Origin of the sequence: Salmonella sp. 32070601201500089SM (genome assembly GCF_017573605.1) — a bacterium.
Taxonomy (GTDB): Bacteria; Pseudomonadota; Gammaproteobacteria; order Enterobacterales; family Enterobacteriaceae; genus Salmonella; species Salmonella enterica.
In genome coordinates, this window is sequence record NZ_JAGETK010000013.1 from 1 (window position 1) to 57,671 (window position 57,671).

A 57,671-nucleotide genomic window follows, 5' to 3' on the forward strand; every position below is an offset into this window, starting at 1 on the left:
TCTCCTGAAGGAACGTTGAAGACGACGACGTTGATAGGCCGGGTGTGTAAGCGCAGCGATGCGTTGAGCTAACCGGTACTAATGAACCGTGAGGCTTAACCTTACAACGCCGAAGATGTTTTGGCGGATTGAGAAGACGATTTTCAGTTTGTATTCAGAGTTGAGTACGCAATAATTTGCGCAGCAGCAAGGCGACAAGCGAAGGAAAGGCAGGAGCATACTGAAGTATGTGACTGGCTTTGCGAGCGCTGGCAACGCAGCGGATGCGATAAAGAATTGCGTACAGAGCACAAAGAATTTGCCTGGCGGCACTAGCGCGGTGGTCCCACCTGACCCCATGCCGAACTCAGAAGTGAAACGCCGTAGCGCCGATGGTAGTGTGGGGTCTCCCCATGCGAGAGTAGGGAACTGCCAGGCATTAAATAAAACAAAAGGCCCTGTCGGAAGACAGGGCCTTTTGTTTTATCTGTGGTCTGTCGGTGAGCGCTCTCCTGAGGAGGACAAATCCGCCGGGAGCGGATTTGAACGTTGCGCAGCAACGGCCCGGAGGGGAGCGGGCAGGACGCCCGCCATAAACTGCCAGGCATCAATTTAGTGAAGAAGCCCGTCCGTCAGGATGGGCTTTTTTGCGTGTGCGGTAACTGTAAAACCGTAGGCCTGATAAGCGCAGCGCCATCAGGCAACCGGCACTGCCGGATGGCAGCTTCGCCTTATCCGGCCTACAAGGAACGTGCTTTCTCTAACCACCGCAAAATGAAGGCAGAAATCTGCGATACATCATTAAGATCCAAAACGGGTACCGCTACGGCAAGTGGAATATCACTGGCAACCGCAATAACATGCTCATCAAGAATTAATTCTTCCTCGCTGTGCCCACATCCCTGACGAAAAAGTAAGATCTTCGCAACTGCCTCGTGTTTAAACCCTTCTACCAGCACCATATCTAGCTTTGATGCATCCATCCGGCTCACCAGCCATGCCAGATCCAACTCTTCTTGCCCCGGCGTTTCAGTCATTAACGCCCAGCGCTGCTGACTGGCAACCATCGTTTGTGCCGCCCCGGCCTTACGTAATTCGTAGCTATCTTTACCCGGTTTATCAACATCCATATCATGATGGGTATGCTTAATCAGCCCTGGCCGAATACCGTGCGCACAAAGTGCTGGGATCAGTTTTTTCAGCAGTGTTGTTTTTCCCGTGCCGCTCCACGCGGCAATGGCGAGTAGCGGTATCATGGTCTCTTTTGCCATTGCGCGAGTTCCTCCGGCGTGTTGACGTTCACAAATGCCTCCTTACAATCGCTGAAATCAACGGCGTGTCCGCCTACCTGGCGCATAAAAATCATTACCCGCCGCTCGCCTGCTTGCAAATAAGCTGTCAACTGGGGCTCAACGGCACGATTAATCAACGCGATCGTTGGATGATCGCGCTCTCCATCATGAACCCAAACCACGGGTGCGCCATGACGCTGCGCTGCTAAACGATCGACCAGGTTGTGGGGGATACAGGGATTGTCACAGGGGCAAAACAGAAACCAGTCGCCTGCTAACTGCTGAAAAACGGAAAGCATACCCGCCAGCGGACCGGGAAAGTCAGCGATTGAATCCGGAATGACTTTCAGGGCGCTGGCCTGGTAGATATCCAGATGGCGATTAGCACTAATGACGACCGTAGCCAGTTGCGGCGCGAGCGCGTCGGCAACGTGTCGCCAGAGCGGTTTACCGTTCAGTTCAAGCAGACCTTTATCCACACCTCCCATCCGCCGGGCTTTACCGCCTGCCAGCACCACGCCGGTTATTACTTCATCCAGATTCACCGATATCGCCTCTTTTATTGTGGGATTGACCCTGCTACCGTGTCTGTATCAAGAATAAGGAGCACAGCTATGAAATGTAAACGCCTGAATGAAGTCATTGAACTCCTCCAGCCAGCCTGGCAGAAAGAGCCTGATCTTAATCTGACGCAATTTTTGCAGAAACTGGCGAAAGAGTCAGGTTTTGACGGCAAACTGGAAGATTTAACTGATGATATCCTGATCTACCATCTGAAAATGCGCGATTCCGCCAAAGACGCCGCCATTCCAGGGATTCAAAAAGACTATGAAGAGGACTTTAAAACGGCGCTTTTACGCGCCCGCGGCGTTATTAAAGAGTAAAACCTTGTAAGCGGCGCCACCGAAATCGCCACGAAATGATATCCTGAATCATTCGTAGTATTTTCCGGATGATGGGATGAACGACAACGCTTTTACTTTCCAGACGCTACACCCGGAAACCATCATGGATGCGCTGTTTGAACAGGGGATCAGGGTGGATTCCGGGCTGACTCCACTAAACAGTTATGAAAACCGCGTCTATCAGTTTCAGGATGAAGACCGTCGACGTTTTGTCGTTAAGTTTTATCGTCCTGAACGCTGGTCTGTTGATCAAATTCGGGAAGAACACCAATTCGCGCTTGAACTGGTGAAGGATGAGGTTCCGGTTGCTGCTCCGCTCGCGTTTAATGGCCAGACACTGTTAGCGCATCAGGGCTATCATTATGCCATTTTCCCCAGCGTAGGCGGTCGTCAGTTTGAAGCAGACAATATCGATCAGATGGAGGCGGTAGGGCGTTATCTTGGCCGATTGCATCAGACGGGGCGAAAACGTCCTTTCACTTTCCGGCCTGACATTGGGCTTGCAGAGTATCTTTTTGAACCTCGCCAGGTATTCGAAGATGCCGCACTGATTCCCTCCGGGCAAAAAGCGGCTTTCCTGAAAGCCACTGATACTCTACTGTCTGCAGTTACCGAATGCTGGCGCACCGATTTCGCCACGCTGCGATTGCACGGCGATTGTCATGCCGGCAACATTCTATGGCGTGATGGACCGCTGTTTGTCGATTTAGATGATGCCCGTAACGGTCCGGCGATACAGGATTTATGGATGCTGCTGAACGGCGACAAAGCCGAACAGCGAATGCAGCTTGAAACCATTATTGAAGCTTATGAAGAAGTTAGTGAGTTCGATACGGCTGAAATTGGTCTCATTGAACCTTTACGCGCCATGCGTTTAGTTTATTATCTTGCCTGGTTGATTCGTCGTTGGGGCGATCCTGCGTTTCCAAAAAACTTTCCCTGGTTAACAGGGGAAGATTACTGGCAGCGACAGACAACGACTTTTATTGAGCAGACTAAAATTTTGCACGACCCCCCTTTACAATTAACGCCAATGTATTAATCGGAGAGAGTTGATCATGAAAAAGATTTGGCTGGCGCTGGCTGGTATGGTTTTAGCTTTTAGCGCCTCGGCAGCACAGATCAGCGACGGTAAACAGTATATCACGCTGGATAAACCGGTCGCTGGCGAACCCCAGGTACTGGAGTTTTTCTCCTTCTACTGCCCACATTGTTATCAGTTTGAAGAAGTGCTTCATGTGTCTGACAATGTGAAGAAAAAGCTGCCGGAAGGCACCAAAATGACCAAGTACCACGTTGAGTTCCTGGGGCCGTTGGGCAAGGAGCTCACCCAGGCATGGGCGGTGGCGATGGCGTTGGGTGTAGAAGATAAAGTCACGGTCCCGCTGTTTGAAGCCGTACAGAAAACCCAGACAGTACAATCTGCCGCGGATATCCGTAAAGTGTTCGTTGATGCGGGCGTCAAGGGCGAAGATTACGATGCGGCCTGGAACAGCTTCGTGGTGAAATCACTGGTTGCGCAACAGGAGAAAGCCGCGGCTGACCTGCAACTGCAGGGCGTTCCGGCGATGTTCGTCAATGGCAAATACCAGATTAACCCACAAGGTATGGATACCAGCAGCATGGATGTTTTTGTTCAGCAGTATGCTGATACCGTGAAATATTTGGTTGATAAAAAATAAAAAGAACGCCGGTCACTGACCGGCGTTTTTATAAGATGTTTTAATCTCTTCTATCTGTATATCTTTCTTATCCCACAGCGTATTAAGCCAACGTTGAAAACGGCGTTTGAATGTTTTGTCGTTCACGTAATCGCCGTGCAGTTCTTCATTTATGGGTTCCAGGTGCACCCGAACAACAATACGCGTCAGCCTACCGCTTAGCATATCGTAGAAGGGGTGACGATCGTTGTTTGGGTAACACAACGTAATATTAAGCAGCTTATCGAACTGTGAGCCTAAAACATTAATCGCCATTGCAATACCGGCTGCTTTTGGCGGCAACAGATGTTGATAGGGTGAATGCGTTTGCTGACGTTTCTCATGCGTAAATCGTGAGCCTTCAACAAAGTTAACGATAGTGGTGGGATACCGACGAAACTTTTCGCAAGAGCGACGAGTTGTTTCAACATCTTTGCCGCGTCGATCGGGGTGGCGGAGCAGGTAGCTACGGGAGTAGCGCTTCATAAACGGCATATCTAATGCCCAGCACGCCAGGCCGATGAACGGTACCCAGGCCAATTGCTGTTTAAGAAAGTACTTATTCATTGGGATATGCTTGCGGAACAGAACGCAAAGCACAACGATATCGGCCCAGCTACGATGATTACAAATCAGTAAATACCAATTTTTCTTGCTCAGTCCTTCTAACCCTTCTACATCCCATTGCAAGTGCGGATTAAGGCGTAACAGCGCTGCAAGACCAGCACACCAGCAATACATCATGAAATTGCAGAAAATGGAGACCTTGCGCCAGATACCGGGAACAGGCAAAAGAAGCTTTACCATACCGGCAATGATGATCGGTACTGAGCAAACAATAGTGACCAGGATGGTCAATACGATACTCAATGGGAGCGTGATAGCCGCGAGTATTCTCGTCATAATAAATTATTCAAAAGTTAGCCATAAATGGTGCGCGAAAAGGGCGCAAGGGGCTGATTCTATCAGAAAACGATGCTAATGATGGCGCTGAGTGAAATAGAAACACTCGTAACAACTATCCACATTATGATAACGGCATGAATCAGATAATCAGAAAAACGTGATGTTAACAACTCATTGAAAATAATGGGTAATTATTAAGACGAGAAGGCTATCGCGCTGATTTTAAAGTAATGGTAAGAATTTACACACAAAGTTATCCACAGGTTGTTTTGCGAGCGATCCTGAAGATCGACAAAACTTTTCCGCAAATGCGGCGAAAAACTCAAGTTTTCCTCCTGTATGTGGCATCCTTTAACCATAATCTGTTAAACAGGCACGGACATTATGGTTCAGATCCCAGAAAACCCACTTATTCTCGTAGATGGCTCATCCTATCTCTATCGCGCCTATCATGCGTTTCCGCCGTTAACCAACAGCGCGGGAGAACCTACGGGCGCAATGTATGGTGTCCTCAACATGTTGCGCAGCCTGATCATGCAGTATCAGCCGACGCATGCTGCGGTGGTGTTTGACGCCAAAGGAAAAACCTTCCGTGATGAGCTCTTTGAACACTACAAATCGCATCGTCCTCCGATGCCGGATGATCTGCGAGCGCAAATAGAGCCGTTACATGCCATGGTTAAAGCCATGGGGTTACCTCTGCTGGCAGTCTCTGGCGTAGAAGCGGATGACGTTATCGGTACACTGGCGCGAGAAGCGGAGAAGGTGGGGCGTCCGGTATTAATCAGCACCGGCGATAAAGATATGGCACAGTTGGTGACGCCGAATATTACGCTGATCAACACCATGACTAACACCATCCTCGGCCCGGATGAAGTCGTTAATAAGTACGGTGTGCCGCCTGAGCTGATTATCGACTTTCTGGCGCTGATGGGGGACTCCTCGGATAATATTCCAGGCGTACCAGGCGTGGGTGAGAAGACGGCGCAAGCCTTGCTTCAGGGATTGGGCGGCCTGGATACGCTGTACGCCGAGCCGGAAAAAATTGCCGGTCTCACTTTCCGCGGCGCCAAAACGATGGCCGCTAAATTAGCGCAGAATAAAGACGTAGCGTACCTGTCTTATAAACTCGCCACCATTAAAACGGATGTTGAACTGGAGCTGACCTGCGAACAGCTTGAAGTGCAGCAGCCGATTGCGGATGAACTGCTGGGCCTGTTTAAAAAATATGAGTTTAAGCGCTGGACGGCGGACGTTGAGTCAGGCAAGTGGCTACAGGCAAAGGGCGCGAAACCAGCGGCCAAACCGCAGGAAACGGTCGTTATTGATGAATCGCCCAGCGAACCGGCAGCGGCGCTCTCTTATGAAAATTATGTCACGATTCTGGACGACGTTACGCTGGAAAGCTGGATTGAAAAGCTGAAAAAAGCGCCAGTTTTTGCTTTCGACACGGAGACCGACAGTCTGGATAATATCGCCGCCAACCTGGTGGGCCTCTCGTTTGCTATCGAACCTGGCGTTGCCGCGTATGTACCTGTCGCGCATGATTATCTGGACGCTCCGGATCAAATCTCCCACCAGCGTGCTCTGGAACTGCTGAAGCCGCTGCTGGAAGATGAAAAAGTGCGCAAAGTGGGGCAAAACCTCAAGTACGATCGCGGCGTCTTGCAAAATTACGGTATTGAGCTGCGCGGTATCGCCTTCGATACCATGCTTGAGTCTTACATTCTGAACAGCGTCGCCGGACGCCATGATATGGACAGTTTGTCCGATCGTTGGCTGAAGCACAAAACTATCACCTTTGAAGACATTGCCGGTAAAGGTAAAAACCAGCTCACCTTTAACCAGATCGCACTGGAGGAAGCGGGGCGCTATGCGGCAGAAGATGCGGATGTCACGTTACAGTTGCATCTCAAAATGTGGCCTGAGCTCCAGCAGCACAAAGGCCCGCTGAATGTTTTCGAAAACATCGAAATGCCGCTGGTGCCGGTACTGTCACGCGTTGAGCGCAATGGCGTAAAAATCGATCCTGCCGTCCTGCACAAACATTCGGAAGAAATCACACGACGTCTGGCGGAACTGGAAAAGAAAGCGCATGACATTGCGGGCGAGGCGTTCAACCTGTCCTCGACGAAGCAGTTGCAGACCATCCTGTTTGAAAAGCAGGGTATTAAGCCGCTGAAGAAAACGCCTGGCGGCGCGCCGTCAACGTCGGAAGAGGTGCTGGAAGAGCTGGCGCTGGACTATCCGCTGCCGAAAGTGATTCTGGAGTATCGTGGTCTGGCGAAGCTAAAATCCACCTATACCGATAAGCTGCCGCTGATGATTAACCCGAAAACCGGGCGCGTCCATACGTCCTATCATCAGGCGGTAACGGCGACGGGACGTTTATCGTCCACCGATCCGAACCTGCAAAATATTCCGGTGCGCAATGAAGAAGGCCGCCGCATTCGTCAGGCATTTATTGCGCCTGAGGATTATCTCATCGTGTCTGCGGACTATTCACAGATTGAGCTGCGTATTATGGCGCATCTTTCCCGTGATAAAGGACTGCTCACGGCGTTCGCCGAAGGGAAAGATATTCACCGTGCAACGGCGGCGGAAGTCTTTGGCTTGCCGCTGGATAGCGTGACCGGGGAACAGCGCCGAAGTGCGAAAGCCATTAACTTTGGCCTGATTTACGGGATGAGCGCCTTCGGTCTTTCTCGCCAGCTTAATATTCCGCGTAAAGAGGCGCAGAAGTATATGGATCTCTACTTCGAACGCTATCCTGGCGTGCTGGAATATATGGAGCGCACCCGCGCTCAGGCAAAAGAACAAGGCTATGTGGAAACTCTGGAGGGGCGCCGCCTTTACCTGCCGGATATTAAATCCAGCAACGCGGCGCGGCGCGCGGGGGCGGAACGCGCGGCGATCAATGCTCCCATGCAAGGAACGGCTGCCGATATCATCAAGCGCGCCATGATTGCCGTCGATGCCTGGCTACAGGCCGAGCAGCCACGCGTGCGGATGATTATGCAGGTACACGATGAATTAGTGTTCGAGGTGCATAAAGACGACTTAGATGCGGTAGCAAAACGTATCCATCAGTTGATGGAAAACTGCACGCGTATTGATGTGCCGTTGCTGGTGGAAGTCGGTAGCGGAGAAAATTGGGATCAAGCGCACTAAGCATTTAAGGAATAACGCGCTTTTTTCGTAATTAAGCAACATAAGCACGGGGGTTTTGTGATGGGTATTAGAATTCCCTATGTAAAGAATGAAAAAAAATTACGAAAAGGTCTTTCTGTGTTGCTCAAAAAAGAGTAAAGTTATTCACGTAGGGTACAGAGGTAAGATGTTCTATCTTTCAGACCTTTTACTTCACGTAATCGGATTTGGCTGAATATTTTAGCCGCCCCAGTCAGTTTATGACTGGGGCGTTTTTTATTGGGCATAAGAAAAGTTTCGCTCACACCGTAGGCCGGATAAGACGCGCAGCGGCGCCATCCGGCATAGCGGGTGATTATTCCCCGTCCTGAATCTCTTCGACCGGTGCCAGTTCGCTAAACCAGCTGTCCAGTTTCTGACGTAACTTATCCACGCCCTGCTTTTTCAGCGAGGAAAACGCTTCTACCTGCACATCGCCATTAAACGCCAGCACGGCTTCACGTACCATATTCAACTGCGCCTTGCGCGCGCCGCTGGCCAGTTTGTCCGCTTTGGTCAGCAGAACCAGAACCTGGATATTGCTCTCTACAGCCCACTGGATCATCTGTTGGTCGAGGTCTTTCAACGGATGGCGGATATCCATTAAAACGACTAAGCCCTGTAGGCTTTGACGTTTCTCCAGATATTCCCCCAGCGCGCGTTGCCACTTGCGTTTCATCTCTTCCGGGACTTCCGCGTAGCCATAGCCCGGCAGGTCGACCAACCGTTTGCCATCTACGACTTCAAACAGGTTAATCAATTGGGTACGGCCCGGCGTTTTAGAGGTGCGCGCCAGGCTTTTTTGGTTGGTCAACGTGTTCAGGGCGCTGGATTTGCCTGCATTGGAACGGCCAGCAAAAGCCACTTCAATTCCGCAATCGGAAGGTAAATGGCGAATATCAGGCGCACTCATCACAAAATGCGTCTGTTGATAATTCAGGTTAGTCAAAGCGGTCGTCTCCGTCAGTCAAAGCATTGTGGCGATTATACCTGAACGCCAGCAAAAGACGGATTTTTCGGCGCGTCGGTGCTGTAAGCAAAAGCCATACGCTTTGTGAGACATTGTCCATTGCACTTATGCGACATGACAGAGTCGTTGTCAGGCTCAAAGTCAGTTAATATAGTTAAATCATGAATTTATAGAAAGTTAATTGTCTGAAAAAAAGGAATTTGCCGTGTCGGTATCTTGTGAGTTTACCCCAAAAGAGTAAAGTAATGCACATAGCGAGGACGCTAACAGGATCAACGACTCAGGATGAGGGTCAGGAGCGCCAGGAGGCGAAGACACAGGATTGTCAGGAAGACAAACGTCCGGAGACGTTAGTAAAAGGAAATGGAAACAACATGGAATGTTCCAGGCTAAGGGAAAAACAGGGCGTGTTGATAGCCAACAGGGATGGTGGAACCCGTTAAGGGTCGTGAGTCAAGAAAAAAGGCGGCAGATTACTCTGTCGCCTTTTTTCTTTGCTTGCTTTCTGCTAGATTCCGCCTCAATTCTATACTGAATAAAACGGCTTAAAGATCTGACATCATGAAAAAACCAACCTCTGCACCGCGCAGTAAAGCCTTTGGCAAACAGCGTCGTAAAACGCGTGAAGAGTTAAACCAGGAGGCGCGCGACCGTAAACGCCTGAAAAAACATCGCGGTCATGCGCCGGGAAGTCGCGCGGCGGGCGGCAATTCCGCTTCGGGCGGCGGCAATCAGAATCAACAAAAAGATCCACGTATTGGCAGTAAAACACCTGTTCCATTGGGCGTGACTGAAAAAGTGACCCAACAGCATAAACCGAAAAGTGAGAAACCTATGCTTTCACCGCAGGCGGAGTTGGATTTACTGGAAACGGATGAGCGCCTGGATGCGCTGTTAGAACGTCTGGAAGCGGGCGAAACCCTGAGTGCGGAAGATCAAGCCTGGGTAGATGCCAAACTGGATCGTATTGATGAACTGATGCAGAAGCTTGGTCTGTCTTACGATGACGACGAAGAAGACGACGAAGAGGACGAGAAGCAGGAAGATATGATGCGCCTGCTAAGAGGCGGCAACTAACGGGTTTACACCGTGGGCTTGCCCGTCCTGCTTATAACCCTTCCGGTTATATGTTATCTGGTGTGGTTATTCGTTAAACTACAGCGATTGTCGCGGCGACAGAAATGGCTGCGCAGCCGGCTTGCCGCCCGTCATGGCGTGAAGCCGGTACGCCGTACCCGCCAGAGACGCCATCGGAAGGAGTGAGCATGTCTGAACAGCAAATAGACTGGGATCTGGCCCTGATCCAGAAATATAACTATTCCGGGCCACGATATACCTCGTACCCAACCGCGCTGGAGTTTTCTGAAGACTTCGAGGACGCCGCATTCTTGCAGGCTGTGGCGCGTTATCCTGAACGTCCGCTCTCGCTGTATGTGCATATCCCGTTTTGTCACAAGTTGTGTTATTTCTGCGGCTGCAACAAGATTGTCACCCGCCAACAGCATAAAGCTGACCAGTATCTTGACGCGCTTGAGCAGGAAATTCGTCATCGCGCGCCGCTGTTTGCAAACCGTCATGTCAGCCAGCTTCACTGGGGCGGCGGTACGCCTACTTACCTGAATAAAGCGCAAATCAGCCGCTTAATGACGCTGTTGCGTGAAAATTTCCACTTTAATACTGACGCGGAAATCTCGATCGAAGTCGATCCCCGTGAAATTGAGCTGGATGTGCTCGATCATTTACGTGCGGAAGGTTTTAACCGCCTGAGTATGGGCGTGCAGGACTTTAATAAAGAGGTGCAGCGCCTGGTTAACCGCGAGCAGGATGAAGAATTCATCTTTGCGCTGCTTAATCACGCCCGCGATATCGGCTTTACCTCGACCAATATCGATTTGATCTACGGTCTACCGAAACAGACGCCGGAAAGCTTCGCTTTCACGCTGAAGCGTGTGACGGAGCTGAACCCCGATCGTTTGAGCGTCTTTAACTATGCGCATCTGCCAACGCTTTTTGCCGCCCAGCGTAAAATTAAAGATGCCGATTTACCCAGCGCGCAGCAGAAACTGGATATTTTGCAGGAGACCATCGTATCGCTTACTCAGGCTGGTTATCAGTTTATCGGGATGGACCATTTTGCCCGTCCGGACGACGAACTGGCCGTCGCGCAGCGCGAAGGCGTGCTGCACCGTAATTTTCAGGGCTATACGACCCAGGGCGATACCGATCTGCTGGGGATGGGGGTTTCTGCTATCAGCATGATTGGCGATGGCTACATGCAGAACCAGAAAGAGCTGAAGCGTTATTACCAGCAAGTGGATGAGCGGGGCAATGCGCTATGGCGTGGTATTACGCTGACCCGTGATGATTGCATTCGTCGCGATGTTATCAAAGCGCTGATTTGTAACTTCCGCCTGGATTTTAACGCTGTCGAACAGCAGTGGGGTTTGCATTTCGCTGAATATTTTGCCGAAGATTTGCAGTTACTGTCGCCGCTGGCGAAAGATGGGCTGGTGGATATTAGCGAGAAGGGAATTCAGGTGACGGCGAAAGGTCGTTTGCTGATCCGCAATATCTGCATGTGCTTTGACGCGTATCTGCGCCAGAAAGCGCGGATGCAGCAGTTCTCACGCGTCATTTAGCCGGGTTGCCCGGTGGCGCTGCGCTTACCGGGCCTACACGTTGCGACAACCTGTAGGCCGGATAAGCATTAGCGCCATCCGGCACATTGTCAGCTGAACAGTCCTACCAGCGCGGCACACAACACGGCGGCTAGCGCAGTTTGTGGCGTGTGGCTGTCGACCGCTCCACTCGATACCAGATTAATAATAGATTCTAACATAATGAATCCCCCCGTTTGCCGGGCATGATCATACTGAACTCATCGGAACAGTAAAGCGCAAAATAGCAGCGTTTTGCGCTCAATTATTAATCTTTACACTCGCGGGTAATGTTTACTCCATTCCCAGCTCTTTCAACTTCCGCGTTAGGGTGTTTCGCCCCCAACCGAGCAGCCTGGCGGCTTCCTGTTTATGACCCTGCGTATGGCGTAATGCCGTGGTCAGTAGCGTTCTCTCCAGTTCTGGCTGCGCTTCAGAAAGCAGGTTTTGATGACCGGATCGCAAGGCGCGGTCCGCCCATTGTGCCAGTAATGTCGCCCAGCTATCCGGCGGCAGGTGGGACGGGCTATCCGGCGCCGAGGCTTCAAACAGTTCGCCCGGTAAATCCTGGATCAACACCTCCTGTCCGGCGGCCATGACGGTGAGCCAGCGGCAGGTATTTTCTAACTGACGCACGTTACCAGGCCATGCCAGGCGCGTTAACGCCGTTTCGGTTTCCGGATGTAATAATTTGGCTTCCACACCTAATTCACGGGCGGCGACCTGCAAAAAATGGCGCGCCAGGCGCGGAATATCCTCACGGCGCTCGCGCAACGGCGGAAGATGGATACGAATCACGTTCAGGCGGTGGAACAGGTCTTCGCGGAATTTCCCTTCCTGAACGCGTCGTTCGAGGTTCTGGTGGGTGGCGGCGATAATGCGCACATCGACTTTTACCGGCGCGTACCCGCCCACGCGGTAGAACTGTCCGTCAGCCAGCACGCGTAACAGACGAGTCTGGACATCCAGCGGCATATCGCCAATTTCGTCCAGAAACAGCGTGCCGCCGTCAGCCTGCTCGAAACGGCCCTGCCGGATGGTATTCGCCCCGGTAAAAGCGCCTTTCTCATGGCCAAACAGTTCGGATTCAATCAAATCTTTCGGGATGGCCGCCATATTGAGTGCGATAAACGGCGCTTTGGCGCGTGGGCTATGGCGGTGAAGCGCATGGGCGACCAGTTCTTTCCCGGTTCCTGATTCGCCGTTAATCAGCACGCTAATCGAAGAACGCGACAGCCGACCAATAATGCGAAACACATCCTGCATGGCGGGCGCTTCGCCTATCATGTCTGTTGTCGGGCCGTTAACCTCGATATTACGCGGCTGCTGCTGCTCCTGATAGTGGCTAATCGCGCGCTCGACCAGAGCGACGGCTTCATCAATATCAAACGGTTTAGGCAGATAATCAAACGCCCCCTGCTGATAGGCGCTCACGGCGGCATCTAAATCGGAATGCGCGGTCATAATGATGACCGGAAGCATCGGGTGACGCTGTTTAATCTGCTTTAATAGCGCCAGCCCGTCCATTCCCGGCATTCGGATATCCGACAGCAAGACGTCCGGCGTTTTACTGGCCAGCGCAGCCAGTACTTCATTACCATTCTCAAAGGTGGTACAGGTCAACCCTGCCCCGGCGAGAGCACGTTCAAGCACCCAACGGATGGAACTATCATCATCGACGACCCAGACTATTCCTCGTTGCATAAACACCTCTATTTCCGAATCGGCAGGTAAACCGAAAACTCGGTATGCCCCGGCCAACTGGTAAATTCAATTTTGCCGGCGTGTTGATCGATAAGATTGCGGGCGATAGATAACCCAAGCCCGGTGCCGCCTTCGCGACCGCTGACCATCGGGTAGAACAGCGTATCCTGTAAATGGGGAGGAATGCCCGGCCCATTGTCTTCAACGTCTATACGCGCCGCCAGGCGATAGCGTTCGCCATGCAGCGTTAACTGGAAGGCGGTACGGGTACGCAGCGTAATTTCGCCGCCTTCCGGCTCCAGCGCCTGCAAGGCATTGCGGACAATATTCAGCAGTACTTGCTCAATTTGTTCCGGGTCGTGCGGCAGTTCTGGCAGACTGGGGTCATAATCGCGGATAAGCCGGACATTATCCGGCAGTTCCATCGACACCAGCGCCACCACGCGCTCCGCGACTTTATGTATGCTCTCCGTAATGTGCATTCCCGGGTGCTGCGGCCCCAGCAAACGATCGACAAGGTTGCGTAGCCTGTCGGCCTGTTCAATGATGACTTTGGTATATTCCGTTAGCGCCGGGTCGGGCAGTGCCTTGCTGAGTAGCTGCGCCGCGCCGCGCAGGCCGCCGAGCGGATTTTTGATTTCGTGCGCCAGACCGCGCACCAGATCGCGGGCGGCGATTTGCTGCGCGTGCTGCAACTGCTCCTGACTCAGACGACGCTGGTTATCCATCGGCGCCATTTCGAGCAGTATAAAATCGTCGGGCAGACGTTGGGCGGTCAAAGAGAGAATATGCGAGCGACTATCAATCACCAGCGTCACTTCGTTATCGGTAAAGCCTTGCCCTGCCGCTAAACTTTCGCGCATCAGGTCAATGTTTAACGAAAAATAGCTCAACAGTTCAGGTAACGGCGTCCCGAACAGTTTGCGTGAGCTTTGCGCGAGCAACTGCTGCGCGGCAGGGTTGGCGTAATGGATTGCCAGCGCGTCGTCGACCACCAGCACGCTGTTGATTAACGAATTGAGGATCTGCCCAGCATCGGGCTGTATGCCGCTTGCCATTCAGCAGTCTCCTAGAAAAGGTTGCACCATTTTAGTGCATTATAGCTTTTTACCACTAAAAAGCGCGTGAGATCAGATTGTTGGTGGAGAAAAAAGCCCATCCTGGGATGGGCTGAAAGTTTCCACGGCAACTCAAAAACTCCTGACGCCTTTCACGCTGCTGTTGTGTTGGCTGCTTTCGCTTACCCCAGTCACATCGCTATCTATGCTCCTGGGCATGTGCTCAGTTGCCGCCTTGCCGCAACGCGAAATTCGTCGGATTTTTAATATACGATTAAACGCTGTAGTACAGCTCAAACTCTACCGGGTGCGGGGTCATACGCACGCGGTCATCTTCTTCGCGACGCAGCGCAATATACGCATCGATCGCTTCATCCGTGAACACGCCGCCTGCTTTCAGGAACTCGCGGTCCAGGTCCAGCGCGTTCAGCGCTTCTTCCAGAGAACCCGCTACCTGTGGGATCTCTTTCGCTTCTTCCGGCGGCAGGTCATACAGGTTTTTGTCCATGGCTTCGCCCGGGTGAATCTTATTCTTAATCCCGTCCAGACCGGCCATCAGCAGGGCGGCAAAGCACAGATACGGGTTAGCCGCCGGGTCCGGGAAGCGAACTTCGATACGGCGCGCTTTCGGAGACGCCACCACCGGAATACGGATGGAGGCGGAACGGTTACGGGCGGAGTAGGCCAGCATCACCGGCGCTTCGTAACCCGGGACCAGACGCTTGTAGGAGTTGGTGGTCGGGTTCGCCAGGGCGTTGATGGCTTTGGCGTGTTTGATGACGCCGCCGATGTAGTACAGCGCTTGCTCAGACAGACCGGCATATTTGTCGCCAGAGAACAGGTTGGTGCCGTTCTTCGCCAGCGACATGTGGCAGTGCATACCGGAACCGTTATCGCCGAACATCGGTTTTGGCATAAAGGTCGCGGTCTTACCAAAGCGGTGAGCCACGTTATGTACGACATATTTGTAAATCTGAATTTCGTCGGCTTTTTTGGTCATGGTGTTAAAGCGGGTCGCCACTTCGTTCTGACCTGCGGTCGCTACTTCGTGATGGTGCGCTTCAACGACCAGGCCCATCTGCTCCATGACCAGACACATTTCAGAACGGATATCCTGCGCGGAGTCGACTGGCGGAACCGGGAAATAACCGCCTTTCACGCCCGGACGATGGCCTTTGTTGCCGCCTTCGTACTTGGTAGAGGAGTTCCAGGCGCCTTCAATATCGTCAATCGCAACATGTGAGCCGGAGATAGATGCGCCGAAGCGGATGTCGTCGAACAGGAAGAATTCAGGTTCCGGCCCAAACAGGACGGTATCGGCGATACCGGTCGCGCGCAGGTAGTCTTCCGCACGTTTTGCGATGGAACGTGGGTCACGGTCATAACCTTGCAGAGTGCCAGGCTCCAGGATGTCGCAACGGATAATCAGGGTAGAGTCCGCGAAGAACGGGTCAATCACTGCGGTGGATGCGTCTGGCATCAGCACCATGTCGGATTCGTTAATGCCTTTCCAGCCGCCGATAGAGGAGCCGTCAAACATTTTGCCTTCTTCAAAGAATTCGGCATTTACCTGATGAGCAGGAATCGTGACGTGCTGTTCTTTGCCTTTGGTATCGGTGAAGCGCAGATCGACAAACTTCACTTCGTGCTCGTTCAGCATCGTCAAAACGTGTTCAGCGGACATACTTGTACTCTCCCGGATTGGTCATGGTCGGTCGTCGTGGTAACGAGATCTTCAATTCTGCTGGCCGTGTCGCCGTAAAAATATAAAGCGAAATCTGTGCCAACTTTCACATTGCCCCCAAAAGGCGTTATCATGCGCACCATCGTGCAAAAGGGCTGCACCACGGTGACTATGTTGCACCAAAATAGTGCTTCAATGTGAACATTAAGCACCACATTGGTGCAATAGAACGCAAGCCACCCTTTTAACGCTCCGTGAAAGCGATCACAAAGAGACTCTGCAATACTTGTTTGCGGAGGATGTTTGTGATCCTGTTTTGTAGTGCGATTAATCCGTGTACAATAACGCGCTATTTCTAATGCCTGAGGCAAAGTTGTGATCGAAAATTTGCGTAACATCGCCATCATCGCGCACGTTGACCATGGTAAAACTACCCTGGTTGATAAGCTGCTCCAGCAATCCGGTACGTTCGACGCGCGTGCCGAAACTCAAGAGCGAGTGATGGACTCCAACGATTTGGAGAAAGAGCGTGGTATTACTATCCTCGCTAAAAACACCGCTATTAAATGGAATGATTACCGTATCAACATCGTTGATACTCCCGGGCACGCTGACTTCGGTGGTGAAGTAGAGCGCGTCATGTCCATGGTTGACTCTGTGCTGCTGGTGGTTGACGCATTTGACGGCCCGATGCCGCAAACGCGCTTCGTGACCAAAAAAGCCTTTGCTCATGGCCTGAAACCCATTGTGGTTATCAACAAAGTTGACCGTCCTGGCGCGCGCCCTGACTGGGTTGTTGACCAGGTATTCGACCTGTTTGTTAACCTCGACGCGACCGACGAACAGTTGGACTTCCCGATCATCTACGCTTCGGCGCTGAACGGTATCGCGGGTCTGGACCACGAAGATATGGCGGAAGACATGACCCCGCTGTATCAGGCGATCGTTGATCATGTTCCGGCGCCGGACGTTGACCTCGATGGTCCGTTGCAGATGCAGATCTCCCAGCTGGACTACAACAACTACGTTGGCGTTATCGGCATTGGCCGTATCAAACGCGGCAAAGTGAAGCCGAACCAGCAGGTCACTATCATCGATAGTGAAGGGAAAACCCGTAACGCGAAAGTAGGTAAAGTGCTGACGCATCTGGGTCTGGAGCGTATCGACAGCGATATTGCCGAAGCGGGCGATATCATTGCGATCACCGGTCTGGGCGAGCTGAACATTTCCGACACCATCTGCGACCCGCAGAACGTTGAAGCGCTGCCGGCGCTGTCCGTTGATGAGCCGACCGTGTCTATGTTCTTCTGCGTTAACACCTCGCCGTTCTGCGGTAAAGAAGGTAAGTTTGTGACTTCTCGTCAGATTCTTGACCGTCTGAACAAAGAGCTGGTGCATAACGTGGCGCTGCGCGTTGAAGAAACCGAAGATGCGGATGCGTTCCGTGTATCCGGTCGTGGCGAACTGCACCTGTCCGTGCTGATTGAAAATATGCGTCGTGAAGGTTTCGAACTGGCGGTTTCCCGTCCGAAAGTTATCTTCCGTGAAATCGACGGTCGTAAACAAGAGCCGTACGAAAACGTGACGCTGGACGTCGAAGAGCAGCACCAGGGGTCTGTCATGCAGGCGTTGGGCGAGCGTAAAGGCGACCTGAAAAACATGAATCCGGACGGTAAAGGCCGCGTACGTCTCGACTACGTGATCCCAAGCCGTGGGCTGATTGGTTTCCGTTCAGAATTCATGACCATGACTTCCGGTACGGGTCTGCTGTACTCCACCTTCAGCCATTACGACGATATTCGTCCGGGTGAAGTGGGCCAGCGTCAGAACGGCGTACTGATCTCTAACGGTCAGGGTAAAGCGGTGGCGTTTGCGCTGTTCGGTTTGCAGGATCGCGGTAAGCTGTTCCTGGGCCACGGCGCGGAAGTTTATGAAGGCCAGATTATTGGTATTCACAGTCGCTCCAACGACCTGACGGTAAACTGCCTGACTGGTAAGAAACTGACCAACATGCGTGCGTCTGGTACGGATGAAGCGGTGATTCTGGTTCCGCCAATTAAAATGAGCCTTGAGCAAGCGCTGGAGTTCATTGATGACGACGAACTGGTAGAAGTCACCCCAACCTCTATCCGTATCCGTAAACGTCACCTGACGGAAAACGATCGCCGCCGTGCGAACCGTGGTCAGAAAGAAGAGTAATTAACGTTCTTACGGATAAAAACCCTGTCGAAATGAAAACTCGGCGGGGTTTTTTTATTCACATTGATAAAGGGATAAGGTTGCCAAAAAATCAGCAATCGCTGGCGTATTATGCCGACCAATGACGCTATCCGCATACATCTTTGCCCGAGCGCTGGCATTCCCCATCGCGACGCCCAATCCGGCTAAACGTAGCATTTCCGCATCGTTATCATTATCGCCAAACGCCATCACTTCGCGCATTGCGATATGCTGTTGCTGTGCATATCTGGCGAGGCTTTGTCCTTTGCTACACCCCTTCTGGAGAATATCCAGTTGATGATGCCAGGACCAGGTACAGCTTAGCTGTAATTCATGCTGTATAAACTCAGCAATATTTTGTAGTTGTTTTATGTGCCGATGAACGACGCTGATTTGCCAAATATTCTCCCTACTGCTTAGCTCATCAGCCTGAAAGATTATTTTATCATCAGCACGAATTGTCGGTTTAAGCGGATATACCCGCGCCAGTATTTTTTCCGTTTGTAAGTGCGTCAGCGGCAGCGGGTGAAGGACCTGCTGTTGAGCCGGTTGATAAATATAACTTCCGTTACAACAGATCATCGGTTCGGTGAGCGCCAGCGTTTGATAATACGCATAGGCTTCACGATGAGAGCGGCCGGTGACAAGCATTATTCGGCAGCCCATGTCCTGCATCTGACGGATGGCGGTTAGCGACTCTGGCAGAATTTGTTTATTACGGTTTAGCAGCGTTCCATCAAGATCAAAAGCGATTAAACGATATCGCATGAGCGCCCGATCCTAAAACAGCGTGAGGCATCCAGGTGATTCAGCAATGGAATATCGAGACGGTGCTGATAAGCGAGAAAACAGTGGCATTGTTTTGCCTGGCAGGCGGGAGAATTAAGTCGTTGCTGATATAAATTACCCATTTTAATTTTGCTGATATGACAAGCAAAAAGATCGCCTTCTGCATTCATAAAAATACTTTTTCTTCCTGCGGTACAGATATCCAGCTGCGCTGGCCACTGCTGCGTTTCAATCACATACAGCGGATCGAGTTCGCCGAAGGCGATGGCTTCCTCAACGGTATGCCGGGTATTGGCACATTCGTTGGCGTTAAACCAAAAATAATTCTGGTCAGGCAACTGCTGGCGTAGCCAACGAAACTGGTCGATATCTTTCATACTGGCGACAGCCCCCGCGCACCAGGTTATTCCGGCGGCAGAGAGTGCTACACATTGCTGGAGAAAGCGCTCAGCGGTAATTTGTGAGGGATGAAAAGAACACCATAACCGAAGCTTTGAGATATCTCCGCCGCCAGCACGAAATGCCTCCAGCAATGACATTAACGAAAAAGAGGCGTTAGTTTGTATGCCGACCGCCTGAACATGAGGATAGCGGCTAATTTCTGCCAGCGCCGCCATGTAATAACGCAAGCGTAGCGCCTCGCCATAAGGCGTAATCATCACATTCAACGGCGTACCTAAAAGAGGCAAATGGTCAACCATGCGCCATAGCGCGGCTTCGTCGCGTTTTTTATCGTTACGGGCGTGTTTATGGAACGGGCAATAGCCGCAATGATAATTACACGATTTAAGATAGCCGCGATAAAACAGCGTGTGAATATCGCGCAGGGCGGGGATGCTCATCTCTGCCGATTCTCCCGTAGCATCACCTCAGGCGAAACGAACACAGGAGCAAGGCAATCGGATAATGCCATACCGGTCTCCGTTAGCCGGAGGCGACTGCCATTCTGATAACAGTAGCCTTGCTGTATAAAGCGTTCAAGGTCGGGGAAATCCCTTAGCGCATCGCTGGCAAAATATTGCTGATAATCGCTAAGAGAAAGTCCCTGCCAGAAAAATAGATTTTTAATGATAAAGCGGCGTTTTATTTCATCAGGGGGAAGCAGATAACCGTGATTGATGACGGTTTTATCCGGGCTGTCGATAAACGCCTGAATGATTTTTCGTGATGTCTGCAGGTTCGACGACCACGGTGAACAGTAATGCAGATTGCCAAGATAACTTCTGCCGCCCGCGCCGAGCGCCAGTGAGTTTTCAAATCCGCAGCTTTCCGCCGCGGCGGATGGCGCTGGATTAAGGACGAAACGGCGCATGGACGTTTGGGTGTAGCCCGCGTTGCGTAAAAGATCGCGGGCTAAAACGTAGTAGCCATGCATATTTTCCTGGCGAGGCATATTATAAAGCGGATAAAGAAACAGCTCTTCCGGTTGATAAACGAGCGCCTGATGTAACGATTCCGTCAGGCTTGCGTGAGTCTGTCCGGGAATGCCGTAAATAATATCAATATTGAGTGATGGAAAATGACCCGCCTTTAGCCATTCCAGCGCTTGGTGCGCGCTGGCGGCATTGTGGCGGCGGTGCAGCGTATGTAACTCGCTGTCATGAAAACTTTGTACGCCAATACTGACGCGATTAACGGAAAAGGCGTTTAATAGCGCTACTTTTTCTGCTGTGGTATCCGTAGGGGAAGTTTCAATTGTTTTATAAATATTCCAGTCAACATTGAGCACATCAAAGACGGAAAAAAATAACTTCTCTAATTGCGCAATGTTTAATAGCAGAGGTGTGCCGCCGCCTACGGTAAAGCTTCCCCAGTGGACGGGCGCCAGCGCCATTTGTTGGCCCTGGGAAATAATCGCGTCGATATAGCTATCAATGAACGTATTATCTGCGCTTGTGCAGGTAAATAAATTACAGAACCCGCAGCGACTTTGACAAAACGGCATATGAACATACAGATGTGTGTCGTGCTCGTAAATCCGTGGTTTTACTTCGCTAAAGCTGACGTTCTCCAGCTCCCGATAAGCCGTCTTATGCGGATAACTGTACATATACTGACGATAAATATCATTGTTATTCATATTAATGATTACAGCTCAGCAAGAAATGCATATAGGGAACGGTATTAACGATCGGATGATTAAAACTATGGAAATATTTCCCGTCTTCGCCATAGCAGGTACCGTGATCGGAACAGACAATAACGAACGTTTCGCCGCCGGTTTGGCGGAAAATGTTTAGTAATCCGTCGATGCGGGCGTCGATATAGCGTAGCGCGGCGGCATGGGTCTCAACGGTATCGCCAGGGGCCGCGCCCTCAACGTAAAAATGGTTAGGGTAATGAATCGTGTCGATATTGATATACATCATGACCGGTTGGTTGCCAGCACGCTCGGCCATGATTTTCTGGATATAATGGATCTGGTTATCCATACTTTCTTTAACCGTACAGGCAAATCGTGGATGCCAGTAACTCTCTTTAAACATCGACGGGAACACTTTTCCCATGCCGGAGCGGTTATTAAAGAAAGAGACGCCGCCAATACAGATGGTCTGGTAGCCTTTATTTTCCAGACTTTTTATCCATGTTGCGTCATCAAAGGCAAATGCATTTTTCGGCCCTTTACGACCAAGTCCGATATCTTTTGGGAAAAACAGCATGGTCTGATTAACGGTATCATCAATAGGTTTTGGCATAAAACCTGAAAACATGGCGTGATGCGAAGGCCAGGTAAAATTACCGGCCGCTTCGCATTTCGTCCATTGTCCATAATGATTCAGGTTGGGCGTATTTCCGGCGGTTTGTTCCTGAAGCGCAATGTCGTAGCGTAACGAGTCCAGCACAATAAAAATAATATGAGCGTTATTACTAATTAGCGCATTCATATCGAATTCGCCATCGCCTGTGTCAATCGACGCGTGCAGCGAGACGGGGACTTCATCCATTGAATTATACATTTTGCTTCCTCATGGCCCGGATTTGCGCCTGATAAATTAGATTATTCTGCTGCGCATCCTGATAAATCAAATCACCCTGGCCATTAATTTCAATAATATACGGCGTCAGGCTGGTGGTAAGTAAAACATCAATACCCGCTAAGCGAATGCCAGGGAAAAGCCGCATGGCATTTTGACAGAGCGTATCGATCTCAGTCACTTTTGCGGCAGATAACTCCAGACTTTCGAAGCAGTAAGCTTGGTTTTGCAGATGTAAGTTAGTAATGGGCTGCGAGGAGGTTCTGACCACTCGCCAGATAATTTCGCCATCCAGGCAGACGATGCGTAAATCATAGGTTTTATGCTTTACGCTGGCTTTGGGCAGCCACTGTTCGACGAGGTTTTCCTGCTGAAGAACGCCATCAATAATGAGCTGGATATCTTCTTTCTGACGATACTGTTGGATTTTTTTGCTGTTAAATAGCTGTTGTCCTGATATGGCAATCGCGCTGTAAAGCACCTGCTTTATGCCATCAGGGTGGCGGCGCAAAGCGATAACGCCCGCCGCGCCAGAACCCAGCGAGGGCTTAATGAACACGCTGGCGACCTTTTTTTCCTCCATGATAGCGGTGAGCTGTGCAAAACTTTTTACGTCTTCCGCTACCAACGGCGGCGTGGGGATGCCGTGTTCCAGTAAGCGCCGCTTGCAGCGTTTTTTATCCAACAGGTGAATGAGGCCCGCCGGATGGTTAAGCCAGGTGACGCCGCCATGTTCTGCAAAAAATGGATATAGTCCAGACCGATCGCGTTTATTTTGCGGATGTCTGTTTCACTGTGTACTGGCGGGTCGATTTTAACGATGCCAGAGGTCAGCGAAGCGTCCAGCGCTTGCGGATAAGTCAGCGCCGTGACGGGTTTCCCAAGTACGGCGGCAGCCTGCATAAAATAATGCGTGCGCTTGCTCTGATGGGGGCCAATGAGCGTAATCACAATAAATCCCTTTATCGTTGAGTAGGGGAATGTGCACATTCCCCTACTCAATCACTCGGTGTACATCGCATTCATATAAATATCGCCATCGTAATCATCAGGCTCCAGAGCTTCTGAAAGATTCAGCGGTATTGGCAGCGCGGCTTTTAGCTTTTCCTGCATCTCCGGCGTCAAATAGTGGTGGTGGAGATCGAGTGTTTCCAGATGCGCAATTCGGTCTTTATGCTCCAGCAGCGCCTCTGCGCCGTTGTCCGTTAAGGTACCGCATGAGAGTTCCAGCACGTTAAGCTGCGGCAGGATATTACTTTCCAGCACCCGGCGGGCGATATCATCCTGCTCTTCGCTGTTCATCAACCCCAGATGGGTGAGCTGAGGGAAAAGATCTTTCGATGCCAGCGCCATCACGTCATCCAGCGAACCGTCAAAACCGTATCCCTCTACGCCCAGGAAGAGCTTCAGCGTTTTTAATGCAGGGAGCTGCGCATTTTGTAGTTCGGCAAGTACGTTAGAAGGGATGCCGCCGGAAATGATTTCCAGGTGCTCCAGTTTCTCATGATGTATAGCGCCCAGTCGCAGATCCGACGCGCCTTTAATAATCAGTTCTTTCAGATTGGGTAACGCCGCATAGAGCCTGGAATAGTCACCTTGTTTAATCCAGGAGATCTCGCAGTCTTCGCTCTCCATATCACCGATAAACAGTGATTCCAGGTGAGAAAAGCGGGGGGCGTTCTCCACAATCATATCAATAATAGGCTGGCAGGTTTCGTCTTCCCAACAATCACCCCAGTTACCAATGGTCAGTGAGCGAAGCTTTGGCAGATCTTCATCGGTTAAAATCAAATTAATGAGCTGTTCCTGGGTTAATTCATTGTCCCAATCAATATTAAATCGCTTATTCATTTGTTTCCCTTCTCTATAAGCATGAATACGGTAAAACGCTTTGTGAATATTATCATGGCGCTTAGGGGCGGGATATCGGGAGTCTGATTCAGGATGAATGAGCGGGCAGAACAACTACCCGCTGTGATGCTGATTCGTAAAATAGAGGCAATAATATCAGAAGAAATACTTCGCCCCGATACGAATCTGGTTTTGCTCTCTATGGTAGGGGCCCACGTTACGATCTAACCAGCGTAATTCAAAGTAGGGCAACCAGTGTTCATTGATACGATAACGGAAGGTATTAGTGATTTCCCAATGATGCTTCGTACCATTACTACTATTAAAATCATTAACGTTATAAAAATAGTGTGGTTCAAAGGTATAAGAAAATTTATCGGTAATGATAAAATTCCAATAGTTACCGATTTCATAGCTGTCATTATTATCCAGTTCGCCATTCAAGTCGGTTGAACTATAATTATTGTGATTATATCGGTTACGTACCGTAAGATTAAACCACGGGGTAAATTTATAGTTAACATCCAGATAGACGGCGCCGCCGGAACCAATGCTTTTGTCGTTTATTAACCCGCCAGGCTGGATGGTTAATTTATCTGTAGGTTTAAATAACGGATACCAGCCCTCAATCTCATTATAACCGTGCTTTAATTCATCATCACGCTGTAGCGTATAGGTATTGGTCAACATAATTCCGGCCCCCATATCGGAGTTATAGCCGACGCGCAGCATAAACTCCATTTGGTCAGACGCCAGGTTATAGGCCTCACGGTTTTCTACATAAGCGCCAGCAAAAACAGAGGTGGATATTACTGAAGTTAATATCACTAGAGTATTCAGAGATTTCATAATAAATCCATTTTTCAAATATAGGGAAGCCGCCATCCATCGGGATGGATAAAGCGGCAAGCGTCGTTTAATTATTTACAGTAGAAATACTTTGTTTATTATTAGTCGCGACAATTTGATTACCTGTTTTCTTTCGTTGGGCAATTTCCTCGATAATAAAAGCGAAACGTTGTTCATTGAGCTTATAAAAAAAGCCCATCGTTAGTGCTGCGATAATGGCAAGACCGCAAGGCCATAAAAAAATGAGCTGACGCAAACCAAGCAACGTGGTGTCACTTTGAGCTATGTTGGGGATATAACCGATTTGCGTCAGCATAATACCTGGCAAAAAGCCAGCAAGCGCAGCGGAAATTTTGCGGGAAAAGGTATAACCCGTATACACCGAGCCTTCAGCGCGAATACCCGTTTTCCATTCACCGTAGTCAACCGTATCCGGAACCAGTGCCCAGTTCAGGCTGTTGACGAAAGCGGTACCGAAGAAGGCGATACAAGAGAAAATAACAAACAGGAATGACGTTCCACCCCAGATAAAATTCAGGATATCGCCAACGGCCCACAATATCAGACCACCAAGATAAACCTGTTTTTTCCCGAAGCGTTTTACCGCAGCAGGTACTAATAAAACACCAATCAGGATACAGCCCATGCTGAAAAAACCCATCCATGACAACAAATGAATATCGTTCAGCACGTACTGAGTGTAATAAACCTGAATGGCCAGCTTAATATTAAAGGCGGCCAGCGTGCACAAATTGGCGACGCAGAGCACCAGCAGCGGCGGATTACGAAAAATCGCGCAGAAGGATTTCAATATGCTGGGTTTATGCGTGTCAGGTACGGTTTCGATATACCGTTCTTTCACCCCGCTAAAGCACCACCACATGCTGAACAGCCCGCAGACCGAAAAGATGACAGCTGCAACCAGATAACCCAGCGAAGGGGAACGGGTAAACAGTGCCTGAATGGGCATAAAACCTACGGTACAAAGAAGAAGGCCAATGGTAGCGCCGCCTTGTCGCCATGCGGCGAGCTGGGCCCGCTCATGCGGATTTTTGGTAATAGCGGGTACCATCGCGCCGTATGAGCAGTTCATCAGGCTGTAGAACAGACCGAACAACATAAACAGCACCGTCGCGAAGGCTGTTTTAACGGGTAAAGTAAAGTGAGTGGCAAAGAATTGCGCAGTAGCAACCAGAGCGACTGGAAATGACGCATACAGAATAAAAGGCCGAAACTTTCCTTTTGCGCCAATATTACGGCGTGAATCCAGCAATACGCCGGTGAGCATATCGGTAAAAGCGGTGAAGAATTTCGCCACCAGAAAGATAATTCCACCGTAATATGCAGGCATCCCGAGTTCATCGGTATAAAACTTCAGTAGATACAGCGTACCGATACACAGCATCAGATTTGAGCCGAAATCGCCCACGCCATAGGCGCATTTTTCCCGCAGGCTCAACTTTAGCGTTAGCGGATCATGATTAGACATAATCGCCTCTCAAAACGCCCCGCAGGGCGTTATATTTTATTGTTGTTAAACCGTATGTTTCCGGGCCTCAATCTCTTCCACAATTCGCACGTACATCTTCTCGTTGAGGTTGTAGAAACAGCCCATCGCAATAATGGTGATGACCGCCAGCACGCAAGGATAAATAAAGATCAACTGGCGTAGGCCTTCGACGGTGCCTGCCGATTGCACCACATTCGGGATATAACCGATTTGTGTCAGCATCCAGCCGGGGAAGAACCCTGCCAGCGCCTGGGAGACCTTACGGAAGAACGTGAAGCCGGTGTAAACCGTCCCTTCCGAGCGGACGCCGGTGCGCCATTCACCGTACTCCACCGTGTCGGAAACCAGCGCCCAGTTCAGGCTGTTGACGAAGGCGGAACCGAAGAACGCCAGGCAGGAGAAGGCGACAAAACTGACCGAGCCGCCGCCAAAGAAGTAGTTGAGCAGATCGCCCGCCACCCATATTAACAGCCCGCCGATATAGACTTTCTTCTTGCCAAAACGCCTGACTGCGCCGGGCATCAAAAAGACGCCGATAAAAATACAGCCCATGCTAAAGAAGCCCATCCAGGAGAGGAGGATCGGGTCGTTAAGAACGTACTGGGTGTAATAAACCTGAATCGCCAGTTTGACGTTGAAGGCGCCGAGAGTACAAAGGTTGGCGATACACAGAATAAACAGCGGACGGTTACCGGCGATGGCGCGGAACGACTGCAATAATCCGGGCTTTTGCGCGTTATCGACAGGTTTCACTTCGACGTAGCGCTCTTTAACGCCGGCGTAGCACAGCCACATAAATAGCAGGCCAAACAATGAAAATAGCGTGGCGGCGAAAATATAGCTGAGTTGGGCATTGCCTTCGATCAGGTTCATGACCGGCACAAAGCCAACGGTACACAGCAGCAGGCCGAGAGTGGCGCCGCCCTGACGCCAGGCGGCAAGCGAGGCGCGTTCATCCGGGTTCTTGGTAATCGCGGGCACCATCGCGCCATACGAGCAGTTCATCATGCTGAAAACCAGCCCGTACAGCATAAACAGCATCGTTGCGACGACGGTTTTTCCCGTCACCTCAAACGGTGTGCCGACAAAGTTAGCAATCGCCAGTAGCGTTACCGGAAATGCCGCGTAAAGCACGAACGGGCGGAATTTGCCCTTCGGACCAATTTTACGCCGCGAGTCGAGCATAATGCCGGTACCCATATCGGTAAATGCGGTAAAAAATTTGGCGATCAGGAAAATGATCCCGCCGTAAGTCCCTGGTAAACCCAGCACATCGGTATAAAATTTGAGTAAATAGAGGGTCCCGATATCTAACAGGATATTGGAACCTAAATCCCCCAGTCCATAGGCAAGTTTTTCTTTAAACGGCAAGCGTAGGGTTGCCGGATTCGATGATGTTTGACTCATTATTCTTCTCCATCTGCCCGCAGGTTTCCCTGCGGGCGAGCCGTATTAGATATTCCGTAAAGAAGCAAAAAGTGAAGCCCACTCGCTCTTCGCGCGATAGAAGACCGGCGGTTTGCCAATGGGCGCATCCACGGTAATTTCACCGCCGTGGTGAACTTCACCGGTCCAGATATTCACCCAGTGATCTTCCGGCAGGTACAGCGTCCAGTCGCAACGCCCCTGCTCGTGAACCGGCGCGACCAGCAGATCCTGACCGAGCAGATATTGATATTTCAGGGTGTAGGTTGCGGCATCGTTCTCGTAGTGCAGGAATAGCGGACGCATGACCGGCAGACCGGTAGCCGCGTTTTGCGCCACCGCCTGCTTGAGATACGGTTTCAGCGTGGTAAAGACGGTGGTCATGCGGGCAAAGTGGGCAATAGTTTCCGCGTCGCCGTCGAACTGCCAGTTATCGCCGGGGCGGTTGCCTTCATGGGTGCGCATCATCGGCGTAAAGGCGCTGAAATCGCACCAGCGCAGCAGCAACTCTTTGCTGCGTTTCATGTCAAACAGGGTGGTGTAGCCGCCGATATCGCTGTGATGCAGACCGTGGCCGGTCATCGCCAGCGACAATGCCGCAGGCACGACAGAGGCCAGACCATCATCAAGGCTCCAGTCAACGTTCTGGTCGCCTGCCCACATCATGGTGGAATATTTCTGACTGCCGGTGTAACCCGCACGCATAAAGAACAGGATCTCGCCGAGCTTGCCGGTCTCCTGTAGCGCTTCGTAGTTACACTTCGCCCAGAGCGCAGGCCAGGCGTTATGCATGATCTCTGCGCTGACGCCGTTGTGCAGATACGTGTCGGTCGGCAGATATTCGCCGAAATCCGCCATCCAGCCGCTGCAGCCGAGCGCGATCATGTTCTTTTTGATGACGTCTTTGAACCAGTCGTAAGCTTCAGGATTGGTCAGATCGACCACGCCGCCATAGAATTCGCCAAACTCGACCAGATAGTCGCCGCCCGTGGCGTCTTTCGCCAGGTAGCCGTGTTTCGCCGCCTCGGCGCAGAGGTCTTTATCACTGGCGACGTATGGGTTGATATAAGAGAGGAACTGGACGCCTTCTTCTTTCCACTGTTTGATACGGCTATCCAGCTGTGGATAGTTGTCGCTATTCCACTTCCAGTTCCACATCACGCGTTTGCCGAAAGAGGTCATACGAATGCCGGACCAGTCCTGCGCCCAAATACCGTTCACTTTTACGCCTGCGTTGCGCATGGTATCCAGTTTTTGCTGGCAAACTTCCGTACCGCCCTGAATGCCTAGCGTGACGCCGTCATAAACCCAGTCCGGCAGCTCCGGCTGGCGGCCTAACAGCGCAGTCAGTTTTTCCAGCAGGGCGATGTAGGTGTCGGCACACTCAAAACGCAGCGTAGTTTTATCTTCCCACAGCGCCAGTTCGTGATACTCCGGCGCGCTGAAGTCGAAATTCATATAGCAGCTATTATCGACGTGGCAGTAATACTTCTGCGTGCTGACAAAGGTTGGCTGGGGGAAGAAGGTCCAGTAATAGTCGCCGCCGGCGTTCTCTTTACAGTCTGCCTGCCAGGTGACATAGCTGGTTTTATTACGGCCAACGCCCTGTTCGCTGGTCCACAGCGGGAACGGCTTGCCGCGCAAATCGAAATAAGAGAACTGTTCGCCGCAGCCGTAGATATGGTCGTCTGGATTAGCTGCGAGGCGTAACCAGATACGGTTATGGTGCAGGTCGTCGTTTTGCAGATCCAGCTGCAGGCGTCCCGCCTCATCGGTGGAGATGCGAAGGGTGGCGCTAATTGTTGCGCCACGGCTGAATTGTACCAGCCAGCCGTCAGGTAGCTCGCTGACGGTGGCCTCCGTTAATGCAATCTTTTCGTTAAGTTTGTCTTTGATGCTAAAGTTGCCGCGAAACATGTCAATGTCGGCAACGCCCGCGCCAATCCACAGACAGGGATTTTCGGTGCTGTGACGTAAAATCAGGCGCTGTTGCCAGCTAAGCGCAAAACCATCCTGTGATGTTGTCAGTTCAAAATCGGTTGACCGTTGTGGTAGAGAATTCATTGTAATCTCCGTGAATGTAGGGTAATTCGGTAATCCATTTGGGCTAGTCGCAGCCGATGGAAAAATGCAGTTGATGGATCGCTTTTGGGGCAAGATGAATCAGTGCGATCCCGGAATTAAATGCATCGGGCGGGCAGCTCATAGGCTCTACCGCGAGACCTTTTCGGCTGAGTTTTTCGCCGGTATAGATCTGCAACCAGGGCTGGGTGCTGCGTAAAAATGTAGACATGTTCTGCGTTGGGCTGGTAAGTCTGACCTCCCACTCAGCCGGGGTCGTCGCGGTCTTAACCGCATGATCAAGGCGCGTTTCGCCGAGCAGGCATGATGCGGAAAAATCCCTGCCTGCGGGCAATTCTTCGCTTGCAGGCAGTGTTAATACACAGCTATCGATGCTTTGCAGATTACAAGTCAAATAAGGATGCGCGCCCGCGCCATAAGGGGCTGATTCATCGCCAATGTTTTGCGTACGAATCAATACGCGCAGCCCACTGGCGGCATCTAACCGATAAATCACTTCCGATATCAACGCAAAGGGATAGCCGTAAGAGGGCGGCAGAAAAATCGTTAGCGACGCTTCCGTCGCCGACTGATAATTAATCTGCCAGTCTCGCCAGGCTAACAGACCGTGAATGGCGGTCTGCGAAACCGGGTCGTTAACGGCAAGCTGGAAAACCTTGCCGTTATAGGAGTAGCAGCCATTTGTCACGCGATTGGGCCAGGGAATCAATACTTTCCCCAGATGCGCCATGGGTATTTCTTCCGGTTTATGCGGGATGACCACATGACGTCCATGATGAGTCAGTTCCGCCAGACCTGCGCCAACCGTGACGATTTTCGCCTGGTAATGGCCCGCATTAAGCTGAATAGTTTTTCCACCGCTATGCATGGCTGCCATCCTCATGACCTATTTCGCGTTGATATCCAGGAGACCCGCCGCGACCGCCGGAGCCAGGCCCGGCGCCAGTGGCAGACGAGGAATGACCAGGCAGTGCAGCAGATGGTAAATATCTTGCTTGCCGTCCCACACTTTGGTGGTCACTTTGTTATCGGCGTCCAGCTCTTGCCACCAGGAACCATTTTCATAGTCCATCAGGTACTTAATGCAGTAGTCCCACCATTTCTGATACCACTCTTCATACTGGCTATCGCCCGTCAGGGTGTAGAGGGCGTAGGCCGTACCCATCGCTTCCACAATCGGCCAGCGCACGCGTTCACGTACGATAGGTTTACCGTCCCAGTCGACTGAGTAGACAAAACCGTCTGCGCCATCTGGCGCCCAGGCGTCGCGGATAGTGGCATGGAACAGACCTTTCGCGTCTTCCAGCAGCCAGGCGGGTGGCGTTTCGAAGCGGGCCTCCAGCGCAGCATGGAGATGGAGCATCAGACGGCCCCACTCAATCCAGTGACCTGGCGTACCGCCGTAGGCGCGGAAACGGTGGGCAGGATTATCTTTGTTGTAGTCGCGGATAGGGTTCCACTGTGAATCGAAGTGTTCATTGACGCGGTAATCACCGTTGCGCGCCACATCATGAATAATTACCGACGCGATACGCAGCGCGCGATCCAACCATTTTTTGTCATGGGTAACGTCATAAACAATCAGGAATGCTTCGACGGCGTGCATATTGGCGTTACCGCCACGGTAATCTTCCGTCTGGCTAAAGGCTTCGTCCCAGGACTCCAGGCACATCTGCTCTTCTTCACTCCAGAAGTATTTCTCAATCACTTCTATGGTGTAATCCAGCAATTTCCTGGCTTCAGGATGCCCGGTCGTGACGGCGCTGGCCGCGCCCAGCAAGGCGAAGAAGTGTTGATAACCCTGTTTAGAGGCATCCACCACGCCCTGATCGTTAACGCAGGCATACCAGCCGCCGTATTTTTTATCGCGCAGCGCGCCGTTCATGGCTTTGATGCCGTGATCGACCAGATCATAAGCGCCCGGTCGGCCCATCGACGCCGCCACGGAATAAACGTGCAGCATACGCGCCGTGATCCAAAGATGGGTGCCCATCTCTTCTTTGATTTGCCCTTTATTTCCCAGCCAGCCGAAGCCTGTCGGCACCACGGCGTTTTTACCGAAATTAAAGATGCGGTCGGTTTCCTGCTCCAGCCAGCGGTTGTGGCTCAACGTGTTAAACCATTTCATTCTGTCATCCTCGTATTAACGACGTTTTGCCATCATTTCATCGACGATCTCGCCCAGACGTTGCAATTTAGGCGCGGAAACATCACGTAGCATCAGCTCGGTATCCGGTAAACCAATTACTGATGACCAGACCGCGCGTCCCGCCAGGAACCCGGATGCGCCAGCTTCCATGGCGACCCTGACTGCGCGAGGGAACAGTTTTTCGTCCACACCGGAAGAGAGGATGACCCACGGCATATTGATATGCCCATTCAGGCGTTGTGAGGCGGTAAGAAGATCGGAACGTGCGCCTTTGCCGTAGAGCGGCATTTCAACTTTGTAAAGATCGGCGCCGCTGTCGCCCAGCTCTTTGGCCGCATCGATAATCGCCTGCTCGCGATCGAACTTGTCGCCGCAGCGCGGCGGACGTACAACCGGTTCGATAATGCTCAACAAACCATTGGAGTGGCATAATTCATTGAATTCCTTGACCATATCCAGACGCTGCTGCGCGTCTTCGTCGCTGCGCCACAGCACCAACAGTTTTAAGGCTTTCGCGCCATCCCGTTTTACCGCCTGCGCATTAATTTTTTTATCAATGACCACGTTATCAACGGGAATACCGTTGCCCGGGATGAAATCATCCGCCGCGACGATCATGGCGCAGCTTTTAGCGACCGCGTTTTGTTCTACGGCCTGGCGATAACAGAACTGCTGATCCAGCAGAACGGCAGAGGCATACGGGGAAAGAATTTTCGCCGCATTCACTTTGAAATCCGTCAGCACGCTATCGGCAACGGGTGTTTTCGCACCAGCAGCAGCAAACATTAAACGCATCGCCTCGCGCTGATCGACAGCCAGCATGGCAAACCCGCCGGACGCTCGCGTAATGTCTTTGATGGTGTAGTTGTTCATTCAATTTTCCTTTATACAGTCGTTACTTTTTTACGTTGGCGGTCAGCCCGGCGCTGATGCGCACCTGTTCCAGGATGGCGCTCCAGTCTTCCCGACCGCGGCCTGCGGCCCGCGCCAGGTTATAAACTTCACGGGAGGCGGCGCCGAGCGGCATCGGTACGTGCAGTTGATTGGCGACATCCAACGCGATGCCAAGATCTTTGTGCGCCAGATCGATCATGAAGGCGGGAGACAGATCCCCTTTCATCACTTTATTCGGCCAGGTGGTGGTGAAATGCCCTTTGCCTGCGGCAGTGCCGCTCATCACTTTTAAAGCCACGTCGAAGGAAAGCCCCAGCGCTTCACACAGCACGGCGGCTTCGGCGGAGAGCGCATTTAGCGCAATACTCATGTAGTTGTTGATCAGTTTTACGCGAATACCCATTCCCGGGCCGCCGGTGTTGACCAGCTCATTACCCATCGCCATCAGAACAGGGGTAGCGCGCTCTACTTGCTCCGTCGTACCGCCTGCCAGCAGCAACAATGTGCCGGTAATCGCGTTGTCGGATGTCCGGCCTACCGGCACATCCATCATGCTGAACCCTTTGCTCTGCATGTCGGCAATCAGCTTATCGGTTTGCAACGGATGAATAGTGGACATATCAATGACCAGCGCTTCACGGGAAAGGGTTTCACAAACGCCTTGCTCGCCAAACAAAACGGAACGAACCAGATCGCCGTTCGGGAGCATGGTGATAACAAATTCAGCGCCGATGGTTGCTTGAGCCGGGCTGCTTGCAGGTTGCGCGCCTTTGTCTACCAGGCGCTGTACGGCGTCGTGATTAACATCGAAGACGCTGAGTTGATGGCCCTGCTTTAGCAGATTGCTCGCCATAGGGGAGCCCATCTGTCCCAACCCGATAAATGCTATAACTGCCATATCGTTCTCCTGAACACGGTGGTGTCATTTTTTGTCATTAATGAGCCTTTTTCTGTCCGTTTGTGATCGTATTTGTAATTTATAGTCAAAAAATTGACAGCCGTCACTTTTTAAACATTTCGTGAAATTAAAATGAGCACATCGAAAATGCTTGAGGAATGACCATGGTTCGTATTGCTTGTGTAGGTATTACCGTGATGGATCGCATCTATTACGTGGAAGGATTACCGACAGAAGGGGGTAAATATGTGGCGAAGCGCTATACGGAAGTGGGCGGCGGGCCTGCGGCGACCGCTGCCGTGGCTGCGGCGAAATTGGGCGCGCAGGTGGACTTTATTGGCCGTGTGGGCGATGACGACACCGGAAACAGCCTGCTGGCGGAACTGGAATCCCTGGGGGTAAATACCCGTTATACCCGCCGCTACACGCAGGCCATGTCGTCGCAGTCAGCGATTATGGTGGATGCCAAAGGAGAGCGGATTATCGTTAATTATCCCAGCCCGGATTTATTACCTGACGCCGACTGGCTTAACGACATCGATTTTTCGCAGTGGGATGTGGTGTTGGCGGATGTGCGCTGGCATGACGGCGCAAAACAGGCGTTTACGCTGGCGCGTCAGGCTGGCGTCATGACTGTTCTTGATGGCGATATTACGCCGCAGGATATTAGCGAGCTGGTGGCGTTAAGCGACCACGCCGCCTTCTCCGAGCCAGGGCTGGCACGCCTGACGGGGATGAGCGAAGCCATTGATGCGCTAAAAAAAGCACAAATGCTCACAAATGGACATGTCTATGTCACGCGAGGCAGTGAAGGCTGCAACTGGTTGGAAAAAGCGGCGGTACGCCACCAACCGGGTTTTACCGTGGAGGTGGTGGATACTACTGGCGCGGGCGATGTTTTTCATGGCGCACTGGCATTTGGCCTGGCAAGCGGATACGCCATCGAAGAGGCTGTCAGATTCGCCAGCGGCGTTGCCGCGCTGAAGTGTACGCGCCCGGGTGGCCGGGCGGGTATCCCTGATTGTGAGCAAACCCGATCTTTCTTGTCACTTTTTGTATAATATGAGCAGTAGGAAGCTTTTAGAGGAATGCTCATGAGTCTTACCGAACTGACCGGTAATCCGCGACACGATCGGCTGTTAATGCTAATTGATGAGCGCGGCTATATGAATATCGATGAGTTAGCCAGTTTGTTGGAGGTCTCTACCCAGACGGTTCGCCGCGATATTCGTAAATTAAGCGAGCAGGGGCTGATTACGCGTCATCACGGCGGCGCTGGCAGAGCGTCCAGTGTGGTCAATACCGCCTTTGAGCAGCGAGAGGTCTCCTGGACGCAAGAGAAAAAAGCCATTGCGGAAGCCGTGGCTGACTATATTCCGGATGGCTCCACGATATTTATCACGATTGGAACGACGGTTGAGCAGGTGGCGCGCGCGCTGCTCAACCATAATCATCTGCGCATTATCACCAATAGCCTGCGCGTCGCGCACATTCTTTATAATAACCCTCGTTTTGAAGTGATGGTGCCTGGCGGCACGCTGCGCCCGCATAATAGCGGCATTATCGGGCCATCCGCGGCGGCGTTTGTGGCGGGGTTCCGGGCTGACTATCTCGTCACCAGCGTAGGTGCGATAGAGAGCGATGGCGCGTTACTGGAGTTTGATGTCAACGAAGCCAGCGTAGTGAAAACCATGATGGCCCACTCGCGACATATTCTGCTGGCCGCCGATCATACGAAATACCATGCTTCTGCGGCGGTTGAGATCGGCAATGTGTCACAGATTACCGCTCTGTTTACGGACGAGTATCCCGGTCCGGCATTACAGAATTTACTTCAATCCCAGCAAATCGAAGTGGTTCAGGTGAGTCCTTCGCTGGACGACGCCGTTTCAGCGTGACAAGCGCCCTTGCGCCGGATGGTCGCGTCAGCGCTTTATCCGGCCAATAAAACGGCGCTGTGATGCAGGCGATATTGGGCATCGTCTGCGTTTCTATTGTCTTTTTGTTAATTGATTTATAAAGGGATACATAGTCAAACTTCTCCTTTCCCGCTACAGTTATTCATCCCCGGTTAGCAAGGAGAATGACATGCTCTACATCTTTGATTTAGGTAATGTGATTGTCGACATCGACTTTAACCGCGTATTAGGTGTGTGGAGCGATCTGAGTCGAGTACCGCTGGCTTCGCTGAAGCAAAAATTTACGATGGGCGAGACTTTTCACCAACATGAACGCGGTGAGATAACGGACGAAGCGTTTGCTGAAGCTTTCTGTCATGAAATGGCGTTATCGCTCAGTTATGAACAATTCGCGCACGGCTGGCAGGCGGTATTTGTCGGATTACGGCCCGAAGTGATTGCTATCATGCATAAACTGCGCGAGCAGGGGCATCGCGTGGTGGTGCTATCCAATACTAACCGACTGCATACCCACTTCTGGCCGGAGGAATACCCGGAGGTGCGCGCTGCCGCCGACCATATCTATTTATCGCAGGATTTGGGAATGCGTAAACCGGAAGCGCGTATTTATCAGCACGTCCTGCAGAAAGAAGGTTTTTCCGCTGCCGATGCGGTCTTTTTCGACGACAATGCCGATAATATAGAAGGGGCCAACCAGTTGGGGATCACCAGCATTCTGGTGAAGGATAAAGCCACCATCCCTGACTATTTCGCGAAGCTGTTATGCTAAAAACCGTTCACCAAAAAGCTGGACGCCATACGCGCCCTGTTCGGGCCTGGCTCAAGCTATTATGGCAGCGTATCGATGAGGATAATATGACGACTCTGGCGGGAAATCTCGCCTATGTCTCATTACTCTCCTTAGTACCGCTTATTGCCGTCGTTTTTGCCCTTTTCGCTGCTTTTCCAATGTTTTCTGATGTCAGCATTCAGTTACGCCATTTTATTTTTGCTAACTTTATGCCAGCCACCGGAGACGTGATTCAGCGCTATATTGAGCAGTTTGTCGCTAACTCCAACAAAATGACGGCGGTGGGCGCCTGTGGACTGATTGTGACGGCATTGCTGTTGATGTACGCCATTGATAGCGCCTTAAACACTATCTGGCGCAGCAAACGCACACGGCCAAAAGTGTACTCTTTTGCGGTGTACTGGATGATCCTCACGCTCGGCCCGCTTCTCGCCGGCGCCAGCCTGGCAATCAGCTCCTACCTGCTTTCTTTACGCTGGGCCAGCGATCTGAATACGGTCATCGACAATGTATTGCGCATCCTTCCGCTGCTGCTCTCGTGGATCTCATTCTGGTTACTTTACAGTATTGTCCCAACAACTCGCGTACCGAACCGTGACGCCCTTGTCGGCGCGTTTGTCGCAGCGTTGCTGTTCGAGGCCGGAAAGAAAGGTTTCGCGCTTTATATCACCATGTTCCCGTCATATCAGCTCATTTATGGCGTACTGGCAGTGATCCCTATCCTGTTTGTCTGGGTATACTGGACCTGGTGTATAGTCTTGCTTGGCGCAGAAATAACTGTCACTCTCGGGGAATACCGAAAACTCAAACAAGCCGCAGAACAAGAAGAAGCTGACCAACCATGATTGCATTAATTCAACGCGTAACCCGTGCCAGCGTCACCGTGGAGGACGAGGTGACGGGTAAAATCGGCCCAGGACTTTTGGTGTTATTGGGTGTCGAAAAAGAAGATGACGAACAAAAAGCGAATCGTCTGTGCGAGCGCGTGCTGGGATACCGTATCTTCAGCGATGCTGACGGCAAGATGAATCTGAATGTACAACAGGCTGGCGGCAGCGTGCTGGTGGTGTCGCAGTTTACGCTGGCGGCAGATACCGAACGCGGTATGCGGCCAAGCTTTTCCGGCGGGGCTGCGCCGGATCGCGCGCAGGCGCTTTATGAATATTTTGTCGAACGCTGCCGCCAGCAGGCGATAAACACGCAAACCGGACGCTTCGCTGCCGATATGCAGGTTGAGCTGGTTAATGACGGTCCCGTGACATTCTGGCTCCAGGTATGAGTCAGCTTCCGGCGTGGCCGCGGATAACAACAGAGAGTACGGCTATGTATCACCTTCGAGTTCCGCAAACAGAAGAAGAATTAGAACGTTACTACCAGTTTCGCTGGGAGATGCTGCGTAAACCGCTGCACCAGCCGAAAGGGTCGGAACGGGATGGCTGGGATGCGTTGGCGCACCATCAAATGGTGGTGGACGAAGAAGGAAATTTAGTTGCAGTGGGCCGCCTGTATATCAATGCAGATAACGAGGCGTCTATTCGTTTTATGGCTGTACATCCCTCGGTACAGGATAAAGGGCTGGGGACATTAATGGCGATGACCCTGGAGTCTGTTGCTCGCCAGGAAGGCGTTAAGCGCGTCACCTGCAGCGCGCGCGAAGATGCGGTTGAGTTCTTTGCCAAACTCGGGTTTGTCAATCAGGGGGAGATTACTACGCCCACAACCACGCCAATCCGCCATTTTCTGATGATTAAACCGGTAGCATCGCTGGATGATATCCTGCATCGCGGCGACTGGTGCGGGCAGCTTCAGCAGGCCTGGTATGAGCACATTCCATTGAGTGAAAAGATGGGGGTGCGCATTCAGCAGTACACCGGGCAAAAATTTATCACCACGATGCCGGAAACCGGTAATCAAAATCCGCATCACACGGTGTTTGCCGGCAGCCTGTTCTCCCTGGCGACGTTGACCGGATGGGGACTTATCTGGCTGATGCTCCGTGAACGCCACCTGGGCGGGACGATTATTCTTGCTGACGCCCATATTCGCTACAGTAAACCCATTAGCGGAAAGCCAAACGCCGTGGCTGATTTGGGGTCGCTAAGCGGTGATTTGGACAGGCTGGCGCGGGGTAAAAAAGCGCGTGTCCAGTTGCAGGTTGAACTGTTGGGCGGTGAGACCGCAGGGGCAATTTTCGAAGGCATTTATATCGTACTACCTGCGAAACCGTTCGGCCCGTATGAAGAGGGCGGGAATGAGGAGGAGTAGCTGGACATATCCAACTACTCGATGAAGGCATCCGCTGGTAGTTTGAAGCGTTGTGTAAGCGCTTTAATATGATTAACCGTTAGTGCTCTGCGGCCATTTAAGATGTTGCTGACGTTCGATTTAGAACCAAGTTCGTTGGCAAGATCTGCTGCTTTGAGACCGTATTGATCCATGAGCGTTCGCAATACTGAAACGCCAGGGGGTGTTTTCTCCAGGTGTTGGTTGAGTGATTTGAATTCCGGCGCATGTTTTTCGTATTCACTGATTCGGGCACAGAGCAATTCAAATAGTGGGTTTTCAAGATCGTCGTGGTCGACCAGAAACTCCACTAGCGCTAGTGCCCTGCGATACTCATTGTCATTTCGGTCTTCCCCCATCAGTGGGACGCTTTTTACCGCATCGCTGAAGGTATCAACGATCTTTTTTGCGCTGGTTGCATCCATCTGACGATGAGTTCTCATTCTTTATTACCCCGATCATATGCGGTCAGTTTGTCATATTCGGCATGGGAAACGATATGTTTCACAAATATCTTATGTAACCTGAAATCTATGTAGGAAATGAGTCTCAGGCTGTTACCAGAAACATCAATCACCCACCATTTATCTCTGTACTTAAAATTATCCAGTGAAGGAATATACCGCTTCATCTCTTCAGGCTGAGTGAATGTTTTTTTCTCCAGAACATTCAGCAACTCAGTGAGAGCAAGCTCATGGTTTGGATACATGAGCATCGCTTCATTGAACGGTTTTCGGCTGATAACATGCACAATGTCGTTCCATTACAAAGTTTTCAACCTGAAAACAATTTAGCGCAACGTTATCCAGTTTTCAAGTTGAAAACAAAATTGAATTTTAGGTCATTTTGCCTGTTGATGGGCTTACAACACGCCAGGCCACATCTCGCATGGCGCTTCGTGCCGCCTGGCTCACGCCTCCGAGCTGGAAAAAGCCATGGATGACACCGAGATAGCGCTGGCAAGTACATTCCACACCCTGTTCCTGGAACCGTTGATACAGGGCCTCGCCCTCATCGCGCAGTGGGTCGAATTCGGCAGTAATGATGTGCGTGGATGGCAGTCCGGCGAAGTCCTCACGCCAGAGCGGACTGGCTTCAGGATGCAGTGGATCGGTTCGCGGCATATACATCTCGTAGCCTGAAAGCAGCGTGTCACGCGTGATAATGTAATCCAGCCCATTACAGGTGTAGCTCGCAAACCTGGCGGTTGCGTCCAGCATGGGGTAGATCAGAATCAGCTGTGCAGGTTGCCATTGACGGGCGGCTTTCAGGCGTAGCGCGGTGACCAGCGCCAGATGCCCACCCGCGCTGTCACCGGCAAGCGTAATGTTCTCGCGATCTATCCCCAGTTTCTGGGCATATTTCCAGATAGTATTAGCTCCGGTTTCGGCATCGTTATGTGCGGCCGGGAAGGTGTGCTCTGGTGCAAGTCGGTACTGTGCCGCAATCACGCGACAACGGCTGTAAAAAGCTAACTGCCTTAACTGGTTATCGTGAGTGGCAAAACCGCCGCTGACAAAGCAGCCACCATGATAATAAATGATGCAGGGTAATTTCCCTGTGGCATTGAGCGGCGAAACCACGCGAAACGTCATGGCATCGAGTTCAATATCTTCAACCTGGACGCGGGTTTCTGTTTCTCCTGCCAGCGTCGTGCTGGCGATGTAGCCCGCCCTCCGGTCATCAATATTCTGTTCGCGAGAAGAGGGGCGTCCCGCCGCGATAAATTCCTCCACTAACTGCGCAATCCCGCTTTCCAGTGCCATTTTTCATTGCCTTTATCTGTATGGATATACAGTTTTATAACTCGATTTGGTACGAATGAAAATGGGAAAATTGGGCTGCGTACGATTCTGGAAAGCGGCTCGCAAAAATAAAAATCGTTCGCGTAATAACTATTTTCTCGTCAGTCTCAGGTGTATGTTGTTTGAAAAATAAGCGCGAATGATATACTGGAGGTATATGTGAGTATGATGGCTGGGATGGATATGGGCAGAATTTTACTCGATTTATCAGACGATGTGATTAAACGGCTTGACGATCTCAAGGTGCAACGCAACCTGCCTCGTGCAGAACTCTTGCGGGAGGCCGTTGAGCAGTATCTGGAAAGACAGGATCGGGCTGAGACCACAATTTCGAAAGCATTGGGGCTCTGGCAAGGCTGTGAGGAAGATGGCGTTGAATACCAACGTAAACTTCGTGAGGAATGGTAATGGTCAAAGGGTCTGCGCTTTTTGATACCAATATCCTCATCGACCTGTTTAGCGGTCGAATTGAAGCGAAACATGCGCCGGAAGCGTATCCGCCACAGAATGCGATTAGCCTTATCACATGGATGGAAGTGATGGTGGGTGCTAAGAAATATCATCAGGAAAACCGCACGCGCATTGCATTAAGTGCGTTCAATATTATTGGCGTAACACAGGAAATCGCGGAACGAAGCGTCATTGTCAGGCAGGAGTATGGCATGAAACTCCCGGATGCGATCATCCTGGCCACTGCTCAAGTCCATCGTTGTGAGCTTGTGACGCGTAATACAAAAGACTTTGCCGATATTCCGGGAGTGATCACGCCGTATCACTTGTAGACCGGACGGCAAACTTCGCCCGGTCTGAGTAAAAAACTTATTCCCCTTCCCCCGGGAACAGGAACGGGTTGATGGAACTGCGGGCGAACCCTTCCTGCTCCATGCGCGCGTCCAGCACCAGCGAGGCGAGGTCGTCGGCCACTGCTTCTACTTTCGGGTCTTTTTCCTGATAGAGAATCTTCAGGTAAGTCCCGCAATCGCCGCAGCTTTCGGCTTTCACCGCAGCCTGCTCATTTTCCAGCGACCAGTAGTGTAAGTCGCGGCTCTGTTCGCAGTTACTGCATTTTACGCGCACGACGTGCCATTCGGTTTCGCACAGGTTACAGTGCAGATAACGCAGCCCCTGCGTGGTGCCGATCTGCACCATGCTGGAGACCGGCATCGAACCGCACACCGGGCAATACTGGCGCGCTTCACCGTATTCCGCGCGGGCTTTGCCTGGAATCAAGCTGGCCATTTGCGCCCAGTAAAGGGAGAGCGCGGCCCAGATAAACGGGGCTTTATCGCTGCTGACGGAGGCAAAATCCGAGGCAAACAGCGCGCTGGCCATCTGCTCCAGCTCCTGCTCTGAGGCTTTCTCCAGGTTCTCAATCACCGCCAGCGCGGGGCCGCTCATCTCGGGTTTTAGCTCGGCAATCAACGAATGCAGCAGTTTTTGCCAGTGCTTATCACGCGGCAACACGTGGATATCCAGCGGCGGCTTGCCCTGGTCGTTCGCTTCTTTAATACGTGCGGTCAGATCCATCTCCAGCGGATGGTCGTACAGCACCACTTCCTGCGCGTGCGCGATAAGCGCGGCAAAGCGCAGGTAATCGCCCAGCGGGTTATTTTCAGCCAGCTCGCGCAGACGTTCGGCGCGGCGGTTGTAGACGTTTTTGAGTCGGGGGAACAATAACGGCGGAATCATATCCGCCGTACGTTTCTCGCTCGACCCCAGCTCATCTTGCGGGATTATGCGAATACTCATTCAGTTTCTTTTTCCGTTGTCTTGCGGACTTCTCGGTACCAGCGCGGGTGATGTTTCTTCGCCCACGACCGGGTTACCCAGCCTTCCACCATCGCGGTAATGGTGCCTTTCACCCAAAGGGCGGCGTAGATATGCACCATGATAACCACAATTAACGCTACTGCGGCAAAAGAATGCAACATTAACGCGAATCGGATCACCGGGATTGAGAAAGCAGGCGCAAAGTACGGACGCCAGATAATTACCCCGCTCACCAGCAGCAGCACCAGGAGGATAATCGCCGCCCAGAATACGCATTTCTGACCGAAATTATAACGCCCGGTGTCACCCACTTCCTCGTTGACGACGATCTTACGAATATTCTTCGCCCAAAAGATATCATCCCGATTGATTAGATTGTGGTGCCAATAACGGAAAAACATGATGATGAACGAGGCAAACATAACCACGCCCACAAACGGGTGCAGAATTCGCGCCAGTTGCGGGGTGCCCATGATATGCATCAACCAGTTGAAGGATGGGAATAAAAAGCCCAGCCCGCTCACCGCCGCCAGCACGAAGCAGAAGGCGACGATCCAGTGGTTGATGCGTTCCGGCGCCGTATAGCGCACGATGGTGTCACGTCGTTTCATTTGCGCACCTCGTCTTTCTCTTCATGCAGGTTGTCATCTTCCTCTTCCGCGCGGTTCGGACCGACGCCGACATAGTGGAAGACGCTGGCGGCAAAGGTCGCGGCAAAACCGAACGCGGCGAGCGGTTTCCAGACGCCTTTCCAGAACTTAACGGTTTCGCTGATTTCCGGGTTCTCCGGCAGACCGTGATACAGATTCGGCTTGTCGGCATGATGCAGCACGTACATGACATGCGTACCGCCTACGCCCGCCGGATCGTACAGACCCGCGTTGTCATAACCACGGGTTTTTAGTTCCGCCACCCGCTCGCCCGCCAGCGTTTTCATATCCTCTTTCGAGCCAAAATGAATGGCGCCGGTTGGACAGGTCTTCACGCAGGCCGGTTCCTGGCCGACCACCACACGGTCAACGCACAGCGTACATTTATAGACGCGGTTGTCTTCCGGGTTAAGGCGCGGCACGTTGAACGGGCAGCCAGCGATACAGTAGCCGCAGCCGATACACTGCTCGGACTGGAAGTCGACAATACCGTTAGCGTACTGAATGATCGCCCCTTCCGCCGGACATGCCTTCAGGCAGCCGGGATCGGCGCAGTGCATACAGCCATCCTTACGGATCAGCCACTCCAGTTTGTCGTTCTGTTCCACTTCCGAGAAGCGCATCACCGTCCAGGATTTCGCGGTCAAATCAGCCGGGTTGTCATACACCCCGACGTTATTGCCCACTTCATCACGGATGTCGTTCCACTCGGAGCACGCCACCTGACACGCTTTACAGCCGATACAGGTGGTGACGTCGATGAGTTTCGCCACCTCTTCCTGGTGGTCCCGCGCCTGGGGCGCGGGGGTGAAACCGTTAGTGGCGGAACGACGAATGATGTCTTGCGATTGATAAGCCATAGGTCGTCTCCGTTACACCTTTTCCACGTTCACAAGGAAGGATTTAAACTCCGGCGTTTGCGTGTTCGCATCACCGACGAAAGGCGTTAACGTATTGGCGATAAAGCCTTTTTTCGCCACGCCTTCGTAGCCCCAGTGAATAGGAATACCGATGGTATCGATATCCTTGCCGTCCGCTTTCAGCGTGCGAATACGCTTGGTCACCACCGCTTTGGCTTTGATATAGCCGCGGTTCGAGGAGACCTTCACGGTATCGCCATGCGCGATACCGAGCTTATTCGCCAGCTTCTCGCCAATTTCCACAAACTGTTCCGGCTGGGCGATAGCGTTAAGCAACGCGTGCTTGGTCCAGTAGTGGAAGTGCTCGGTCAGACGGTAAGTGGTTCCGACATACGGGAACTTATCCGCTTTACCCAGCGCGTCGGCATCGTCTTTAAAGATACGGGCGGCAGGGTTAGAGATAACGTTCGGGTGCAGCGGGTTAGTGCCCAGCGGCGTTTCAAACGGCTCGTAGTGTTCCGGGAACGGCCCTTCCGCCATCTTATCGATAGCAAACAGGCGGCCCATCCCTTCCGGCTGCATGATAAACGGTCCGACGTCGCTGCCGGGCGCGGCGGCGCTGTAGTCCGGAATATCCCATCCGGCCCATTTTCCGCCTTCCCATTTCAGTAGCTGACGTTTCGGGTCCCAGGGATTACCCTGCGGATCGGCGGAGGCGCGGTTATAGAGGATGCGGCGGTTAAGCGGCCATGCCCATGCCCAGCCCAGCGTGTTGCCGAGACCAGACGGGTCGGCGTTATCACGACGCGCCATCATGTTGCCTTCCGGCGTCCAGCTACCGGCGAAAATCCAGCAGCCGCTGGACGTCGTACCGTCATCGCGCAGTTGCGCGAACGAACTGAGTTGTTGGCCTTTCTTCACCACCACCGCGCCGGTTGCCGGGTCGATAAGATCGGCCAGCGCTTTACCGTTACTTTCCATCGCCACTTCTTCAGAGGCGGGTTCGTATGGTTTGGTGTAGTTCCAGGTCATATTCAGTACCTGTTCCGGGTTGGCGCCGCCCTGTTCAGAGTACATCTTACGCAGGCGTAAGAAGATACCGGCGAGGATTTCGCCGTCGGTCATGGCAATTCCCGGGGCGTCCGCGCCCTTCCAGTGCCACTGTAACCAGCGACCGGAGTTAACGATGGAACCATTTTCCTCGGCAAAACAGGTGGAAGGCAGACGGAACACTTCGGTCTGGATTTTTGCGGGATCAACGTCGTTCGACTCACCGTGGTTTTGCCAGAAGGTGGACGTTTCGGTGTTGAGCGGATCGATAGTCACCAGGTACTTCAGTTTGGAAAGCGACGCGACCACTTTGTTTTTGTTCGGGAATGAGGCCACCGGGTTAAAGCCCTGGCAGATATAGCCGTTGACCTTACCCTGTTTCATCATCTCGAAGTACTGCAACACGTCGTACCCTTTGTCCCACTTCGGTAGCCAGTCAAAGCCCCAGCTATTTTCCGCTGTCGCTTTATCACCAAAGAAGGCCTTCATCATCGAGACGAAGAATTTCGGATAGTTGCCCCAGTAGTTGACCTGATCCTTCAACAATGGCTTCGGCGTATTGGCAGCCAGATAGGTTTGCAAATCGGTCTGTTTTTCGCTCGGCAGCGTCAGGTAGCCCGGCAGACTTTGCGACAGCAGTCCTAAGTCGGTCAGTCCCTGAATGTTGGAGTGACCGCGCAGGGCGTTAACGCCGCCGCCCGCCATCCCCATGTTACCGAGCAGAAGCTGGATCATCGCCATAGTACGGATGTTCTGCGCGCCGATGGAATGCTGCGTCCAGCCCAGCGCGTACAGGAACGACGCGGTTTTATCTTTTGCGCTGGTTTCTGCAATGTACTCGCACACTTTCAGGAAGTCCGCTTTCGGCGTACCGCAGATATTTTCTACCACGTCCGGTGTATAGCGTGAGACATGCTGTTTCAACAGATTCCAGACACAGCGCGGGTGTTGCAGTGTCGTATCGCGTTTGGCAAAACCGTTTTCGTCCAGCTCATAGTGCCAACTGGTTTTATCGTACTGCCGCTTGTCGGCGTCATAGCCGGTGAACAGACCATCATCGAAGCCAAAATCTTCACGCACGATCAGGCTGGCATTGGTATAGGCCTCGGTGTATTCACGGTTGTATTTTTCGTTAGTCAGCAGATACAGCATCACGCCTGACAAGAAGGCAATGTCAGTACCAGAGCGTATTGGCGCATAGAAATCGGCCACCGACGCGGTACGCGTAAAGCGCGGATCGATCACAATCAGCTTCGCGCCGTTGTGAATTTTGGCTTCCATCGCCCAGCGGAACCCGACCGGGTGAGCTTCTGCGGCGTTACCGCCCATCACCACGACGAGGTTGGCGTTCTTGATGTCGACCCAGTGGTTGGTCATCGCACCGCGACCAAATGTTGGAGCAAGACTTGCTACCGTTGGTCCGTGTCAGACACGCGCCTGGTTGTCGACCGCGAGCATACCCAGCGCGCGGGAGAATTTTTGCGTTAAATAACCCGTCTCGTTACTGGATGCGGAAGCGCACAGCATCCCGGTGGTGAGCCAGCGGTTAACGGTAACGCCTTCGGCGTTCTGCGCCTGATAGTTGGCGTCGCGATCTTCCTTCATCAGTTTAGCGATGCGGTCAAACGCTTCTTCCCAACTGATCTGTTGCCACTTATCTGAACCCGGCGCGCGGTATTGCGGGAATTTCAGGCGGCTTTCAGAGTGGATAAAGTCCACCAGACCGGCCCCTTTTGGGCACAGCGCGCCACGGCTTACTGGATGATCCGGGTCCCCTTCGATATGGAAAATAGATGCTTTGGCGTTTTTCGCACCGTCGCCGAGGCTGTACATCAACAGCCCGCAGCCAACGGAACAGTAGGTGCAGGTGTTACGGGTTTCGCGGGTGCGCAGCAGTTTATATTGCCGTGTTTCCGCTAGCGCTACGCCGGACGCGAAGCCCAGTGCCGCCGCCGTGGTGCCTGCCATACCGCCAGCGCAGATCTTAAAGAACTGCCTTCTGCTGACCTGCATGGTTTGCTCCTTGTTTCGACATTGTCACTTCTCTTTCACATTTCTCTATCCGAAACGCTCAGGGAGTGGTTGTTATTTTTCTTTGCGGACGGGCCCGCAAAGGTTCAGAATTGGATAAATTTTCCTCCATCCGGGAGGAGTTGTAACAGAATACCATAATGTTGGTGTGTGTGTTCTTATATGGTTAAAAGAAAGTGAACAATATACTGTCTGAAGAAGTCCTAAATGTGACTGATTTCACAACCTCACGCCAGTTGACTCTCTGGAAACGCGAGGATTTGCAGTCCCCCCAACTTGATGATGTTGCCGAGGAAGTGCCAGTGGCACTGGTGTATAACGGCATTTCGCATGTCGTTATGATGGCCTCTCCGAAAGATCTGACGCATTTTGCAATGGGGTTTTCTCTGTCGGAAGGGATCATTGACAGCCCGCGTGAAATCTATGGCATGGACGTTGTACCGTCCTGTAACGGACTTGAAGTGCAGATTGATCTTTCCAGCCGTCGATTTATGGGGCTGAAAGCGCGTCGTCGCGCGCTGGCCGGACGTACCGGTTGCGGCGTATGTGGCGTGGAACAGCTCAATGACATCGGTAAGCCGGTGCAACCGCTGCCGTTTAGCCAAACGTTTAATCTCGGTAACCTTGATCGCGCGTTAAAACATCTGAATGATTTTCAACCGACGGGTAAGCTGACGGGTTGTACGCACGCTGCGGCATGGGTCATGCCGTCGGGTGAACTGGCGGGGGGCCATGAAGATGTCGGACGCCACGTTGCGCTGGATAAACTGCTCGGCCGCCGCGCTACGGAAGGTGAGGAATGGCGGCAAGGCGCGGCGCTGGTTTCCAGTCGTGCGAGTTACGAAATGGTGCAGAAGTCCGCGATGTGCGGCGTTGAAATTCTGTTTGCCGTCTCTGCCGCAACGACGCTGGCGGTCGAGGTGGCTGAACGCTGCAATCTGACGCTGGTGGGGTTCTGTAAGCCGGGTCGGGCGACGATTTATACCCATCCGCAGCGGTTAATCGCAGACTAAAATAGTACCCTCTACATTTGCGTAAAATATATATTTTCTCAATTTTACAGCCTCTCTTGATAACGGAATCACGTATAGTGGAGAGGCCATACAGGTTTTAATCGTTTTTATGCTGGACCGCAGCTTATTCCAGCCATTCACGAGGCGCTTGCTACCCGGTAATACTTCGAACGAAAAAAGCGCCCCTGGGGCGCTCTTTTGGCAGTCGCTAACGACTTATTTGCTCAGTTTAGCGGTTATATGCACGCGATTTGCAGCGTGAAAAGCTTAGAACTCACGCTCAAGATGATAGCCATTATAGGTATCGATGAGTTCGTTATAAGCTTTAACCACAGCCTCATAAGAACCATCTACCATATCGCCGCTGCCGCTATTGAGGTAGTCCTGCTCATGCGAGGTATACGCCACGTTATCGCGCACGCGCCGAATGCGTTTTTTCACCTTGCCCTGGAATTTTTCCAGCTCAGAAATAAAACCAGGGAAGCTACGATGTTTATCTATATCAACGTTGATCTTCTCGTTTAGCTTCTGAGTATGCTCTTCAAAATCAGCGAGCTGTTTGCTTACTGCCGCCACATCAAAAGAATCATCAGCTACAGCGTCATTAAGCGTCTCGGCTTCCTGCATCGTCAAAAGCGTATAGTACTTAATGGATTTACCTTCTTTCTTCTCGGTCGCCTTAATTTCATTAGCCGCATGCTGCCCACTCATAATGGTAATCTCGGCGATATATTTCTTCGCAATGGGATCAAACTCATCGAACTGTTTTATAAACGTTTTATGGAACGCTTTAGCGCCAGCAAAGGCATCATCCTTGAAGTTATCTTGATCATAGTATTTATTCATACTATTGATTGTTTCAGCTAGTGGCCCAGCCGCATTAATAAATGCCAGAGCAGCACTATCCAGAGAGGCAAACGCCGGCTTTAATTCAGCCGCCGCCTTGATGTCTTTCCGGCAGTCCTGGATAAATGCAGGATACACAGGAACCAGCGGAGAGGGATCGTCTTCCTTACCGGTAGGACCGGTGCGGAAATCGTCGAATGTGTTAGCATAACGATTTACAGCACGGTAAATATCTGCCTGGAGATTATTATAACAATCAATGTAAACATTCAGCTTTTGGTTAAGAACATCGTTCGCATCTGCGCTTTCCGCTGATGTGGGTTGTGTATTGCTCGCTGATGAGTCCGCACTCTGAGCTACAGGTTGTTCGTCCGCTTTTTTTTCATCACAAGCGCTTAGCCCGGCAGTCATCAGCATAGCGATAATAATTGATGATAACAAATCCTTTTTCATTAGAATAACCTATAAATAATATCATTGAAATTTACAGATTCATTTTAATGAAAAAAACAGGTATGTGATTTATTCAACACAAAAAATACTTAATCCATATTTCATTATAATTAACATTATCAATATCAATGTGTTCGTTAAAATAAGAGAACCCCAACGTAAATATACAAAAGGCAATTAAATGAAAAGGAATTTATTATCCTCAGCGATAATCATTGCGCTAATGACCCTGGGCGCAACAGGATGTGATGACAATAATGTTAAAACCGAGGCGACGCCGGCCGCCAGCAGTCAGCCTGCGACGCCAGCGCCTTCTCAGACGCCGCGCAATCTGGCGAAAGTCCAGCGCAGCCCCCAGCAGCGAAGCCAGAAACGGCAACTCAGCCCCCGGCGGCGAAGCCAGAAACGCCAGCTCAGCCGGAGGTTGACGCTGAAGAAGTTTATAGTGAAAAAATGGATGTCTATATCGATTGTTTTAATAAACTTCAATTGCCCGTTCAGCGCAGTCTGGCGCGTTACGCGGATTGGGTGAAAGACTTTAAAAAAGGTCCGACAGGGAAAGAGAGCCTGGTTTATGGCATTTATGGTATTACGGAGTCTTACATAACGAATTGCCAGAAAGAGATGAAACAGGTGGCCGCCTTAACGCCATTACTTGAGCCTATTGATGGCGTTGCCGTTAGCTATATTGATAGCGCCGCCGCGCTGGGTAATACCATTAACGAAATGGAAAAATATTATACCTAGGAAAACTATAAAGATGATGCCTTTGCTAAAGGTAAGGCGCTGCATCAGACATTACTGAAGAATATCGAGGATTTTAAACCCGTCTCGGAAAAATATCATGAGGCTATACAGGAAATAAATGACAGGCGGCAATTGACACAGTTGAAGAGAATAGAAGAAGCGGAAGGCAAAACATTTAACTATTATTCTCTGGCTGTCATGATTTCGGCAAAGCAGATCAACAAGGTTATTTCTGCCGATACCTTTGATGCCGAAGCGATGATGAAAAAAGTCGCGGAACTGGAAACAATGATTGCGCAATTGAAAGAAGTGAATACTGATGGCCGTAATTCTTCTTTCATCAGCTCTGCGGCTGATTATCAGCTACAAGCTAAAAAATATATTCGTCGCATCAGAGACAATGTTGAGTATTCTGATTTTGAAAAGAAACGGGTGCAGGACCCTGCAACAGGATGGATGGTTGCGGATTCTTATCCGGCGTCGTTGAGAAGTTATAACGAGATGGTGGATGATTATAACCGCCTGCGTTGAGTGACGGCACATTAACTGCGCGCAGGCTGGCGCAAGTGCCTATAAAATTACGCTATAACGCCAATAAAAAGCGCCGATCAGGCGCTTTTTTCGTTCATGTATTCTTCATCAGGCAATATCTGTAAAAATAGCTGACGTAAACATTAACTAAAGAGAGTTATTAGAAAAACCAGTAATCTGAAGCTATCACAAGATGTTGACGTCACGCTGGAAGGTACTGGTAGTGTCATTGAGGATCGGCATTTATATGGAAAGCATTTATCCCCCTGATGCGAAAGTTCTGGGCCACTTCAGCATAGGGCGGCCCAGCCTTCATCACTTATAGGGTGTCACGTCCAACTATTCTGTAAGACGTTAATTAATACCCGCCATTCGTAATAACGCGGTCACCACTGCAGCGGCGATAATCACCACAATAAGCGGCATTTTACGCCAGGCTAAAAATACGGCGAAGCCAACCCCAAGAACGCGCGCCATTCCGGCAAAATGTTCGCCTTCGTAAAAGGTGGTCGCCAGCGCGACGGAGAATAGCAGCACCGTTGCCGCATCCGAGAGCAGCGCCTGTGAACGCTCAGACAGCGCCAGACGGCTGCCAAGTTTCGCGCCGCCGAGGCGCATCAAATAGGTTCCCGCAGACAAAAGAGCAATACCGATAATAAATAGCGTCATATTGCCCATTATTTTTTCCTCGCCAGTAGGCCAAGCAGCGAAAGCAACACCGGCAATCCGGCAGCCACAAAGGGAACGGCGGCAAGCGACAGCGCGGCGCCGCTGCAACCACGAATCAATGTGGTGCGGTTTTTAAACGCCGGGATCACCAGCGCCAGTAAGATTGCCGGGAATACGGCATCCAGACCGATGGTTTCTGGGGCCGGGAGCAGTTTGCCGACACCTGCGCCAATCAGTGTGCCAATCGGCCAGAATAGGGCGACGCCCAGACCGCATAGCCAGTAGGCGGCTTTACGTTGTTCGGGTGTTTTTTGCGACAGGCCGAACACCACGCTCTCATCATTCATAATATGGCAGCCGAAAAAGCTGGCGGCGCGGGTGCCAACCAAATCGCGCACCGTTACGCCAAACGGCACGTGGCGCGCATTCACCAGCAGTCCTGCCGCCGCCGCCGCTAACGGATTGCCGCCGCTGGCAACAATGCCGATAAACATAAATTCGGACGCGCCCGCCAGCACAAAAATAGAGAGGACAAACGGCACCCACAGTGGGAAACCGTAGGCCATCGCCAGTGAGCCATAGGACATGCCGACGACGCCCACGGCCAGGCACACTAAAAATATCGCTTTTATCGTGTCTCCTTTGAGACAGGAAAAATAGTGTTTCATCTTCTTTAGTCATATCGAACGAATTTTCATTATAATGAACGGAACAGATTTGCTTTACAAGACGAACATTTCGTTCGTTATAGTGAACGTTGGATGCTTTATGACACAACCTATTAGCGTCATTGCCAGAAGCCTGGTACGCGAACGCCAGCGAACCGGACTGTCGCTGGCGGAGATTGCGCGGCGCGCAGGCATCGCTAAATCTACGCTTTCACAACTGGAAGCAGGGAACGGCAACCCCAGCCTGGAGACGTTATGGTCGCTATGCGTCGCGCTCGACATTCCCTTTGCCAGGCTGCTGGAGCCGCAGGTACAAAAAACGCAGGTGATTCGCCGCGGAGAAGGCACCAAAGTGGTGGCGGAGCAGGCGCATTATCAGGCGATATTACTGGCGGCGTGTCCGCCCGGCGCGCGGCGTGATATCTATCTGCTGTTGACGCAGCCGGGGGCCGACCGGATCTCTCACCCGCATCCGCCGGGGTCGGTGGAACATATTATTGTTACGCAGGGAAAAGCCCTCGTCGGCTTAACCGAGGCGCCGGAAGAGCTGGCGGAGGGCGATTACATTTGTTATCCCGGCGATCAGGCGCATATCTTTAAAGCGCTGGAACCGGATACTCAGGCTATCCTGGTAGCGGAGCAGAATTGAAATTGCCGGATGGCGGCGTAACCGCCTTATCCGGCCTACAAAAAATAAAACCGTAGGCCCGGTAAGCTTGCGCCACCGGGCACACGACTTACTGCAGATAGAACACCTCTTTTAGCTCTGCGCTGACCGGGCTGTTATCCGGATTCGCGGGCATAACGTCACGCATATGTTTCCACCAACGCTGGCAAACGTCGGTGCTGGCAACGGCGTTCCAGCGCTCCTCGGATTCAATCTCAACGGTGGCGAACAGCAGATTGCGCTCCTGATCGAGATAAATCGCGTAGTGATGCGCGCCGTGAGATTTTAATACGGCTTCCAGCTCCGGCCAGATAGGGTTATGACGACGCTGATACTCCTCGTGCGCGTCGGCATTTACCTGCATCACAAAGGCTTTGCGGATCATAACGCCTCCAGGTACAGCCCGCGAACTTCATCGCGGCTGGCGGTGCGCGGGTTACACGGCGCGCACGGGTCGGCGAGGGCTTTATCCAGCCAGCCTTCGATATCTTCTTTTGTGACGCCCAGCTTGCTGAAACCTTCTGGAATGCCGACGCGTTTGCTCAGCGTACGGATAGCGTTAATCGCTTCCTGACTTGCGGCTTCGTCAGACATACCGCGCGTCTCCACGCCCATCGCCTGTGCGATGCGGGCAAAACGCGCGACGGCGTTCGGACGGTTAAAGTTCTCGACAATTGGCAGCAGGATAGCGTTGCAGACTCCGTGCGGCAGGTTGTGAGTTGCGCCCGGCTGGTGCGCCAGCGCGTGAACCAGCCCCAAACCGGCGCTGTTGAACGCCATACCCGCCAGGTACTGGCCGAATGCCATTTGCTCACGGGCTTCGAGGTTATGGCCATCGTCAACCGCTTTCGGTAGCCACACATTGATTAAGCGAATCGCTTCCAGCGCGTTAGCGTCGGTGAGCGGATGCGCGCCAACGGAGACATAGGCTTCCACCGCATGGGTCAGGGCATCCATGCCGGTTGCGGCGGTCACAGAAGCGGGGATTTCCAGCATAACGCTGGCGTCATCCACGGCAATATCCGGGATGATGTTCGGGTCGATGATCACCTCTTTGACCTTACGGGCAGAGTCGATAATCACCGCGTTGCTGGTCATCTCTGCCGCGGTACCTGCCGTAGTGTTAATCGCTACCAGCGGTACGCCGGCGTTTTTCACTTTGCCGACGCCGGAGTAGGCGGTAGATGGACCTGGGTTGGCGGTCAGAATTTTCATCGCTTTTGCGGTATCGATCGGGCTGCCGCCGCCGAAGGCGATAATGTAGTCACATTCTGCGCTCTGATATGCCGCAAAACCTTTCTGCACCAGCTCTTCTGTCGGGTTTGGGAACACCTCATCAAACAGGTGGTAAGACATTTGATGTTCATCCAGTGCGCTAAACAGGCTATCCAGCAGGCCCAGCTTTACCAGTTGACCATCGGTAACGATCAGCGCTTTGCCCCATTGCTTATTCGCCACGAGGTTCACCATATCGGCAATCGCTCCAGCGCCATGCAGGCTAATTTTTGGCAGTGCCAACATAAAGCTCATCACTATTCTCCTTAAAAAAATTCCCTGTTGCCCGATGGCGCTACGCTTATCGGGCCTACGGTAAAATGCGCACCGACCTGTAGGCCGGATAAGGCAAAGCCGCATCCGGCGTTGAGTTGGGAGGTATCAGTACAGCGCTACGGCGCTGGCCAGAGGCGTCACACCAAAACGTTTGCCGAGTGCGACCAGTTCTTCGCGCGTGATGGTCTGCTTCATACCGCCCATCGAATAGATTTTGACTAATACCTCAGCGGATTTCTCTGCGGTATCTATCAAACCGAAGGTTTCATCCAGCGTAGGTCCGCTTCCGAACACGCCGTGGAACGGCCACAGTACCAGCGAATGTTTCTGCATTTCTTGCGCGGTGGCCTGGCCGATTTCATCGGTGCCTGGCACCATCCACGGCAGAATGCCGACACCGTCCGGGAATACCACCAGGCATTCGGTGCTGCCTTCCCACAGTTTGCGGGTGATCAGCGCAGTGTTGTTTTCCAGTACGTAGGTGAGGGCGATCAGGTTAGTCGCATGGCAATGCATAATGACGCGGTCTTTGCCGTGGGTGGCTTTGATGCGTTCGCAGTGGGAAAGGAAATGCGCCGGGAGTTCAGAGGTGGGTACCGCGTCGTGGGTTAAGCCCCACAGAATGTGGTAGCCTGCGCCGTCGCTGTCGATTTTGACCACGCCTAAATTGGCTGCCGGATCGAGCTGCACGTTGCGAAAGAATTTGCCGGAACCGGTAACGATAAACGGCGTATTCGCCAGCAGCGGCATGGGTTGACTTAGCGCGATATAGCGCGGTTTTTCGTGGAAATTAGCCGCAAAAGGCGCGATATCGGTTTCATCCAGACGCAGCGTCAGGTTACCGCCATTACGTTCGTCCCACCCTTTCAGCCACGCATCAGACGTGGCTTTAATCATGCCCTGGACAAACCAGGAATCGGTAATATTTTGCATGTTCGTGTTCCCATTCATTGCCCGAAGGTTATTCGGGTCTTACGTAGGCCGGATAAGCGCAGCGCCATCCGGCAATCGTGTTTCATTTATTGCCGGATGGTGACGCGGGCGTCTTATCCGGCCTACAGATCAGGTGTCGCTGTCAGCTACGTTTGCTCAGGATCTCTTTTTCGTAGGTGCGAACGCTGTCCAGCCACTGGCTGCCAGCCGGCGTGTCGTGACGCTGGCAATACATTTCCCAGACGGCCTGCCACGGCAGAGATTTCTGCTCTTCCAGTAGCGCCAGACGCGCGGTGTAATCGCCGCTGGCCTCAAGCTGACGCAGTTGATCTGTGGGTTCCAGCAGAGCGCGCAGCAGCGCTTTTTTCATGTTGCGGGTACCGATAACCCACGCGGCGACACGGTTGATAGAGGCGTCGAAGAAATCCAGACCGATATGCACACGGTCGAACAGGTTATGACGGACGATCTCGCTGGCAATTGCCTGGGTTTCATCGTCCAGGAGCACCACGTGGTCGCTATCCCAGCGTACCGGGCGGCTGACGTGCAGCAGCAGCCGTGGCACATAGAGCATGGCGGCGGAAATTTTGTCGGAAATCACTTCAGTGGGATGGAAGTGGCCCGCATCAAGGCACAGCGCGGTCTGACGGCTGGTGGCGTAGCCCATGTAGAACTCATTGGAGCCGACGGTGTAGCTTTCCGCGCCGATGCCAAACAGTTTGCTCTCAACGGCGTCGATGTGGTGCGCCGGGTCGAATTTCTCGCTAATGACCTCATCCAGCGCTTCCAGCAGGCGCTGGCGCGGGGCTAAACGGTCGACGGTAATGTCTTTCATGCCGTCCGGAATCCAGATGTTCATCACCGACGGCGTACCGAGCTGCTCACCAAAGTATGCCGAGACGCGGCGGCTGGCTTTGCAGTGATCGATCCAGAACTGGCGAATTTTCGCGTCTGGATGAGAGAGGGTAAAACCGTCAGCGCTCAGTGGATGAGAAAAACAGGTGGGGTTGAAATCCAGCCCCAGCCGGTTCGCTTTCGCCCACTCCACCCAGTTTTTAAAATGCTCCGGTTTGATCTGGTCGCGAGCAACCGGCGTATCCGACTCAAGGTAAATGGCGTGTAGGTTCAGCCGTTTTGGGCCTGGGATCAGACGCAGCGCCTGTTCCAGATCGGCGCGCAGTTCGGTGGCATTACGCGCTTTGCCCGGATAGTTGCCGGTCGATTGAATTCCGCCCGTCAGCGAACCTTCCGGGTTCTCGAATCCGGCAACATCGTCGCCCTGCCAGCAGTGCATGGAAACCGGCAGGCGATCGAGCTGGCGCAGCGCCTCCTCGACATCAATACCTACTGCGGCGAAACGTTGTTTTGCCAGTTCCCAGGCTTGTTCCAGTTGAGTGGTCATGCGCAAAGCTCCTTTGTCTGTCGTTTGGGTTGAAACTGCGCAACGTGGCGGGCAATTTCACTATCAGGATTAGAGATATAGGTTGTCAGGTCGTAGTTAGCGCTGACGACCTGACGGAAGTCATCGACGTTGTTTAATTCGTCGAGGGTCATAAGCTGAATACCAATATTGCCAAGGGTGGAGGCTTCAACCGGCCCGGCCATCACGCGAATGCCACATGCATCGGCGCACAACTGGTTGAGTAGCGCGTTTTGGCATCCGCCGCCGACAATATGCAGTTGGGTAAATTTTTCGCCGCGCAGATTTGCCAGTTCGTGCAGAATGTCGGCATACAACAGCGCCAGACTGTCGAAAATGCAGCGCGCCAGTTCGGCATCGCTGACGGGAACGGGCTGGTCGGTCTCGCGACAGGCGGCCTGGATTTCAGCGCGCATATCGTCAGGATTGATAAAGCGATCGTCATTCGGGTTAATCAGGAAACGGCAGGCCGGCAGCGCTTCTGTTTGGGCGATAAGCGCAGGCAGATCGGTAATGCGCCGTTCTTTCAGCACACGCTGGAGCAGCCACAAACCCATAATGTTTTTCAGTGCCCGATAACGCCCTTCCGCGCCGCCTTCGTTGGTGATATTGGCAGCCAGCGCCTCGTCAGTGGTGTAGGGCATTTTGCTTTCAAAACCCATCAATGACCAGGTGCCTGAAGACAGGTAAGCGCTATGTTTATTTGCCAGCGGAGAGGCAATAACGGCGCTGGCGGTATCGTGGCTGGCGACGGCTACCACCGGAATACGGTTGCCCTGCGGGCAAATCCAGTCGCCGATAACATTGCCAGGGTGCGAGGGGCGACCGAACCAGCTCTTTTTCGCGCCAGTCCACGCCAGCAGGGTATCGTCCCAGTCATCGGTATTGATATTGACCAACTGGGTGGTCGTGGCGTTGGTGTATTCCCAGTTCATTTCACCGGTCAGGCGGTAGCTGAAATAATCGGGCATCAGCAGCGCATGAGCGACCTGCGCCGTTAACTCAGGCTGTTGTTTCGTCAGCGCGCGTAGCTGATAGATGGTGTTAAACGGCAGAAACTGAATCCCGCTGCGGCGATAGATTTCGCTTTTGCCGATCTGGACCAGCGCTTGCGGCATGATGCCCGTGGTACGGTTATCGCGGTAGGAGACCGGCAGGCCGACACGCTGACCTTGTTTATCCAGCAGGACATAATCGACGCCCCAGGTGTCGATGCCGATGCTGTCGATAAGAATGCCTTCATTGCAGACTTTCTTCAGACCAAGACGGATATCCTTTTCCAGACTGTCGATGTCCCAGGTGTCAAACCCGTCTGTTTTTTGTAGGCAG

At 52.1% G+C, this 57,671-nt stretch carries 54 protein-coding genes, 2 rRNA genes and 2 pseudogenes (1 of these 58 running past the window's edge); 21 read left to right on the top strand and 37 right to left on the bottom strand.

All coding sequences use genetic code 11. The features are described from left to right. Together J4728_RS18385 and rrf are read left to right on the top strand one after the other, a co-directional pair. Positions 1–103 (top strand): 23S ribosomal RNA (locus J4728_RS18385); the annotation flags it as partial. A 198-nt stretch (positions 104–301) separates the two neighbouring features. After that, positions 302–417 (top strand): 5S ribosomal RNA (gene rrf, locus J4728_RS18390). A 302-nt stretch (positions 418–719) separates the two neighbouring features. On the opposite strand, the gene mobB is transcribed toward rrf, so the two are convergent. Together mobB and mobA are read right to left on the bottom strand one after the other, a co-directional pair. Next, on the bottom strand, positions 720–1,235 hold the full coding sequence (mobB, locus tag J4728_RS18395; protein WP_208212241.1) for a molybdopterin-guanine dinucleotide biosynthesis protein MobB: 516 nt from the start codon (positions 1,233–1,235) through the stop codon (positions 720–722). Continuing rightward, positions 1,232–1,816 carry a molybdenum cofactor guanylyltransferase MobA gene (gene mobA, locus J4728_RS18400; protein WP_208212201.1) on the bottom strand — a complete coding sequence of 195 codons (585 nt, stop codon included), beginning with the start codon at positions 1,814–1,816 and terminating at the stop codon, positions 1,232–1,234. The genes mobB and mobA overlap by 4 nt, the downstream gene beginning before the upstream one ends. A 69-nt stretch (positions 1,817–1,885) precedes the next feature. On the opposite strand from mobA, the gene J4728_RS18405 reads away from it, so the two are divergent. The 3 genes from J4728_RS18405 (at position 1,886) to dsbA (ending at position 3,858) form a co-directional block, all read left to right on the top strand. Further along, positions 1,886–2,155 (top strand): YihD family protein, encoded by a 270-nt coding sequence (locus tag J4728_RS18405; RefSeq protein WP_000649858.1) that lies wholly within the window; start codon positions 1,886–1,888, stop codon positions 2,153–2,155. Positions 2,156–2,231: 76 nt separating this feature from the next. Continuing rightward, entirely contained in the window at positions 2,232–3,218 is a 987-nt protein-coding gene (locus tag J4728_RS18410; protein ID WP_000999263.1) for a serine/threonine protein kinase, read from the top strand. Positions 3,219–3,234: 16 nt separating this feature from the next. Then, positions 3,235–3,858, top strand: coding sequence for a thiol:disulfide interchange protein DsbA (gene dsbA / locus J4728_RS18415; protein WP_000725364.1), 624 nt, complete (start codon positions 3,235–3,237; stop codon positions 3,856–3,858). A 12-nt stretch (positions 3,859–3,870) separates the two neighbouring features. On the opposite strand, the gene J4728_RS18420 is transcribed toward dsbA, so the two are convergent. After that, entirely contained in the window at positions 3,871–4,779 is a 909-nt protein-coding gene (locus tag J4728_RS18420) for an acyltransferase (protein WP_071055654.1), read from the bottom strand. A gap of 387 nt (positions 4,780–5,166) precedes the next feature. Between J4728_RS18420 and polA the strand changes: the two genes are divergently transcribed. Continuing rightward, a complete protein-coding gene (polA, locus tag J4728_RS18425) occupies positions 5,167–7,953 on the top strand; it encodes a DNA polymerase I (RefSeq protein ID WP_208212204.1) in 2,787 nt (928 codons plus the stop codon). A gap of 334 nt (positions 7,954–8,287) precedes the next feature. On the opposite strand, the gene yihA is transcribed toward polA, so the two are convergent. Beyond that, positions 8,288–8,920: a ribosome biogenesis GTP-binding protein YihA/YsxC gene (gene yihA, locus J4728_RS18430; protein WP_000183327.1), complete on the bottom strand. Its 633-nt coding sequence runs from the start codon at positions 8,918–8,920 to the stop codon at positions 8,288–8,290. A gap of 239 nt (positions 8,921–9,159) precedes the next feature. Here yihA and J4728_RS18435 point away from each other — a divergent pair, with 239 nt between their 5' ends. The 3 genes from J4728_RS18435 to hemN all read left to right on the top strand — a co-directional run bounded on the left by J4728_RS18435 (position 9,160) and on the right by hemN (position 11,580). Continuing rightward, positions 9,160–9,384, top strand: coding sequence for a hypothetical protein (locus tag J4728_RS18435; RefSeq protein ID WP_001541209.1), 225 nt, complete (start codon positions 9,160–9,162; stop codon positions 9,382–9,384). Between the two features lie 118 nt (positions 9,385–9,502). Further along, positions 9,503–10,018: a Der GTPase-activating protein YihI gene (gene yihI / locus J4728_RS18440; RefSeq protein WP_000743292.1), complete on the top strand. Its 516-nt coding sequence runs from the start codon at positions 9,503–9,505 to the stop codon at positions 10,016–10,018. Between the two features lie 188 nt (positions 10,019–10,206). Next, a complete protein-coding gene (gene hemN, locus J4728_RS18445) occupies positions 10,207–11,580 on the top strand; it encodes an oxygen-independent coproporphyrinogen III oxidase (protein WP_000003528.1) in 1,374 nt (457 codons plus the stop codon). 89 nt (positions 11,581–11,669) lie between these two features. Here the strand turns inward: hemN and J4728_RS18450 are convergent, their stop codons facing one another. The 4 genes from J4728_RS18450 to glnA form a co-directional block, all read right to left on the bottom strand. Next, positions 11,670–11,780, bottom strand: a complete 111-nt coding sequence (locus J4728_RS18450) for a YshB family small membrane protein (protein ID WP_001578131.1) — start codon at positions 11,778–11,780, stop codon at positions 11,670–11,672. A 112-nt stretch (positions 11,781–11,892) separates the two neighbouring features. Next, positions 11,893–13,302: a nitrogen regulation protein NR(I) gene (gene glnG / locus J4728_RS18455; protein WP_001188782.1), complete on the bottom strand. Its 1,410-nt coding sequence runs from the start codon at positions 13,300–13,302 to the stop codon at positions 11,893–11,895. An 8-nt stretch (positions 13,303–13,310) separates the two neighbouring features. Continuing rightward, positions 13,311–14,360 (bottom strand): nitrogen regulation protein NR(II), encoded by a 1,050-nt coding sequence (glnL, locus tag J4728_RS18460; RefSeq protein ID WP_023200640.1) that lies wholly within the window; start codon positions 14,358–14,360, stop codon positions 13,311–13,313. Between the two features lie 274 nt (positions 14,361–14,634). After that, a complete protein-coding gene (glnA, locus tag J4728_RS18465) occupies positions 14,635–16,044 on the bottom strand; it encodes a glutamate--ammonia ligase (protein WP_001271699.1) in 1,410 nt (469 codons plus the stop codon). Positions 16,045–16,419: 375 nt separating this feature from the next. Here glnA and typA point away from each other — a divergent pair, with 375 nt between their 5' ends. After that, complete coding sequence (typA, locus tag J4728_RS18470) at positions 16,420–18,243, top strand: ribosome-dependent GTPase TypA (RefSeq protein ID WP_000572064.1); 1,824 nt, start codon at positions 16,420–16,422, stop codon at positions 18,241–18,243. Between the two features lie 54 nt (positions 18,244–18,297). On the opposite strand, the gene J4728_RS18475 is transcribed toward typA, so the two are convergent. From J4728_RS18475 to yihU, 14 genes and pseudogenes are all read right to left on the bottom strand, one after another. Next, positions 18,298–19,032 (bottom strand): Cof-type HAD-IIB family hydrolase, encoded by a 735-nt coding sequence (locus J4728_RS18475; RefSeq protein ID WP_017441906.1) that lies wholly within the window; start codon positions 19,030–19,032, stop codon positions 18,298–18,300. Next, the gene (locus tag J4728_RS18480; RefSeq protein WP_208212206.1) at positions 19,017–19,895 is read right to left on the bottom strand and encodes an STM4011 family radical SAM protein; all 879 of its coding nucleotides are present in this window, start codon (positions 19,893–19,895) and stop codon (positions 19,017–19,019) included. The genes J4728_RS18475 and J4728_RS18480 overlap by 16 nt, the downstream gene beginning before the upstream one ends. After that, positions 19,892–21,133 (bottom strand): STM4012 family radical SAM protein, encoded by a 1,242-nt coding sequence (locus J4728_RS18485; RefSeq protein WP_208212208.1) that lies wholly within the window; start codon positions 21,131–21,133, stop codon positions 19,892–19,894. Before J4728_RS18485 ends, J4728_RS18480 begins: the two co-directional genes overlap by 4 nt. Position 21,134: 1 nt before the next feature. Further along, positions 21,135–22,010, bottom strand: coding sequence for an STM4013/SEN3800 family hydrolase (locus J4728_RS18490; RefSeq protein WP_208212210.1), 876 nt, complete (start codon positions 22,008–22,010; stop codon positions 21,135–21,137). Next, positions 22,003–23,018, bottom strand: a pseudogene (locus J4728_RS18495) (STM4014 family protein). Before J4728_RS18495 ends, J4728_RS18490 begins: the two are co-directional and overlap by 8 nt. 12 nt (positions 23,019–23,030) lie before the next feature. Continuing rightward, the gene (locus J4728_RS18500) at positions 23,031–23,879 is read right to left on the bottom strand and encodes an STM4015 family protein (RefSeq protein WP_001042081.1); all 849 of its coding nucleotides are present in this window, start codon (positions 23,877–23,879) and stop codon (positions 23,031–23,033) included. A 156-nt stretch (positions 23,880–24,035) separates the two neighbouring features. Beyond that, positions 24,036–24,728 (bottom strand): porin OmpL, encoded by a 693-nt coding sequence (gene ompL / locus J4728_RS18505; protein WP_000838828.1) that lies wholly within the window; start codon positions 24,726–24,728, stop codon positions 24,036–24,038. A 67-nt stretch (positions 24,729–24,795) separates the two neighbouring features. Continuing rightward, positions 24,796–26,217, bottom strand: a complete 1,422-nt coding sequence (locus J4728_RS18510; RefSeq protein ID WP_058116643.1) for an MFS transporter — start codon at positions 26,215–26,217, stop codon at positions 24,796–24,798. Between the two features lie 45 nt (positions 26,218–26,262). Beyond that, entirely contained in the window at positions 26,263–27,645 is a 1,383-nt protein-coding gene (locus J4728_RS18515) for an MFS transporter (protein ID WP_000084250.1), read from the bottom strand. Between the two features lie 45 nt (positions 27,646–27,690). Then, complete coding sequence (locus J4728_RS18520) at positions 27,691–29,727, bottom strand: alpha-glucosidase (RefSeq protein WP_001087045.1); 2,037 nt, start codon at positions 29,725–29,727, stop codon at positions 27,691–27,693. 43 nt (positions 29,728–29,770) lie between these two features. After that, on the bottom strand, positions 29,771–30,628 hold the full coding sequence (locus J4728_RS18525; RefSeq protein ID WP_023227072.1) for an aldose-1-epimerase: 858 nt from the start codon (positions 30,626–30,628) through the stop codon (positions 29,771–29,773). A gap of 3 nt (positions 30,629–30,631) precedes the next feature. Beyond that, positions 30,632–31,873, bottom strand: coding sequence for a sulfoquinovose isomerase (gene yihS / locus J4728_RS18530; protein ID WP_000870947.1), 1,242 nt, complete (start codon positions 31,871–31,873; stop codon positions 30,632–30,634). A gap of 15 nt (positions 31,874–31,888) precedes the next feature. Continuing rightward, positions 31,889–32,767: a sulfofructosephosphate aldolase gene (gene yihT, locus J4728_RS18535; RefSeq protein ID WP_001067413.1), complete on the bottom strand. Its 879-nt coding sequence runs from the start codon at positions 32,765–32,767 to the stop codon at positions 31,889–31,891. A 22-nt stretch (positions 32,768–32,789) separates the two neighbouring features. Further along, entirely contained in the window at positions 32,790–33,686 is an 897-nt protein-coding gene (yihU, locus tag J4728_RS18540; RefSeq protein ID WP_023181421.1) for a sulfolactaldehyde 3-reductase, read from the bottom strand. A 164-nt stretch (positions 33,687–33,850) separates the two neighbouring features. On the opposite strand from yihU, the gene J4728_RS18545 reads away from it, so the two are divergent. The 6 genes from J4728_RS18545 to fabY all read left to right on the top strand — a co-directional run bounded on the left by J4728_RS18545 (position 33,851) and on the right by fabY (position 38,660). Next, complete coding sequence (locus J4728_RS18545; protein WP_001520529.1) at positions 33,851–34,747, top strand: sugar kinase; 897 nt, start codon at positions 33,851–33,853, stop codon at positions 34,745–34,747. Positions 34,748–34,780: 33 nt separating this feature from the next. Beyond that, positions 34,781–35,584, top strand: a complete 804-nt coding sequence (locus tag J4728_RS18550; RefSeq protein ID WP_000059693.1) for a DeoR/GlpR family DNA-binding transcription regulator — start codon at positions 34,781–34,783, stop codon at positions 35,582–35,584. A 190-nt stretch (positions 35,585–35,774) separates the two neighbouring features. After that, on the top strand, positions 35,775–36,374 hold the full coding sequence (yihX, locus tag J4728_RS18555; RefSeq protein WP_000965695.1) for a glucose-1-phosphatase: 600 nt from the start codon (positions 35,775–35,777) through the stop codon (positions 36,372–36,374). After that, positions 36,368–37,240, top strand: coding sequence for a virulence factor BrkB family protein (locus J4728_RS18560; protein ID WP_000921423.1), 873 nt, complete (start codon positions 36,368–36,370; stop codon positions 37,238–37,240). The genes yihX and J4728_RS18560 overlap by 7 nt, the downstream gene beginning before the upstream one ends. Continuing rightward, positions 37,237–37,674, top strand: a complete 438-nt coding sequence (gene dtd, locus J4728_RS18565) for a D-aminoacyl-tRNA deacylase (protein ID WP_000560974.1) — start codon at positions 37,237–37,239, stop codon at positions 37,672–37,674. The genes J4728_RS18560 and dtd overlap by 4 nt, the downstream gene beginning before the upstream one ends. Before the next feature lie 44 nt (positions 37,675–37,718). Beyond that, entirely contained in the window at positions 37,719–38,660 is a 942-nt protein-coding gene (gene fabY, locus J4728_RS18570; protein ID WP_001518251.1) for a fatty acid biosynthesis protein FabY, read from the top strand. A gap of 14 nt (positions 38,661–38,674) precedes the next feature. On the opposite strand, the gene J4728_RS18575 is transcribed toward fabY, so the two are convergent. From J4728_RS18575 to J4728_RS18585, 3 genes are all read right to left on the bottom strand, one after another. Next, a complete protein-coding gene (locus tag J4728_RS18575) occupies positions 38,675–39,121 on the bottom strand; it encodes a type II toxin-antitoxin system HigA family antitoxin (protein WP_017465948.1) in 447 nt (148 codons plus the stop codon). Further along, positions 39,118–39,429 carry a type II toxin-antitoxin system HigB family toxin gene (locus J4728_RS18580; RefSeq protein ID WP_017465947.1) on the bottom strand — a complete coding sequence of 104 codons (312 nt, stop codon included), beginning with the start codon at positions 39,427–39,429 and terminating at the stop codon, positions 39,118–39,120. The genes J4728_RS18575 and J4728_RS18580 overlap by 4 nt, the downstream gene beginning before the upstream one ends. An 85-nt stretch (positions 39,430–39,514) precedes the next feature. Then, on the bottom strand, positions 39,515–40,444 hold the full coding sequence (locus tag J4728_RS18585; RefSeq protein ID WP_001162860.1) for an alpha/beta hydrolase: 930 nt from the start codon (positions 40,442–40,444) through the stop codon (positions 39,515–39,517). Between the two features lie 204 nt (positions 40,445–40,648). On the opposite strand from J4728_RS18585, the gene J4728_RS18590 reads away from it, so the two are divergent. Both J4728_RS18590 and J4728_RS18595 read left to right on the top strand, forming a co-directional pair. Further along, a complete protein-coding gene (locus J4728_RS18590) occupies positions 40,649–40,891 on the top strand; it encodes a CopG family transcriptional regulator (protein WP_001523745.1) in 243 nt (80 codons plus the stop codon). Then, positions 40,891–41,265: a type II toxin-antitoxin system VapC family toxin gene (locus tag J4728_RS18595; RefSeq protein WP_208212212.1), complete on the top strand. Its 375-nt coding sequence runs from the start codon at positions 40,891–40,893 to the stop codon at positions 41,263–41,265. The genes J4728_RS18590 and J4728_RS18595 overlap by 1 nt, the downstream gene beginning before the upstream one ends. 37 nt (positions 41,266–41,302) lie before the next feature. On the opposite strand, the gene fdhE is transcribed toward J4728_RS18595, so the two are convergent. The 4 genes from fdhE to fdnG are packed head-to-tail and all read right to left on the bottom strand — an operon-like array spanning position 41,303 to position 46,826. Further along, on the bottom strand, positions 41,303–42,232 hold the full coding sequence (gene fdhE / locus J4728_RS18600) for a formate dehydrogenase accessory protein FdhE (protein ID WP_000027730.1): 930 nt from the start codon (positions 42,230–42,232) through the stop codon (positions 41,303–41,305). Continuing rightward, complete coding sequence (gene fdoI, locus J4728_RS18605; protein WP_080154533.1) at positions 42,229–42,864, bottom strand: formate dehydrogenase cytochrome b556 subunit; 636 nt, start codon at positions 42,862–42,864, stop codon at positions 42,229–42,231. Before fdoI ends, fdhE begins: the two co-directional genes overlap by 4 nt. Further along, entirely contained in the window at positions 42,861–43,763 is a 903-nt protein-coding gene (fdxH, locus tag J4728_RS18610) for a formate dehydrogenase subunit beta (protein WP_000331364.1), read from the bottom strand. The genes fdoI and fdxH overlap by 4 nt, the downstream gene beginning before the upstream one ends. A 12-nt stretch (positions 43,764–43,775) precedes the next feature. After that, the gene (fdnG, locus tag J4728_RS18615; protein WP_208212214.1) at positions 43,776–46,826 is read right to left on the bottom strand and encodes a formate dehydrogenase-N subunit alpha; all 3,051 of its coding nucleotides are present in this window, start codon (positions 46,824–46,826) and stop codon (positions 43,776–43,778) included. A gap of 194 nt (positions 46,827–47,020) precedes the next feature. Here fdnG and fdhD point away from each other — a divergent pair, with 194 nt between their 5' ends. Then, a complete protein-coding gene (fdhD, locus tag J4728_RS18620; protein ID WP_001059744.1) occupies positions 47,021–47,857 on the top strand; it encodes a formate dehydrogenase accessory sulfurtransferase FdhD in 837 nt (278 codons plus the stop codon). A gap of 267 nt (positions 47,858–48,124) precedes the next feature. Here the strand turns inward: fdhD and J4728_RS18625 are convergent, their stop codons facing one another. Next, positions 48,125–49,156, bottom strand: a complete 1,032-nt coding sequence (locus J4728_RS18625; RefSeq protein ID WP_000710966.1) for a YiiG family protein — start codon at positions 49,154–49,156, stop codon at positions 48,125–48,127. 181 nt (positions 49,157–49,337) lie between these two features. Here J4728_RS18625 and J4728_RS18630 point away from each other — a divergent pair. Continuing rightward, positions 49,338–50,434: pseudogene (locus J4728_RS18630) on the top strand (DUF3829 domain-containing protein). A 354-nt stretch (positions 50,435–50,788) separates the two neighbouring features. Here the strand turns inward: J4728_RS18630 and J4728_RS18635 are convergent. Together J4728_RS18635 and J4728_RS18640 are read right to left on the bottom strand one after the other, a co-directional pair. Further along, the gene (locus J4728_RS18635) at positions 50,789–51,112 is read right to left on the bottom strand and encodes an AzlD domain-containing protein (RefSeq protein ID WP_000527677.1); all 324 of its coding nucleotides are present in this window, start codon (positions 51,110–51,112) and stop codon (positions 50,789–50,791) included. Continuing rightward, positions 51,112–51,771, bottom strand: a complete 660-nt coding sequence (locus J4728_RS18640) for an AzlC family ABC transporter permease (RefSeq protein ID WP_000683586.1) — start codon at positions 51,769–51,771, stop codon at positions 51,112–51,114. The genes J4728_RS18635 and J4728_RS18640 overlap by 1 nt, the downstream gene beginning before the upstream one ends. 100 nt (positions 51,772–51,871) lie before the next feature. On the opposite strand from J4728_RS18640, the gene J4728_RS18645 reads away from it, so the two are divergent. Next, positions 51,872–52,420, top strand: a complete 549-nt coding sequence (locus J4728_RS18645; protein ID WP_001517951.1) for a helix-turn-helix domain-containing protein — start codon at positions 51,872–51,874, stop codon at positions 52,418–52,420. A gap of 88 nt (positions 52,421–52,508) precedes the next feature. Here the strand turns inward: J4728_RS18645 and rhaM are convergent, their stop codons facing one another. The 5 genes from rhaM to rhaB all read right to left on the bottom strand — a co-directional run. Beyond that, a complete protein-coding gene (rhaM, locus tag J4728_RS18650) occupies positions 52,509–52,823 on the bottom strand; it encodes an L-rhamnose mutarotase (protein ID WP_000619478.1) in 315 nt (104 codons plus the stop codon). Then, positions 52,820–53,968 carry a lactaldehyde reductase gene (gene fucO, locus J4728_RS18655; RefSeq protein ID WP_208212216.1) on the bottom strand — a complete coding sequence of 383 codons (1,149 nt, stop codon included), beginning with the start codon at positions 53,966–53,968 and terminating at the stop codon, positions 52,820–52,822. Before fucO ends, rhaM begins: the two co-directional genes overlap by 4 nt. 126 nt (positions 53,969–54,094) lie before the next feature. After that, the gene (gene rhaD, locus J4728_RS18660; RefSeq protein ID WP_001179696.1) at positions 54,095–54,922 is read right to left on the bottom strand and encodes a rhamnulose-1-phosphate aldolase; all 828 of its coding nucleotides are present in this window, start codon (positions 54,920–54,922) and stop codon (positions 54,095–54,097) included. Between the two features lie 142 nt (positions 54,923–55,064). Next, positions 55,065–56,324 carry an L-rhamnose isomerase gene (locus J4728_RS18665; RefSeq protein WP_000211469.1) on the bottom strand — a complete coding sequence of 420 codons (1,260 nt, stop codon included), beginning with the start codon at positions 56,322–56,324 and terminating at the stop codon, positions 55,065–55,067. Next, positions 56,321–57,671, bottom strand: partial view of a rhamnulokinase gene (rhaB, locus tag J4728_RS18670; protein ID WP_208212218.1) — the 3' portion only. The gene runs 119 nt beyond the window's last position; the window shows 1,351 of its 1,470 coding nt (coding positions 120–1,470); its start codon lies beyond the right edge, outside the window — the gene reads right to left on this strand; it ends in the stop codon at positions 56,321–56,323. Before rhaB ends, J4728_RS18665 begins: the two co-directional genes overlap by 4 nt.

Excerpts from the sequence above, each read along its gene's own strand:
- mobB (WP_208212241.1), bottom strand. The coding sequence starts at position 1,235 with ATGATACCGCTACTCGCCATTGCCGCGTGGAGCGGCACGGGAAAAACA.
- J4728_RS18405 (WP_000649858.1), top strand. The coding sequence starts at position 1,886 with ATGAAATGTAAACGCCTGAATGAAGTCATTGAACTCCTCCAGCCAGCC.
- J4728_RS18410 (WP_000999263.1), top strand. The coding sequence starts at position 2,232 with ATGAACGACAACGCTTTTACTTTCCAGACGCTACACCCGGAAACCATC.
- dsbA (WP_000725364.1), top strand. The coding sequence starts at position 3,235 with ATGAAAAAGATTTGGCTGGCGCTGGCTGGTATGGTTTTAGCTTTTAGC.
- J4728_RS18420 (WP_071055654.1), bottom strand. The coding sequence starts at position 4,779 with ATGACGAGAATACTCGCGGCTATCACGCTCCCATTGAGTATCGTATTG.
- polA (WP_208212204.1), top strand. The coding sequence starts at position 5,167 with ATGGTTCAGATCCCAGAAAACCCACTTATTCTCGTAGATGGCTCATCC.
- yihI (WP_000743292.1), top strand. The coding sequence starts at position 9,503 with ATGAAAAAACCAACCTCTGCACCGCGCAGTAAAGCCTTTGGCAAACAG.
- hemN (WP_000003528.1), top strand. The coding sequence starts at position 10,207 with ATGTCTGAACAGCAAATAGACTGGGATCTGGCCCTGATCCAGAAATAT.
- J4728_RS18450 (WP_001578131.1), bottom strand. The coding sequence starts at position 11,780 with ATGTTAGAATCTATTATTAATCTGGTATCGAGTGGAGCGGTCGACAGC.
- glnG (WP_001188782.1), bottom strand. The coding sequence starts at position 13,302 with ATGCAACGAGGAATAGTCTGGGTCGTCGATGATGATAGTTCCATCCGT.
- glnL (WP_023200640.1), bottom strand. The coding sequence starts at position 14,360 with ATGGCAAGCGGCATACAGCCCGATGCTGGGCAGATCCTCAATTCGTTA.
- glnA (WP_001271699.1), bottom strand. The coding sequence starts at position 16,044 with ATGTCCGCTGAACACGTTTTGACGATGCTGAACGAGCACGAAGTGAAG.
- J4728_RS18475 (WP_017441906.1), bottom strand. The coding sequence starts at position 19,032 with ATGCGATATCGTTTAATCGCTTTTGATCTTGATGGAACGCTGCTAAAC.
- J4728_RS18480 (WP_208212206.1), bottom strand. The coding sequence starts at position 19,895 with ATGAGCATCCCCGCCCTGCGCGATATTCACACGCTGTTTTATCGCGGC.
- J4728_RS18485 (WP_208212208.1), bottom strand. The coding sequence starts at position 21,133 with ATGAATAACAATGATATTTATCGTCAGTATATGTACAGTTATCCGCAT.
- J4728_RS18490 (WP_208212210.1), bottom strand. The coding sequence starts at position 22,010 with ATGTATAATTCAATGGATGAAGTCCCCGTCTCGCTGCACGCGTCGATT.
- J4728_RS18500 (WP_001042081.1), bottom strand. The coding sequence starts at position 23,879 with ATGAATAAGCGATTTAATATTGATTGGGACAATGAATTAACCCAGGAA.
- ompL (WP_000838828.1), bottom strand. The coding sequence starts at position 24,728 with ATGAAATCTCTGAATACTCTAGTGATATTAACTTCAGTAATATCCACC.
- J4728_RS18510 (WP_058116643.1), bottom strand. The coding sequence starts at position 26,217 with ATGTCTAATCATGATCCGCTAACGCTAAAGTTGAGCCTGCGGGAAAAA.
- J4728_RS18515 (WP_000084250.1), bottom strand. The coding sequence starts at position 27,645 with ATGAGTCAAACATCATCGAATCCGGCAACCCTACGCTTGCCGTTTAAA.
- J4728_RS18520 (WP_001087045.1), bottom strand. The coding sequence starts at position 29,727 with ATGAATTCTCTACCACAACGGTCAACCGATTTTGAACTGACAACATCA.
- J4728_RS18525 (WP_023227072.1), bottom strand. The coding sequence starts at position 30,628 with ATGAGGATGGCAGCCATGCATAGCGGTGGAAAAACTATTCAGCTTAAT.
- yihS (WP_000870947.1), bottom strand. The coding sequence starts at position 31,873 with ATGAAATGGTTTAACACGTTGAGCCACAACCGCTGGCTGGAGCAGGAA.
- yihT (WP_001067413.1), bottom strand. The coding sequence starts at position 32,767 with ATGAACAACTACACCATCAAAGACATTACGCGAGCGTCCGGCGGGTTT.
- yihU (WP_023181421.1), bottom strand. The coding sequence starts at position 33,686 with ATGGCAGTTATAGCATTTATCGGGTTGGGACAGATGGGCTCCCCTATG.
- J4728_RS18545 (WP_001520529.1), top strand. The coding sequence starts at position 33,851 with ATGGTTCGTATTGCTTGTGTAGGTATTACCGTGATGGATCGCATCTAT.
- J4728_RS18550 (WP_000059693.1), top strand. The coding sequence starts at position 34,781 with ATGAGTCTTACCGAACTGACCGGTAATCCGCGACACGATCGGCTGTTA.
- yihX (WP_000965695.1), top strand. The coding sequence starts at position 35,775 with ATGCTCTACATCTTTGATTTAGGTAATGTGATTGTCGACATCGACTTT.
- J4728_RS18560 (WP_000921423.1), top strand. The coding sequence starts at position 36,368 with ATGCTAAAAACCGTTCACCAAAAAGCTGGACGCCATACGCGCCCTGTT.
- dtd (WP_000560974.1), top strand. The coding sequence starts at position 37,237 with ATGATTGCATTAATTCAACGCGTAACCCGTGCCAGCGTCACCGTGGAG.
- fabY (WP_001518251.1), top strand. The coding sequence starts at position 37,719 with ATGTATCACCTTCGAGTTCCGCAAACAGAAGAAGAATTAGAACGTTAC.
- J4728_RS18575 (WP_017465948.1), bottom strand. The coding sequence starts at position 39,121 with ATGAGAACTCATCGTCAGATGGATGCAACCAGCGCAAAAAAGATCGTT.
- J4728_RS18585 (WP_001162860.1), bottom strand. The coding sequence starts at position 40,444 with ATGGCACTGGAAAGCGGGATTGCGCAGTTAGTGGAGGAATTTATCGCG.
- J4728_RS18590 (WP_001523745.1), top strand. The coding sequence starts at position 40,649 with ATGATGGCTGGGATGGATATGGGCAGAATTTTACTCGATTTATCAGAC.
- J4728_RS18595 (WP_208212212.1), top strand. The coding sequence starts at position 40,891 with ATGGTCAAAGGGTCTGCGCTTTTTGATACCAATATCCTCATCGACCTG.
- fdhE (WP_000027730.1), bottom strand. The coding sequence starts at position 42,232 with ATGAGTATTCGCATAATCCCGCAAGATGAGCTGGGGTCGAGCGAGAAA.
- fdoI (WP_080154533.1), bottom strand. The coding sequence starts at position 42,864 with ATGAAACGACGTGACACCATCGTGCGCTATACGGCGCCGGAACGCATC.
- fdxH (WP_000331364.1), bottom strand. The coding sequence starts at position 43,763 with ATGGCTTATCAATCGCAAGACATCATTCGTCGTTCCGCCACTAACGGT.
- J4728_RS18625 (WP_000710966.1), bottom strand. The coding sequence starts at position 49,156 with ATGAAAAAGGATTTGTTATCATCAATTATTATCGCTATGCTGATGACT.
- J4728_RS18635 (WP_000527677.1), bottom strand. The coding sequence starts at position 51,112 with ATGGGCAATATGACGCTATTTATTATCGGTATTGCTCTTTTGTCTGCG.
- J4728_RS18640 (WP_000683586.1), bottom strand. The coding sequence starts at position 51,771 with ATGAAACACTATTTTTCCTGTCTCAAAGGAGACACGATAAAAGCGATA.
- J4728_RS18645 (WP_001517951.1), top strand. The coding sequence starts at position 51,872 with ATGACACAACCTATTAGCGTCATTGCCAGAAGCCTGGTACGCGAACGC.
- rhaM (WP_000619478.1), bottom strand. The coding sequence starts at position 52,823 with ATGATCCGCAAAGCCTTTGTGATGCAGGTAAATGCCGACGCGCACGAG.
- fucO (WP_208212216.1), bottom strand. The coding sequence starts at position 53,968 with ATGAGCTTTATGTTGGCACTGCCAAAAATTAGCCTGCATGGCGCTGGA.
- rhaD (WP_001179696.1), bottom strand. The coding sequence starts at position 54,922 with ATGCAAAATATTACCGATTCCTGGTTTGTCCAGGGCATGATTAAAGCC.
- J4728_RS18665 (WP_000211469.1), bottom strand. The coding sequence starts at position 56,324 with ATGACCACTCAACTGGAACAAGCCTGGGAACTGGCAAAACAACGTTTC.